The following is a 44,304-nucleotide window of genomic DNA, read 5'->3' as shown; positions in this document are numbered from 1 at the left end:
CCAGACTAGACATCGATTAGTCAGCGAGCGCAACCCGGGCAGGGTGTGACCGTTGCCCAGAACCGGCCGCAAGCGCGGCCGAGCCCCGTCACACGCCGGCCGCTCGCCATGCAGCTCGCGGCCGACGTATGGCCAGCGCGGAGAGGAGTAAAGAGACCATTAAGGCTACCGAGCCCTTCAAGACCGTAGGGCGATGGCTGCCCTGCAGCAGACCAGCCAGCCACCGGTTTACGGTGAGGAAGGCGGACGGGCGGCGGTGAACCACCCCGAGCTGCTGAGAAGCCAGGCGTTTGACCACGCCCCGCGTCGTTCCAGCACCAGCCCCAGATCAGCGCGACCACCACGGCGGAGGCGATCACTGGGGTGTAGAAGCGCGGTGGGAAGAAGGCGTGATGCCGGGCGGAGGAGGTGCTGCACAGCAGGGCGAGCAGCAGCCCAGCGCCGAGAGCCAGCGTGTGAGCAGGGGAGGCAGACCAGCAGGTAGAAGAATGCTTGCTTAGAACCAGTGCGTCGAAGCCAATAGCTCGTCGTCTCGAACGCGCCCGTTCGTACGTTGAGCGAGGCCGGATGAAGTGCCACGCCGACGAGCGCGCTTAGGCGTTGGTGAAGGAGAGCCACCACCGTGCGATGAGGGTAGGGAGCCAGAGGATTGAAGAGCCGCCCCCCAGCCAGATTACTGGTCGGACGGTATACGGACCAAGTAAGGCCCAGGGGGCAGAAACAGCGGCGGTGGGCTGTACATCCGTTCCTTTCCTTAAAGGGCCGGGGGAGCTGTCGCGTGAGTGGGTTAGTGCAGAAGAGGAGCCCCTTGTGATGCCGTGGGAAGTGCGTTGGAGGGCCGGCGGCACGCGCTCCGCCTGACCTCGCGGGCCGTGCGTACAGTTACTATGAGCAGCTGCACGGTTGACAGCGGGCCACCGCCCGGTGTCCAGGGCGCGGCCCCCTAGGGACGCGACGAGGGTGGGTCCCCGCTGATCGACCAGGGCGATCTGCTGCGTTGCTGACGTCGCCTATCGCGCTCCTTGCACCTCCGCGACGGGCTAGGAAGCATCTTGAGACCTTGGCGAAGCGAGCCGAAGGCGCATCACCTTAGCATCGCTCGCGTTGGTGCCGCCCCTCGCTCTTGGCGGAAGTACGGATCGCCCGCCGAAGCGCCTTTGTGCGAAGGGAATGATGCTGGTCAAGTGGAGCGAAGAGACGGCCTGAGTTACTCCGGGACCTGGTGTACCCAGCGCGGCCAGCGCAGATCGCGGCGGGGCGTCTCTTGGTAGGACTTCGGCACCGTAGACGCCATGACGACGTAGAGGGCGGGGCGGTTGCCGAAGGCAGAGCGGAGAGGCACCACCTCTGGGGACGCCAGCGTCGGAGTTGTCGGTGGCAGCGCAGGTGATCAGGTTAGCCGCCGCCGCGTAGGTACCCAGGCGACGGTTGCCGGCGAGTGAAGGAGCTTCGGAGTTCCCGCGTACTTGTCGCGTCAGCACGTCGCGCGCAGCATGAGCCCCCCCTTGAGGCGGCCGTCCCGCCGCTACATCTGTTCTCAGCAGGGGCGCGCGGCCTTGAGGGGGCCTGTTGAAAGGTGAAGCTAAATCCCGTATCGGCGGCCATGCATCGGCAACGCCCTCGTCTAGGCCAGGTCGCCGAGGCAGCGGCTTGCGGCTCTCATCAGGTAGGCGGTACAGACTACCGCTCTTCAACTCCTTGAACACCCGCCCGCCTGGGCGATGAGTTCGGCCAGGTGGTGGCGGACCGAGCTTTCGCGAGGGTCCAGGCCGTAATGGCGAACGGAGCCTTACGGAAGTTCCAGTAAGTTGACGTCGGTGTTTGTTGGATTTTGTACCACGGGTATCCCGTAGGCGCCGTACTGGCCGGGGAAGCGGTAGGCGGTCGATGCCGCACGGCCAAGCTACTCCCCGGTCAGGCGTTGGTGGTCGGACGTGGACCGAGGTCGAGCAGCAGACCCATGACTTAAGGCCAGCGGGAAGGGGAAGTCGGCGGGAGGTTGAACCACGTCCGCAGAGGGTAGCCGCCCGCTTCGCCTGGCCTGAGCACCTTAGATCCGAGTACCCGTCACCAGGGGCTGGTCCTAGCCCACTACGACCTCGGGTGCCGGCCGCGCCTACTGACTTTGGAAGCCGTCGATCACGCCCTAGCCACGGTACGCCGATATATCCTTTGCCAGTTTGAACCTATGGCTCCCCAGCCGCCCAGGTACTAGGCACAGCCGAGACCTTGCCCTGATCCTCCCGCGACGCGACGGAACGGTGCATCGTAGCTTCTTGCTAGTCGTAGCCCAGGCCGCAGCCGCAGCTGAGCCGCGGCACGGTGGCGAGCACGGCGGTGGCCAGTGCCGCAGGATTCGTCCCTCATGAGGGCCTCCTGCGTGTCGTACCTGACCGAAGGGGTGCGAAGAGGAAGTAGCCTAAACCGGTCATAGTGACGTCAGGGGGAGCATGCCTCCTGGCTAAGACTCCGGTGTCAAGGAGAGAGCGTCAGGTTCGATGGGCAGATCCGACGATCCTGCCGCATCGCCCAGCGAGGCCGAAGGGGTATCTCCAAGGGCGCGGGGTCACTGTTCGCGTGCACAACGGCGCTGGCCGCGTGGGGTGAGCGAGAGCGGCCACCAGGGCCAGCGCAATCCTGCGGTAGGCGTGAGCGCTGATGAACTCGGCGCCCGCAAGCCGCCGCCGCTGGAGCGCCGCGCTGACGGCGCAACCGGCGGCCCGGCCAGGAGCGGTCGGGCTAGGTGCCATCGCGCGCCCGGCCCGGAAACATTTCGGGGTGCGAGCCGTTCTTCGCCAAGCCTGCTGTCCGGGTCTCCAGGCACGCGGCTACTCCGCCCGCACTCGGCTGAGCGCTAAGGAGTAGATGGTGCTGTCGAGGACACCGCGTCCGCCAAGACCGAAGGTTCCTACCGCCGATGCGGCGTCCCCAGCACCGGGTATCCGCGTGGACGGCCACTTGGTGCGTGGTAGGACCCTTGCAGAACCGGGACCGGCGATCGCCGTGCTGGAGGAACTCGCCCCTGGACCCAACCCGTGGTAGCCTGGGGCGCGCACCGGTATGGCCACGGCACGCTGCTCCAGCGTCTGCACCGGCGGACGACCGCGAGGCAGATAGCTCTCGATCGTAGAACTACCTGGCGCCCGCTCGGGCACACGGGATCGCCCCCTGCGCCGCCGACCTGCCGGCCTTACTAGCACACCCTCAGCCGCCGGATCCGGGCCTGCGGGACGCGGCGAGCGGCTCGGCCTGGAGGCCGTAAATCGAGTGCCACCGACTTCAGCGACGCGGAGGACCCATGGGGCGCCGGCGGCCACCGGGCGCCAGCTGCCCAAGGCAGCCCAGGCCGAACCGCGCTGGTCTACGACAGCGACGATGATGCAGCGATGGGCCGAAGGCTAGGGCGTGGCGGCCGAGCATAGGGGGGTGTCCGACCCCTGCGAAGGAGAGCTGCTCGGTGGATCCTACCTTCGACGACACTCGGTAGCCTGACCGGGTGCCCGGCACCCCGCGCTGACCCTCCCCCACCCCCGCCATCACTCAGGGACACCTACTCGCGCCCCCTCGCGAAGCAGGCGGTGCGCCCGTCCCATCCCTGCCTGTCGGCCAGTGGACGAACCGGCCGCGCGGACCAGCGTCGGCGGCTTGGCCTGCAGATAGCCCACGCCCTGCGCCTGGTGGTCCAGGCCGAGAGCACGCGCCGCTAGCATGACCCCGCCCCCTTGACAGGATCAGCTAAAGCGATTTAGGTTCCCCGCCCAGACGCCGCACAGCCTGCGCACGCGCGAGGGCCTACAGCCTGCCATCCGCACCAGCCCACCCTCTCGCGCGTCCCTCGCCTGGATCGGAGCAAGCCACCGGATGAGACGCAACCTTCTGACCCCTGCTGCTCAGCGCCGACCCTGGGCACCGCCGCGCAAACCCTCGCCGTACCGCAGGCGCGCCATGTGGCGGCACGATCGCAGCGGCGGCGGGAACCAGCCCTAGCGCGTCCTACTAGGCACCCCAGCACACATCGCTGAAACTGGGAGACGCGGCCGCCGCACCCCGACGCCCGCTTCAACCGCTCCAAGCGTGCCGCTCCAACCCCGGTTCTCCGACCCGCCGTTGAAGGCACCGGAACCGCCAGCGCGGCGCACGCGCAGGAGCAAAAAGGATGCATGGCATCTCGCTAGGTCTCCTTCCTGGAGCCACCTCCACCAGCCCCTACCAGGGCTCCGCAGCCCGCAACTACTACGGCCTCTCAGCCACTCTCGGCACGACGTCGACACCCTGACCGTGTTCTGGGGGCTCCGCCTCTCGTGAGGGCGCCTGATCCTGAGCCCCCAACTCCACAAGTCTGATCGACGCCGCCCCACCGCAACGCATAGTGAAGCGACTACGGCCACCGTGCTTACTCCCGCGGCCGCCTACCGGCGCGCCAGCTCCAGTGGTAGTGCGCGCCTGACTTCGTCGCAGAAGTCCGGCTCCTACCTACCCCGTCGCCGACAAGCTGAGCTGCAGGCTCGCACCAGCCAGTACGGCATTCGAGCGGCATGAGTTCGACAACCAGGCAGACCGCGGCGGCGCGATGACGGCACTGGCCGAGGCCACCGAAGCTGCGCAACACCATGCCGGTACGCCAGCGTAAAGCAAGCGCAAGGCGCCGCTACCGACTTCATGTAGGCCTACGACGCGATGACGAGCGAGTCGGACTCGGTGAGCTAAGAGCAGAACGCCAGTACACCTCGGCCAACGACGTCCCTTCCTCAGCTGGAATGGCTCGCAGACCGCACCTCACGACTCGTATGCCTTCCATGACTTCAACTGGAGACCTCCTCGCGCGCTCAACAACGCCTCAGGCAATGACGCATTAGGCCGCTTCGCTCGACGCCGCAACGAGTTCGAGCTCTATACTCCTGGCATCGACACCGAGGACCCAACAGGCTCACAACACCTCGGCTCGGACTGGGCCTCGCCTCTTCCCCATCGCCCGTCAGCCGCACACCACCTCGCTCGGGACCGCCTCTACCGCGCCCGACGTGACGTACAACTCCTACCGATACCTCCGGGCCGATTCGCACGCCCGCGAGAGCATGACCTCATGGATACTGGATCGGCCGCAACGCGAAGAGACTCCCTCCACACCACCACCTCCTCGTCCTGGCAAGCGGCTCGCGCCACCTCCACGACTGCCGTGCAGTCCTCCCGACTGACGCCAAGCATTCTTGACCGGCAGCGACCAGCAGACACGCGTGCGGAGGCACGTCAGAGTGTGCGGCCGCCTAAGACCCGCGTCGGCATGCCGCGGACCAGCTCCTGGCCGCCGGTGTCGGTGGCCTTGAGCAGCACGCCGTAGTCCCGGGCCAGTGCCCGGTCGAGCGAGAGCGAGACGGAGGCGCGGAGCTCCTGGCCCGGGCGGACCGCGACGCGGTAGACCCGGTGCTCGGAGAACTTCTCCCGGTCGCTGTAGACGCCGGGGGGCCAGCACCGGTGCGGTGTCGCACTGCTCGGTGCCGGTGGCCTTGGCCGGGGCGGTGCGGTTGGTGGTGCCCGCGCGCTTGACCAGCTGCTTGACCTTGTCGGTCAGCTGCTGCTGGGTCTGCACGTCGGTGAAGGTGCCGCCGGTCGCGTTGGCGATGCAGAGCAGCTGCTGGCGGGTCTTCTCGTCGTGGGCCAGGCCCAGCGTGTCGACCACCAGGTGGGTGCCGGCGGCGGCCAGCTCGCGGGCCACCTCGCACGGGTCCGGCGGGGCGCAGGAGTCCTCGCCGTCGGTGATCAGCACGATCCGGCGGGTGGTGCTGCCGGTGCCGACGTCCTGGGCGGCGCCGCGCAGGGCCAGGCCGATCGGGGTCCAGCCGGTCGGCCGCAGGGTGGCGACGGCGGTCTTGGCCTGGGTCTTGTCGGTCTTGCCGACCGGGAAGAGCTGCTTGGTGTCCTTGCAGCCCTCGTTCTTGTCGTTGCCCGGGTAGGTGGCACCGAGGGTGCGGATGCCGAAGTGGGTCTCCTCGGGCAGCGCGTCGATCACCTCGTTGATCGACTTCTGGGCCACCTCCATCCGGCTCTTGCCCTGGATGTCGGTGGCGCGCATCGAGCCGCTCACGTCGAGCACCAGGTCGACCCTGGGCGGCTCGACCCCCAACTCGTCGGCCTGGGCCGGGAATCCGTGCATCAGGGCCCCGGCGGATATCGCCAGGGCGGCCAGCAGCCCGAGCGGGCGGGCCGGCGATCGTCGTCGTCTGGTGGTCACCGCCGCATCCTATGGATCATCAGTTCGCCGCTCCAAAGGGCCCCGTGGGGTTCAGGCCACCCGGCGCGGCCCCGCGCCGGCGGCCGTCCGGCGGGTGTCAGCGGCCGTCGATCAGCACCGCGAGCCCGTCCAGGAAGCGCTCCAGCCCGAAGTCCAGCGCCGCGTCCCGCTGTTCCGGCCGCACCGAGGCCATCGCCGCGGCGGCGGCCGGGAACCGCTCCCGGTGCGCCTCGACCAGCGAGCCGACGGCGGCGGCCAGCCGGGCCTCGGGGGACCCGCCGTCGGCCGCCCTGGCCTGCTGCGCCAGCGAGCGGACGTGCCCGGACAGCACCGCCACGGTGTCCATCCGCTCGGCCCCGGTCAGGGCCGTCCCCTCCAGTGCGGCCACCGCCCGCTCCATCCAGCCGAGTTCGGCCGGTCCGAGCACCCGGGGGCCGAGGGTGGCCTCCAGCAGCCAGGGGTGTGCGGCGAAGACCTCGGCCAGCCCGTGCGTCCAGGCGGTGAGCGCCGCCCGCCAGCCGGGGGAGGCGCCCTCGGGGGGCTCGCCGATCGCCTGCTCGGCCATCAGTGCGACCAGCTCGGCCTTGCCCGGCACGTACCGGTAGAGCGCCATCTTGGTGTAGCCGAGCGCGCCGGCGACGCGCTGCATGGAGACGGCGCCCAGCCCCTCGGCGTCGGCGATCACGATGCCCGCGCGGGCGATCAGCTCCAGCGTCAGCGCCGCCTTCGGGCCCCGGGTCGGGGTGGGCGGCGGGCCCCACAACAGCCGTGCGGCCGGGTCGAGTTCCCCGCTCATCCCAGACTCCCCTTGCCCTCGCACCGAAACTGCGTCTACCGTACACGGTATCGACAGTGTCCGTCGGACACAGTTTCACGGAGGGGGTCCGCCATGGGCGGGAGCGTGTTGGTCTCGGGGGCGGGAATCGCGGGTACGGCGCTGGCGCACTGGCTCGGCCGGTACGGGTACCGGGTCACGGTGGTCGAGAACGCCCCGGCGCTGCGGGAGGGCGGCCAGGCGGTCGACTTCCGGGGCGAGGCGCACCTGACCGTGCTGGAGCGCACCGGCGTGCTGGAACGGCTGCGCGCGCTGGACACCGGCGGGCGGGCCGGCCGCTACGTCGACCGGAGGGGCCGTCAGCGGCTGGCGCTGCCCGCCGAGTTCACCGGCGGCGAGGTGGAGGTGCACCGGGGAGACCTGGTCCGGGTGCTGTACGAGGCCGGCCTCCCGCACACCGAGTACCTCTTCGGGGAGTCGGTGACGAGCCTGGTCGAGACGGGCGAGGGCGTACGGGTGACCTTCCGGACCGCCGCGCCGCGCACCTTCGACCTGGTGGTGGGCGCCGACGGGCTGCACTCCACCGTCCGGCGGCTCGCCTTCGGGCCGGAGGAGCGGTACGTCACCCACCTCGGGTACTACGCCGCCACCTGGAAGCTGCCCAACCACCTCGGCCTCGGCCGGGAGACCGTCGGCCTCAACGCCCCCGGTCTGCTCGCCCAGCTCGGCGGCGGCCACTCCGACCCGGCGGAGGCCGACGCCTTCGTGGTCTTCGCCGCCCCGCGGCTCGAGTACGACCGGCACGACCCCGGGCAGCAGAAGGCCCTGATCGCGGAGCGGCTGGCCGGGCTCGGCTGGGAGGCGCCCGCCCTGCTCGCCTCGCTGCGCGGCGCCGACGACCTCTACCTCGACTCGATCAGCCGGGCCGACGTCCCGCACTGGGCCTCCGGGCGGACGGTCCTGCTCGGCGACGCGGCCTGCGGCGCGACCATCGGCGGCATGGGCACCGGCACCGCGGTGGTCGGTGCCCACGTCCTGGCCGGCGAACTGGCCCGCCACGGCGGTGACCACGGCGCGGCCTTCGCCGCGTACGAGCGGCTGCTGCGCCCGTACGCCGAGCGCTGCCAGAAGGGCGGCGACCGCTGCGGCGCGTTCCTCGCCCCGGGCCGGTTCGGCGGCCTCCTGCGCGACGCCCTGCTCAACCGCCCCCGGGTCATGGCCTGGATGCTGGCGGAGGGTCAGAAGGTCGCCACCATGGACCTCCCCGACTACCCGGCCACCCTCGCGCACCACTGACCCGCCGCCCACACCCCGCCGAAGGCGCCGGCCCGCCGGGGGCCGGGGTCGGGTGCGGGGTGCTCCGGCCGTGCCGCCGCAGCCCGCAGCCCGCAGCCTGTGCCCCGCCGGAGGCGTCGGCCCGGCGGGTGTGCGTGCTCCGGCTGCTCCGGCGCGGCGAAATCCGGACACACCATCACCAAGAGCAATAAATATGGCTAATCCCGGTTAGGGTGCCCGGAGAAGCCCGTCGAGTTGGAAGGACCTCCCCGTGAGCAACCTGTTCGCGATCGCCTACCCCGACCTCGCCACCGCCGAGAAGGTCCGAGCCGAGGCGGTCGGCCTGCAGAAGCAGAAGCTGATCGAGCTGGAGGACGCCGTCGTCGTCGAGCGGCGCGAGGACGGGAAGATCAAGCTGCACCAGGCCGTCTCCACCACCGGCGCGGGCGCCGCCTCGGGCGCGCTCTGGGGCGGCGTGATCGGGCTGCTCTTCTTCATGCCGTTCCTGGGGGCGGCCGTCGGCGGCGCCACCGGCGCGGCGGTCGGGGCCTCCACCGACGTGGGCGTGGACGACAACTTCATGCGGCAGGTCGGCGAGCACCTCCAGCCCGGCAGCGCCGCCGTCTTCCTGCTGGTCCGCAAGGCCACCGCCGACAAGGTGGTGCCGGCGCTGGCCCGGTACGGCGGGCAGATCATCCAGACCTCGCTGAGCGCCGAGGCCGAGGCCGAGCTGCGCGCCACCGTCGAGGCCTCGCGCGCCGCCGCCCCGGCGGCTTCGGCCTGACGCACCCTCACCCGGCAAGCCCCGTCCACTCGACAGGAGGTCCGTGGCCCCGCCCGCCGCCGGCGCGCCGCCCCTGCGGCCGGCCACCCGCCGCAACACCGAACTCGCCCTGGTCCTGGGCGCCGTGCTGATCGCCGTCTTCGGCTACGTCGAGGTGGGCGTCAACATCGACGGCTCGGTGCCCTCCGGCGCGGCCGGCTACGGGGCGGCGCTCGGCGTGCTGGCGCTGCTGGCGCACGGCGTGATCCGGTGGAAGGCCCCGTACGCGGACCCGCTGCTGCTGCCGATCGCGATCCTGTTGAACGGGATCGGACTGGTCGTCATCTACCGCCTGGACCGGGCGACTCCGAAGAGCGAGGCGGCCCCGACCCAGCTGCTCTGGTCCACCCTCGGGGTGGCGCTGTTCATCGCCGTGGTGGTGCTGCTGCGCGACCACCGGCTGCTGCGGCGCTACGCGTACGTGGGCGCCCTGGTGGCGCTGGTGCTGCTGATCCTGCCGATCTTCTTCCCGCCGGTGTACGGCTCGCGGATCTGGATCACCATCGGCCCGCTCTCCTTCCAGCCCGGGGAGTTCGCCAAGATCCTGCTGGCGATCTTCTTCGCCGCCTACCTGGCGGTGCACCGGGACGCGCTGGCACTGACCGGCAAGAAGCTGTGGAAGTTCCAGTTCCCGCGCGGCCGGGACCTCGGCCCGGTGCTGCTGATCTGGGCCGCCTTCGTCGGGGTGCTGGTGCTGGAGACCGACCTCGGCACCTCCCTCCTCTTCTTCGGCCTCTTCGTGGTGATGCTGTACGTGGCCACCGCCCGCAGCGGCTGGATCGCCATCGGCCTGTTCCTGGCGGCGGTCGGCGCGGTGGCGGTGGGCTGGCTCTCCCCGCACGTGCACAGCCGGGTGACGGCCTGGCTGGACCCGCTGGGGTCGATCGCGGCGGGGGAGGGGGCCAACCAGATCGCCCAGTCGCTGTTCGCCTTCGCCTGGGGCGGGGTGCTCGGCACCGGCCTCGGCGAGGGCCACTCGATCCTGATCGGCTTCGCCGCCAAGTCCGACTTCATCCTGGCCACCATCGGCGAGGAGCTGGGCCTGGCCGGGCTGGTCGCGGTCTTCCTGCTGTACGCGCTGCTGATCTCGCGGGGCTTCCGCACCGGCATCGCCCTGCGCGACCCGTTCGGCCGGCTGCTGGCGATCGGCCTGGCCGCGATCGTCGGGCTGCAGCTGTTCGTGGTGGCCGGCGGGGTGCTCGGACTGATCCCGCTGACCGGCATGACACTGCCCTTCATCGCCCAGGGCGGCTCCTCGGTGGTGACCAACTGGATCATCGTGGCGCTGCTGGTCCGGATGAGCGACCAGGCCCGCCGCCCCGCCCCGGAGGCCTCGGAGGCCCAGGAGTGAGACTGAGACGCCGTCAGGGCGCCACCTCCACCGGCGGCCCGCAGGGCCTGCCGGGCATCTCCACCACCGGCCGCCGGGCCGGCACCTTCTGCCTGCTGCTGATCCTGGCGCTGATCGGCCAGGCCAGCCACGTCCAGGTCTTCGAGGCCCAGGAGCTGGACGACAACCCGGCCAACCAGCGCGAGACCATCCAGCGCTACGCCCAGCCGCGCGGCAACATCCTGGTCGGAGCCGACCCGGTCACCGGCTCGGCGGAGACCGGCGGCCGGTACGCGTACAAGCGCACCTACACCGACGGCCAGGCGTACGCGGCCGTCACCGGTTACTCCTCGCAGACCTACGGCAACACCCAGATCGAGGGCGTGGACGACGACCTGCTCTCCGGCACCGACCCCCGGCTGGCGAGCTGGGCGCTCTGGGACGAGATCGCCCGCAAGCAGAACCCGGGCGGCGACGTCTACACCACCATCAGCAAGGCGGCCCAGCAGGCGGCGCTCAAGGGCCTCGGCGGGCAGACCGGGGCGGTCGCCGCGATCGAGCCGGCCACCGGGCGGATCCTGGCGCTGGCCTCCACCCCCTCCTACGACCCGGGCAGCTTCGCCGGCTCCTCCGGCGCCGACCAGGACGCCTGGAACAGGCTGCAGGCCGACAAGAACCAGCCGATGCTCAACCGGGCGCTCCGTCAGATCTACCCGCCCGGCTCGACCTTCAAGGTGGTCACCTCGGCGGCCGCGCTGGCCAACGGCGTGGTCACCGACATCAACGCCCCGACCGGCGCCCCGTACCCCTTCGTGATGCCGGGCACCACCACCGAGCTGGTCAACGACACCACCGCCTGCGACTCGCCGGGCCAGTCGCTGGACCGGGCCATGGTGCTCTCCTGCAACTCCGTGATGGGCTGGCTCGGCACCCAGGTCGGCCTGGCGAAGATGACCGCCACGGCCGAGTCCTTCGGCTTCAACGACGCCAAGCTGGACATCCCGGTGCGCGCCGCCCGGTCCAACTTCGACACCGAGATGAACGCCTCGCAGGTCGCGCTCTCCTCCATCGGCCAGTACGACACCGCCGCCACCCCGCTGGTGATGGCGATGGTCGCGGCCGGGATCGCCAACAACGGCACGGTGATGCACCCCCAGCTGGTGGACCGGCTGGCCAAGTCCGACGGCACCTCGGTCCAGGTGATGAAGCCCGCCGTCTACCGGCAGGCGGTCACCCCGCAGGTGGCCGGCCAGGTGCAGCAGCTGATGACCGACGTGGTGGAGAACGGCACCGGCCGCAACGCCCGGATCCCCGGCGCCACCGTCGGCGGCAAGACCGGCACCGCCCAGCAGGGGGTGGACAACTCCGGCGTCCCGTACGCCTGGTTCATCTCCTGGGCCAGGCCGGGCGGCTCCTCCGCGGTGCCCCCGGTGGCCGTCGCGGTGGTCATCGCCGACAGCGCCGCCACCGACGTGACCGGCGGCGGGCTGGCCGCGCCGATCGCACGGTCCGTCATGCAGGCGGTGCTGAACGGTGGCTGAGACGCTCTCATCAACCGGTGACAGAGCTGTGACAGCCGGTGTGGCGGGAGTCACCGCCCGGTCCCGGAGGCTCCGTTAGGGTGATTCGGTTCTTTCCGCTCCCAGGGGGATGTTCCATGCCGTCATGTGCCAGAACCAGCCGTATCCGCCGCAGGGCTGCGGGGCGGCGTGGCTGACCGGGGCGCACGGCTGACGGTCGGGTCCGCGCTCTGCGCGGCCGTGGTGCTGCTCTCGGCCTTCGCCGTGGTGCGCCACCTGCACGGCTTCAACATGGTGGACATGCTGGTCTACCGGGCCGAGGGCGAGGCCGTCGCCGACGGGCGGGACCTGTACGCGATGCGGCTGCCGGGCTGGGACCTGGCGGCGACCTACCCGCCGTTCGCGGCGATGCTCTTCGTGCCGGCCGGCTGGTTCGACGTCTCGCTGCTGCGGGTGCTGGTCACCCTGGCCAACGTGGCCCTGCTGGCCCTGCTGGTGCACCTCTCCTTCAAGCTGGTCGGCTGGCCCCGCCGGGTGGACCGCCCGGCCGCGCTGCTGCTGGCCACCGGCGCCGGGGTCTTCCTGGAGCCCGTCTACACCACCTTCCAGTACGGGCAGATCAACCTGCTGCTGGCCTGCCTCGTCCTGTGGGACCTCACCCGGGCCGACGGCCACCGGCTCAAGGGCGTCGGCATCGGCCTGGCGATGGGCATCAAGCTCACCCCCGGCGTCTTCGCGGTCTACCTGCTGCTGACCGGCCGGATCCGGGCCGCCCTGGTCTCCGGCGCGGTCTTCGCCGCCACCGTGCTGCTCGGCGCCGTGGTGCTCCCCGGCGACTCCCTCGGCTTCTGGACCGAACACCTCTGGGACTCCCGCCGGGTGGGCGTCACCGAGCTGGTGGACAACCAGTCGGTGCGCGGCATGGTCGCCCGCCTGCTCTCCACCAACCAGCCCGGCCTCACCGGCCTGGCCGCCGGTGCGCTGGTCGCGGTCCTCGGCTTCGCCGTGGCCGTGCTGGCCGCCCGCTCCACCCGGGTGCTGCGCCGGGCCGAGGCCTGGGGGGTGGTCTCCGTCGCGCTGACCGGCGTGCTGATCTCGCCGATCAGCTGGAGCCACCACTGGGTCTGGTGCGTCCCGCTGCTGGTGCTGCTCGGCGCCGAGGCCGCCCAGGAGTCGGCCCGGGCGCTGCCCTGGCGGGACCGCCGCTGGGCCTGGGTGCTCGGTGCCACCGCCCTGGTGTTCTTCTCGCATACCCTGTGGGTCGTGCCCAAACGCAGCGGCCTCGGCATCGAGCCGTGGTGGCAGGTGCCGGCCTCGCCCTACCCGCTGCTCGGCCTCGCCGTGCTCGGCGTCACGGCGGTGCGGCTGCACCGCCGCCTGCGCCGGCCCGCCGGCCTGTCGGCCGCCCCCGCCGTACCCGTGCTGACCGAGCAGAGCTGACGTGACCTCACCCGCCGTGCGCCCCGCGCCGACCGCCGTCCGACCGACCGGGGCGCCGCCCGCCGCCGCGTGGTGGCGGGACCCCCGGTACCGGGGGCCGGCCACCGCGGTCGGCGGCTTCCTGGTGCTGCTGGCGATCGGCCTCCAGCAGTGGAGCTCGGTCCAGCTCGGCGGCTTCGACCTCGGCATCTTCGACCAGGGCGTGCGCGGCTACGCCCACTTCGGGCTGCCGGTCTCCTCCCTGAAGACCTATCACCACGAGTTCCCGCCCGGCTTCTCGCTGCTGGGCGACCACTTCTCCCCGGTGCTGGCCCTGCTCGCCCCGCTCTACTGGATCTGGGACGACCCGCGCTCGCTGATCCTCGGTCAGGCCCTGCTGTTCGCCGCCGGGGTGCCGCTGGCCCGCCGGATCGCCGCCCGGAGCTTCGCCGCCGCCGACCCGCGCACCGCCCGGCGCGCGGTGGACCTCACCGGGCTGGTGTACGTCCTGGGCTGGCCGCTGCTGGTGGCCGCCCGCGGCGGCTTCCACGAGGTGGCCTTCGCCGCCCCGCTCACCCTGCTGATGTTCGAGCGCGGCCAGGCCCGCCGGTACGGCGGGGTGCTGGTGGCGGCGGTGCTGCTCTGCTGCACCAAGGAGGACCTCGGCCTGGTGGTGGCCGCGTACGGGCTGGTGCTGGCGCTGCGGGCCCGCCGCGACGGCGACCGGCGCGGGCTGATCACCGGCCTCGGCCTGCTGGTGGCCGGACCGGTGGCGGCCGCCGTCACGGTCGGCTGGCTGATCCCGGCCATGGGCGGTGAGCCCGGCTACTACTGGAACTACGCCGCCCTCGGCACCGACGGCGGCGACGCCCTGCGCAACGTGCTGGGCGATCCGCTGCTCCTGGTGCGGGCCGCCTTCGACGCCCCGCTGAAGCCGCTGCTGCTGCTCTGGCTGCTCGTCACCACCCTGGCCCTGCCGCTGCGCTCGGCCACCGCGCTCTGCGCGGTCCCGCTGCTGGCCGAGCGGATCCTCTCCTCCAACCCCAACCACTGGTCGATCGCCCGGCACTACGACGTCTTCCTCTGGCCGGTGCTGGTCACCGCCGCCGTCGAGGTGCTCGGCCGGCTCTGCGCCGAGGGCGCTCCGAAGGCCCGGACGTACCGGCGGATCGGGGCGGCCGCGGCCGGGCTCTCACTGGCGCTGGCGCTGCCCTTCGGGGTGGTCAAGCTGGCGGTGCCGGCGGCCTGGCAGGCCAAGCCCAGCGAGGCGGCCCTGCTGCGCGGCGCCGCGCTGATCCCCGACGGGGCGTCGGTGGAGGCGGACAACCAGGTCGCGCCCCGGCTCACCGCCCGCACCGACGTGGTGCTGGTGGACGGCACCCCGCGCGGCCGGGAGTACGTGCTGATGCGCTCCGACAAGCGGGCCTTCCCGTTCGCCGCGGACACCGAGCAGGCGGCCCGGATCCGCCTGCTGGAGGCCAACGGCTACCAGCGGATCTGGTCCGAGGGCGGCGCGGTGCTGCTGCACCGGACGGGCACGGCACCGGTGCCGGGGGAGTCGGTGCCGGGGCCGGACAGCCGGCCGGTGCAGGACGTGGTGCCCTCCGACGTGGGGCACAACCTGTTCCGGGGCTGACGCACCGTCAGGGCGCGGATAGCTCCGATCGGGCGAAGCCGCCGCGTGCGATGTGTCCGGTTTGTCGTACGGTATGTGACGATCCGTACAAGGCGGACCCCGTCCCGCACCGTTTGCGTGACTGGTGCGCTTCCGGGGTACTGTCCCATCTTTGTTCGGTTGGTCCGGATTGCCGCCCCCACAGCGGTCCCCACAGCGCTCCGGAGCAGCCGCCTAGGACACCCTCCCCCGCCTAGAAGGAACCACCGCCTTGAGCACCATGGGCACCGACCTGTTCCGCAAGAAGCCCGTCTCGGTACTGATCGCCGAGAGCGGCGCCGCCGACGCACCGCCGCCGGGCGCACCGGAGGAGGGCGGCAGGTCGGGCATCCACCTGAAGCGCTCGATCGGGCTCTGGCAGCTCTCCTCGATCGGCATCGGGGCGACCGTCGGGACCGGCATCTTCTTCGTGCTCAGCAGCGCGGTGCCCGAGGCCGGGCCGGCCGTGGTGATCTCCTTCCTGATCGCCGCCGTCACCGCGGGCCTCACCGCCCTGTGCTACGCGGAGATGGCCTCGGCGATCCCGGTCTCCGGCTCCTCCTACTCCTACGCGTACGCCACCCTGGGCGAGGTGGTGGCCTTCGGCGTCGGCGTCTGCCTGCTGCTGGAGTACGGCGTCTCGGCCTCGGCCATCGCGGTCAGCTGGGGCGAGTACCTGAACAAGTTCTTCGACCTGGCCTTCGGCTTCACCATCCCGGAGTGGATGGCGGCCCCGCCCGGCGGCGGCGGGTTCTTCAACCTGCCGGCCGTGATCCTGGTGGCCATGGTGGTCTTCCTGCTGATCCGCGGCGTGAGCGAGTCGGCGAAGGTGAACGCCGCCATGGTGGCGATCAAGATCACCATCCTGGTGCTCTTCATCGCGATCGGCCTGACCGGCTTCCACTCCGGCAACCTGACCCCGTTCATGCCGCTCGGCGTCGCGGGCGTGGGCACCGCCGCCTCCAGCATCTTCTTCTCCTTCATCGGCCTGGACGCCGTGTCCACCGCCGGCGAGGAGGTCAAGGACCCGCGCCGGACCCTCCCGATGGCGATCATCATCTCGCTGGTGGTGGTGACCCTGCTCTACATCGGCGTGGCGATCACCGCCGTCGGCGCCCAGCCCTGGCAGCAGTTCGACGGCCAGGAGGCCGGGCTCGCCCAGATCCTCCAGGACGTCACCGGGCAGACCTGGCCCGCGATGCTCTTCGCGGTCGGCGCGATCGTCTCGATCTTCTCGATCACCCTCGTGGTGATCTACGGCCAGACCCGGATCCTCTACTCCATGGGCCGCGACGGCATGCTGCCGAAGAAGTTCGCCGAGCTCTCCCCGCGCTCCGGCACCCCGGTCTGGAACACCCTGGTGGTCGGCGCCGCCGTCGCCACCCTGGCCGCCTTCGTGCCGCTGGACATCCTCACCGACCTGACCAGCCTGGGCACCCTGGTGGCCTTCTCGGTGGTCTCGGTCGGCGTGATCATCCTCCGCCGCACCCAGCCCGACCTGCCGCGCGGCTTCAAGGTGCCGGGCTACCCGGTGGTGCCGGTGCTCAGCGTCGGCTTCTGCGTCTACCTGATCGTCAAGCTGCACCCCCTGACGTACCTCTTCTTCGGCGTCGCCCTGGCGCTCGCCGCGGTCGTCTACTTCGGCTACAGCGTCAAGCACTCCAAGCTGAACCGCCCGGCCGACGAGCTCTCCAAGACCGGCTGACCCCCACAACCGCCCGCAGAGCTCCACCAAACCGTTGTCCCTTCCTCTACGGAAGGGCACAACCGACCCCCTAACCTTCCTGCATGGCCACCACCCGATCCCCCGAGGTACCCGAGCAGGCGGTCTGCGCCCTGCCCGAGGCGGGACGGTCCGCGCTGGCCGGTGGCCGGATCCCCGGCCAGCGAACGGCCCGGACCGCCCGGCGCAGCCTGTCCCGGCGCCGACCGGTGCAGGTCCTCGGGTGTCTGGTGGCGGCGGGCTGGGCGGCGGCGTTCCCGCTGGTCTCCGACCTGCCGAACCAGGTCTTCTGGGGCTCCGTCGCCGCCCCCGCCTACGGGCTGGCCGCGCTGCTCCGCCTCACCGTGCCGGGCCGCCTCGGGGCCAGGGCGGCGGCGGCCGTCGCGGTGCTGGGGGCCGTCCTGGTGCCCCTGGTGCTGCTGGTGCTGAGCGGCCGTCACCAGTCCGAGGTGATGGTGGTGGAGCGCTCGGCCCGGCTGCTGCTGGACTCCGGCAGCCCGTACCTGCCGCACCCGGCGGTGGTCACCGACTACGACCCGTACCTCCCGGCGATGGCGCTCTTCGGACTGCCGCGCGCCCTGCTCGGCACCGGGAACCCGGTCTGCGTCCTGCTCGGGGACGCCCGGATCTGGTTCGCCGTCACCTTCCTGGCCTGCCTGCTGGCCTGCCGCCGGCTGCTCCGCCCGCGCCAGGAGGGCGCCGCCCTGCTGCCGTTGGCCGCCCTCACCGCCTCGCCGCTGATCGCGCTGGCGCTGGCCGTCGGCGGGGTGGACCTGCCGCTGATCGGGGTCTGCTGCCTCGCCATGGCGCTGGCCGCCCGCGGACGCGCCGTCCCCGCCGGCCTGGTGCTGGCCCTGGCCTGCACCCTCAAGTGGACCGCCTGGCCCGCCCTCCCGGTGGCCGCCCTGCTGCTCTGGCGGCTGTACGGGCGGCGCCCGGCGGCCCGGGCCACCCTCACCGCCCTGGGCGCCGGGGCGGCCGTGGTGCTGCCCTACCTGCTGACGATCCCCCAGGTGATCCAGGAACAGGTGGTCCGCTTCCCGCTCGGCCTGACCGGCATCCGGACCCCGGCCGGCAGCCCGCTGCCCGGCAAGATCCTGGCCGGCTTCGGCCCGACCGGGCACACCATCTCGCTCTCGATGCTCTGCCTCGGCGCCTTCGGCGTCGCGGTCTGGCTGATCGCCTACCCGCCGACCTCGGCGGTGCACGCCTGCGACGTGCTCGCGGTCGGCCTCGCGGTGGCCTTCACGCTGGCCCCGGCCGGGCGCTTCGGGTACCTGGCGCTCCCGGCGGTGCTGGTGGTCTGGCCCCGGCTCGCCGCGGTGCCGCGCCGAAGACCGGACCGGCTGACCACCATCCTGACGGGCGTTCAGCTCTGACCGGTGCGCCGGCCCGGCGCGGCGGAGCCGCGCGGTCGACCCCGGCGGCGAGTTCGCGGAGTTCGGCCGGGGTGGTCCTCCGTGCGGGTGAGCGGGGCCGGCGGGGGAGCGGACGGTCCGCGTGGTGCGGGCCGCCGGCGGGCGACGGCCGGGCACGATACGGACATGTCGTACCCGACCGGACGCCGACGCTTCCTCGGACTCGCCGCCGCGGCTGTCGGCCTGACGGCCTGCGGGCAGACCGTCGGCTCCCCGGCGCCGGAACCCACCGCCCCCGACCCGTCCCCGTCCCCCGTCCAGGACGAGAACTCCCGCCCGGGCAACGCCGATTGGGCGATCACCGACCCCGGCCCGCGCGAGGCCGTCCAGGGCTACGCCGACCGGGTCAGCGTGCTCCCCGGCGAGTCCTTCGGCCTGCACGTCTCCACCACGGCGCCCGGCTTCACCGTCTCCGCGTACCGCGCGGGCTGGTACGGCGGAGCCCGGGCCCGGCTGGTCTGGCGCTCCGAGCGCCTGCCCGGCACCCTCCAGCCGGCCGCCACCACCGACCCGCGCACCCGCACCGTCCGCGCCCCCTGGCCGCGCAGCACCACCGTGGACACCACCGGCTGGCCGGAGGGCAGTTACCTGCTCCGCCTGGACGCCGACACCGGCCACCGGTACGTCCCGCTCACCGTCCGCTCCCGCTCCACCGCCGGACGGAGCGTCGTGGTCAACGCGGTGGCCACCTGGCAGGCGTACAACGAGTGGGGCGGCCACAGCCTCTACAACGGGCCGACCGGCGGCTACGCGACCCGGGCGCTGGAGGTCAGCTTCGACCGGCCGTACCACTACGACGACGGGGCGGGGCTGTTCCTGGTCTACGAGGCCCCGCTGATCGCCCTGGCCGAGCGGCTGGGCATCCCGCTCGCCTACACCACCGGGCCCGACCTGGCCCGCTCCCCGGAGCTGCTGCGCGGGGCCACCGCCCTGCTCTCCCCGGGCCACGACGAGTACTGGTCCGACGAGCAGCGCCGCCACGTCACGGCCGCCCGCGAGGCCGGGACCAACCTCGCCTTCCTCGGCGCCAACTGCTGCTACCGCCGGGTCCGGTACGAGTCCTCGCCGCTGGGCGAGGACCGCACCGTGGTCTGCTGGAAGAGCGACTACCGGGACGACCCGGGCTTCCGGGCCGGCCGGCCCGCCACCTGCGACTTCCGGGAAGGGCCGGGCGCCGACCCGGAGAGCGCCCTGCTCGGCGTGATCTACGACGGCTACCCGGTGGACGCCGCGTACGTGGTGAGCAACCCCGGGCACTGGCTGCTGGAGGGCACCGGCGCGCAGGAGGGCGACTCCTTCCCGCACCTGGTCGGGGTCGAGTACGACCGGGTGCTCCCCGCCGACCGGCCGACGCCGGGGCCGATCGAGCTGGTCTCCCGCTCCCCGGTGGTCTGCGAGGGCCGCCGCTCGTACGCCGACTCCGCGTACTATACGACCCCGGGCGGGGCCGCCGTCTTCGCCACCGGCACCATGCGCTGGGTCGAGGCGCTGGACGCGAACGGCCCGGGCGGCGGGAGGGCCGACCACGGCATGGACCACCGGGCCGGGGCCTTCACCCGCCGGGTCACCGAGAACCTGCTGCGGGCCTTCGCGGCCGGCCCGGCGGGCCCCGCACACCCGGTGCGGAGCCCGCTCTGACGGAGGGTCAGCCCCCGGTCGGCCCGGTCAGCCGTTGCCGAGCTTGAGGACCGCGGCCGCCGCCGGCCCGGCCGCGGCCGCGCCGTGGCCGCCGCCGCCGACCTCGGCGGCCACCGCGAGGTTGCCGCGGTAGGCGGTGAACCAGCTGTTGTCGTCCTTCTGGCCGTCCACCTGGGCGGTGCCGGTCTTGGCACCCGCGTTGGCGGTGATGCCGCGCATCACGTTGGCGGCGGTGCCCTGGGTGGCCGTCAGGTTCATCATCTGGCGCAGCCCGGACAGGGTGGACGGGGAGAGGGTCCTGGCGGCGGTCTGCTGCTCGTAGCCGGGGACCAGGATCGGCTGCTTGAAGGTGCCGTTCTGGACGGTGGCGGAGACCGAGGCCATGGTCAGGGCGTTCATGGTGATCTTGCCCTGGCCGATCATCTGGGCGGCCCGCTCGGTGGCGCCGTTGGGCACCGGGGCGCTGGCCGGGGCGAGCGGCAGACCGGTCTTCCAGGTCGGGCCGATCCCGAAGGCGTCCCGGGCCAGCGTCTCCATGTCGCCGTTCTTCAGGACCTCCTGGCCCTTCTTGATCATGGCGGTGTTGCAGGACTGGGCGAAGTCCTGGGAGAGCTTGTAGTCCGAGTGGTCACCGTCGAAGTCGTTCTTGAAGGTGCGGCCGGACACGTTGAGGGTCTCCGGGCAGGCCACCACGTCGTCCGGCTTCACTCCGGCCTCCAGGAAGGCGGCCACCGAGACCACCTTCATGGTCGAGCCGGGGGCGATGGCGGCCAGGAAGGCACGGTTCTGGCCGGTGGCCGGGGCGTTGGCGATGGCCAGGATGTTGCCGGTGGAGGGCTCGATCGCGACCAGTGAGGCCGGGAGCCTGCCGTTCTCGGAGGCGGTCTGCACGGCCTTCTCGGCCTCGGCCTGGAGGGTCGCGTCCAGGGTGACCTTGGCGGCCGCGCCCGCCTTCGGCTCGGTGAGGGTGAACAGCGTCTCCTGGGAGCCGTTCGCCTTGGTGATCACCACGCCGGTGCCGGCGTCGCCCGGGTTCACCTCGGCCGGCTTGATGTTGGCCAGCAGGCCGTTCAGGGTCGGCGAGTTGAGCTTCCTGCCCTTGCGGTCCACCACGCCGGTGACCTTGGCGGTGATCGGCTTGATGTCGGCGAACTCACCGGGCTTGAGCTTCGGGTTGAGCACACTCGACGCCCACTGCACGGCCGCCTTGCCGTCGCTCATCTTGACCAGGTTGAGCCGGCCCTCGTAGGTCCAGGCGCCGGCGACCCCGGCGAACTCCACCTTGGCCTTGAAGGTCAGCGGAACGCTGGTGCCGCCACCCGCGGCGGGGGCGGCGGAGGCCGACGCCGAGGCCGAGGCGGACGGTGAGGGCGCGGCGGTCGGGGCCCCGCCGGGGGTCAGGGTGATCGCGCTCGGCTTCAGGCGGTCCTGGAAGTTGCGCAGTTCGGTGTTGGCGGTGTCCGGCTTGTCGGTGAGCTTCCCGGCGGCCTCGTAGTCACCCTTGGCCCAGGCCTCCAGGAAGGCCTTCGCGCCGGTCGCGGCCAGGTCGGCCGCCGGGGCCTCGGCCACCACGGTGCGCACCTTCGGCGCGGAGTCCTCGGAGCCGTCGGAGACCGAGTCGTAGATGTTGTACGCGCCGAGCCCGGCCACGCCGAGCATGCCGGCGCCCACGACGCCGATCCCTATCTTCACGCCCGTGTGCATGGTGCTGTTCCCCCGATGGTCATGGCAGGTCCAGCCCACCATAAGCCGAGGTCAACGGTGCGTGGGCGATCCACCCGCCCGTTGTTGCAGAGCTGGTACGGAGCCGGTCAGATCCAGGTGTTGAACCACATCCGGCTGCGCCAGTCGTCCATCGGGATGGTGCGGCCGCTGAAGATCGGCAGGAAGTAGGCGAAGTTCCACATCACCAGCAGCACGATCACCCCGGCCGCCGTGCCGCCGATCAGCCGCCGGTCCCGGCTCGCGGTGGCCGGCCCGATCAGCGCGCCGAGCATCATGGTCACCGCCAGGACCAGGAACGGGACGAAGACCACCGCGTAGAACAGGAAGATCGTCCGCTCCTGGTACACGAACCAGGGCAGGTACCCCGCGGCCAGGCCGCAGAGGATCGCGCCCGCCCGCCAGTCCCGCCGGGCCACCCAGCGGTACAGGCAGTAGAGCACCGCCACGATCCCGGTCCACCAGAGCAGCGGCGTGCCGATGCCGAGCACCTCGGTGGCGCACTCGCTGACCTTGCAGCCCGACTGGCCCATCTTCGGGGACTCGTAGAAGAAGGAGACCGGGCGGCCGACCAGCAGCCAGCTCCACGGGTTCGACTGGTAGGTGTGCGGGCTGGTCAGGCCGACGTGGAAGTCGTACATCGTCGCGTGGTAGTGCCAGAGGCTGCGCAGCGACTCCGGCACCCAGCTCATGCCGAACTGGAACGGCATCTCGACGCCGAACACGGTGTCGGGCGACAGCCCCGCCCGGTGCGCCGCCCAGTCCCGCCCGTAGCCCCGGGCGGACGCGAACCAGCCGGTCCAGGAGGCGACGTAGACGACGACGGCGATCAGCGGCATCACCAGGCCGGCGAACGCGAGGTCCCACAGGGCGAAGCCCAGCGGGTTCCTGGAGCCGGCCGCCTTGCGGGCGCCGTAGTCCCAGCAGACGCCGAGGAGCAGGAAGGCGACCGCGACGTAGATCCCGCTCCACTTGGTCGCCGAGGTCAGCCCGATGCAGACCCAGGCCGCGATCCGGTACGGCCGCACCCCGACGAACCACCAGGCGTCGGGCTTCCCGCCCTGCTCCAGCCGACGGGCGATCAGACCCCGGGTGCGGTCCCGGTCCAGCAGCAGGAAGCCGAAGGCGGCCAGGCACCAGAACATCACCACCAGGTCGAGCAGCGCCGACCGGCTCATCACGAAGTGCAGCCCGTCCACCGCGAGCAGCAGGCCGGCCACGCAGCCCAGCAGCGTGGAGCGGAACAGCCGGCGTCCGATCCGGGCGATCATCAGTACCGAGAGGGTGCCGAGCACCGCCACCACGAACCGCCAGCCGAAGGGGTTCATCCCGAACAGCTGCTCGCCCAGCCCGATCATCCACTTCCCGACCGGCGGGTGGACGATGTACGACGGGTCCTCGCGGAACGGGATGGACTGCTGCGGCGCCATGATCTTGGTGTTGGCGTCGTCCGGCCAGCTGGTCTCGTAGCCCACCTGCCAGAGCGAGTACGCGTCCTTGGCGTAGTAGGTCTCGTCGAAGATCAGCGAGTGCGGGCCGCTCAGCCCGGAGAACCGCAGCACCCCGGCGAAGACCGCCACCGCGACCGGGCCCAGCCAGCCGGCCCAGCGGCAGAGCCAGGACCAGAGCGCGTCCGGCAGCCGCACCCCGAGCGAGAGCAGCACGGGGGAGGGCGCCACCCGACGGGGCGTCACCTTCGGGCCGTCCGGCATCGGCGGCACCAGCCGTTCGGCCACCGGGGCGGGCTCGGCCGCCCGGTGTCCGAGCCGTTCCAGCGCCCGGCGCCAGCCCGACGCGCCCTCTTCGCCGTCCCGGGGCCCCGGTACCGCCACCGCCTCGTCCAGCAGCGCAACCGCGCCCGCCTCCGAGTGGTCTACGCCAACCGGTCCCTCGGGACCCTTCTCGCCGCTCACCCGCCACATCGTAGGGGCGCCCCCCACCAAGACAATGGCCCGCCGCAAAGCTGCCCGATTCGTCACCAAATAAAGGGACCTCGGTCAGCCGCGCAGGGTGGCGACGGCCTTCTCGATCCGACTCCGCCGGGTCTCGGGCTTCTTGGCGTCCTCGACCGTGCGGACGTGCTGGCGCTTGCGGCTGTCGGTGAGCAGGTCATACGCGGCGCGGGCGGCCGGCTCGGCGTCCAGCGCCGCGGCGAAGTCGTCCGGCAGCTCGACCGTCCGCGGCTCGGTGTCGAGCTCCAGCTCCACCTCGACCTCCTCGCCGATCTCCACGCCCGCCGCCCGCCGGTTGGCGTTGCTGAGCCCGAGCAGGTGACGGCCGCGCAGGACGGCCACCCGGCTGCGCCAGGAGTGCCCCTCGACCGTGATCACCACCGGCGGCCGGGCGCCCCCGCCGAGCGCCGCCACCACCTCGGGCGGCACCTCCAGTCCCCGCATGGGCTCGGGCGGTTCGACGGTGGCGAGGAACTTCATGACCTGCAACTCCTGACTCTGTCGGTTCGGGGTCGGTCCGGGCGGCCGGACGGGGCTACTCGGCGTACGGCTGGTCCTCGCCCTGGGCGCTGTAGCCGAGGCTCCAGACGTAGCCGTCCGGGTCGGCGAAGGTGCCGCCGTAGCCGCCCCAGGGCAGCGCCCCGGCCGGCTTGAGGACGGTGGCGCCGGCCTTGGCGGCCTCGGCCATCACCTCGTCGACCCGGGCCTCGCTGCGCACCACGTAGGTCAGCACCAGCCCGCTGAAGCCGCTGCCCTCCGCGCTGGTGCCGACCAGGCCGGCCAGGCCCTCGCGGCCGTAGAAGCCGACCGGCGAGGCGCCGTCCGACTCGAAGAAGACCGAGATGCCGAAGTCGTTCTTGATCTTCCAGCCGAGGCCCTCGGTGTAGAACTCCTTGGCCCGGTCCATGTCCCGGACGCCGAGCAGGATCGAGCTGACGTGAGCCTTCATGGTGTTTCTCCTCGGTGAGGTCGTGTGCTGCTTGCCGTGCTGCTTGCCGTGATCTCCACGCTAAGGGCCACCCGGCCACCGGTGCTTCTCCATTCCTGACCGCTCTCCCCGGGTCTGGGAGGATGGGCGGGTGACTGGCGTACTGGTGCTTGCAGGAACCCCCATCGGCGACGTGGCGGACGCGCCGCCCCGGCTGCTGACCGAGCTCGGCTCGGCCGACGTGATCGCCGCCGAGGACACCCGGCGGCTGCGCCGGCTGACCCAGGCGCTCGGGGTGGAGCCCACCGGGCGGGTGGTCTCCTACTTCGAGGGGAACGAGGTCGGCCGCACTCCCGAGCTGGTGGAGGCGCTGAAGAACGGCTCCCGGGTGCTGCTGGTGACGGACGCCGGGATGCCCTCCGTCTCCGACCCGGGCTACCGCCTGGTGGACGCGGCGGTGGCGGCCGGCATCAAGGTCACCGCGGTGCCCGGCCCCTCGGCCGTGCTGACCGCCCTGGCCCTGTCCGGCCTGCCGGTGGACCGCTTCACCTTCGAGGGCTTCCTGCCCCGCAAGAACGGCGACCGGGCCCGCACCCTGGCCGAGCTCAAGGCCGAGCCCCGCACCATGGTCTTCTTCGAGGCCCCGCACCGGATCGCCGAGGCGCTGGCCGCGATGGCCGAGGCCCTCGGTGCCGACCGCCCGGCCGCGGTCTGCCGCGAGCTCACCAAGACCTACGAGGAGGTCAGGCGCGGCCCGCTGGCCGAGCTGGCCGCCTGGGCGGCGGAGGGCGTCAAGGGCGAGATCACCGTGGTGGTGGCGGGCGCCCCGCCGGCCCCGCCGCAGGAGCACACCCCGGCCGAGCTGGCCCGGCTGGTGGCCCTGCGCGAGGAGGCCGCGGGGGAGCGCCGCAAGGAGGCCATCGCCTCGGTGGCGGCCGAACTGGGGCTGCCCAAGCGGGAGGTCTTCGACGCCGTGGTGGCCGCCAAGCACGCCGGTTGAACCGCGCTGCCGACGAGCGCCGGGGGGCGCGCGAACAGCGCGCAAACGGTGGCTGAGCAGCGACGTTCCCGGGCGCGTACCGTGGAGGGAGCACTGGGTAAAGCCAAGGCTCGTTGAAGCTTTCACCCGCTTGTCGTACAAGGCTCTCCAATTCGGCACCAAGGTTCGGCAAGCCGGTTGGCGGAGCACGGGCCCCGGGCATTCCCTGAGATGGAAAGACCCGAGCCGGGCGAGCGCCCGGCGGGCGCTGGGAGACGGCCATGAGCGACACGATCGGCACCCCGACCACCACCCCGGCCAGCACGCAGTTCACCAAGCACGTCCCGGTGGAGGTCGTCCACGAGGCGTACTCCTTCGCCTGCCTCAGCTGCGGCTACGGCTGGGAGCAGGGGTACCGGATCGAGCACCACACCGCGCGCGACGGCTCGACCCTGATCGAGTACCACGCGAACGGCGTCCGGGTCCCGTCCCCGCTGCTCAAGCCCACCTGCCCCGGCTGCGGCGGCCACACCGTGCGGATCATGCGCGAGGGCCGGGTGGCCACCGCCGAGCACAACTGGCACTCCTCGCCCGGCTACGCCTCGCACGCCGAGCCCGAGCGCACGGTGACCAGGCTCCCGCACCGCTCCTTCCGCACCTGGCTGCGCTCGCTCTTCGGCCGCGCCGCCTGACCCTCCGGAGCCGTCCCCCGTCCCGGAACCACCCCCGGCCCAGGCCGACCGTCAATTGGGGAGCGGCGTCGCGGCGTCGGGGCACGCACCTCGCCGGCTTCTCGTCAGTCGCCGATGCTCCGCATGGACTCCCTCCTCGGCGCCGCCGAGCCACGCACCCCGACGCCGCTCCTTCTCCCACCCCCCAATTGACGGTCGGCCTTAACGAGTCGAGGGTGGTTCCTTCGCGCCGCTAAGATTTCGGCCATGGCGGCCACTGCAGAGCACAGCACCACCGAGGCATCGAACTCGGCCTACTACGTCACCACCCCGATCTACTACGTGAACGATCGCCCGCACCTGGGCCACGCGTACACCACCGTCGCCGGGGACGTCCTCACCCGCTGGCACCGCCAGCGCGGCGAGAAGGTGTGGTACCTGACCGGTACCGACGAGCACGGCCAGAAGATCATGCGGACGGCGGACGCCAACGGCGTGACCCCGCAGGAGTGGTGCGACCGGCTGGTCGAGCAGGAGTGGAAGCCGCTCTGGCAGCACCTGAACGTGGCCAACGACGACTTCATCCGCACCACCCAGAAGCGCCACACCGACCGGGTCCAGGAGTTCGTCCAGGACCTGTTCGACAAGGGCGAGATCTACAAGGGCGGCTACTCCGGCCCGTACTGCGTGGGCTGCGAGGAGTACAAGCTCCCCGGCGAGCTGCTCCCCGGTGCCACCGAGGACGAGAAGCTCTGCCCGGTGCACAAGCGCCCGGTCGAGTGGCTGGAGGAGGAGAACTACTTCTTCCGGCTCTCCGCCTACGGCCCGCAGCTGCTGGAGTTCTACGCGGCCAACCCGGACTTCATCCAGCCCGCCTCGGCCCGCAACGAGGTGCTCCGCTTCGTCGAGCAGGACCTCAAGGACCTGTCGATCTCCCGCTCCACCTTCAACTGGGGCGTCCCGCTGCCCTGGGACGAGAAGCACGTCCTCTACGTCTGGGTCGACGCGCTCCAGAACTACATCACCGCCGCCGGCTACGGCTCCGACCCGGAGCGCTTCGCCGAGCTCTGGCCCGCCTCGGTGCACCTGGTCGGCAAGGACATCCTGCGCTTCCACGCGGTGATCTGGCCGGCCATGCTGATGGCCGCCGGGCTGCCGCTGCCCAAGCGGGTCGTCGCCAACGGCTGGCTGATGGTCGGCGGCGAGAAGATGTCCAAGTCGAACCTGACCGGCATCTCCCCGCAGGACCTGACCTCGCACTTCGGCGTGGACGCCTACCGCTACTACTTCCTGCGGGCCATCCCGTTCGGCACCGACGGCTCGTTCTCCTGGGAGGACTTCTCCGCCCGGTACACCTCCGAGCTGGCCAACGACTTCGGCAACCTGGCCTCCCGGGTGGCGGCCATGGTCGGCAAGTACTTCGACGGGAAGCTCCCCGCTGCCACGGCGGCCGGCGAGGCCGAAGCCGCCGTCGCGGCCGGGCTGGTGACGGCCACCCAGGCCGCCGACCAGAAGATCGGCGAGGAGCTGGACTTCGCGGGCGGCATCGCGGCCGTCTTCGAGTTCATCAAGCAGGTCAACGGCTACCTCACCGAGCAGGAGCCGTGGAAGGTGGCCAAGGACGAGTCCGCCGAGGGGCAGGCCCGTCTCGCCACCATCCTCTACACCGCCGCCGAGGCGCTCCGGGCCACCGCCGTGCTGCTCAACCCGCTGATGCCGGTCACCGCCCAGAAGCTCTGGGACTCGCTCGGCGCGGAGGAGTCGCTCGGCACCCTCGCCTCGCAGACCATCGCCACCGTCGCGGACTGGGGCCGGCTGCCGGCCGGCGCCACCGTGGTCAAGGGCGAGATCCTGTTCCCCCGCCTGGAAGAGAAGCCCGCAGCCTGATGGCCGACGACCGCTCGACCCCGCCGCCGCTGCCGGCACCGCTCGCGGTGCCGGTGGCCGACTCGCACACCCACCTGGACATGCAGTCCGGCACCCCCGCGGAGGGCCTGGCCAAGGCCGCCTCGGTCGGGGTGACCACGGTCGTGCAGGTCGGCTGCGACGTGCCCGGCTCCCGCTGGGCCGCCGAGCTGGCGGCGGAGTTCGAGCAGGTCCACGCGGCCGTCGCGCTGCACCCCAACGAGGCGCCCCGCCTCGTCCTCGGCGACCCCGACGGGTGGTCCGGCCAGCGCCGGACCCCCGGCGGCTCGCCCGCCCTGGAAGCCGCCCTGGCCGAGATCGACGCGCTGGCCGCCCTCCCGCAGGTGCTCGCCGTCGGCGAGACCGGCCTGGACTACTTCCGCACCGGCCCCGAGGGCGTGGACATCCAGAAGGAGTCCTTCCGCCGCCACATCGAGATCGCCAAGCGGCACGGCAAGGCGCTGGTCATCCACGACCGCGACGCCCACGAGGACGTCATCTCCGTCCTGCTGGAGGAGGGCGCCCCCGAGCGCACCGTCTTCCACTGCTACTCCGGCGACGCCGCCATGGCCAAGGTCTGCGCCGAGCACGGCTGGTACCTCTCCTTCGCCGGCCCCGTCACCTTCAAGGCCAACCAGCCCCTGCGCGACGCCCTCGCCGTCACCCCCCTCGACCGCGTCCTGATCGAGACCGACGCGCCCTTCCTCACCCCCCACCCCTACCGCGGCCGCCCCAACGCCCCGTACCTCATCCCGGTCACCCTCCGCTCGATGGCCGACACCCTGGGCCTGCACGAGGACGAGCTCGCCACCGCCATCGCCGCCAACACGGCCCGCGCCTTCGGCTACTGAGCCGGAACCGGACGAAGTTCGGATTCGAGGGAAACGATTCGGCACTCTCGCGCCACCCCCATGCTGGCTAGCATGAGTGCAGTGAGGGAGGTGGCGATGACCGCCGAGCCGATCGACTGGATGAATCCGCCGTCCCAGGGCTGGACGTACGAGCAGGCCAAGAACCTCGACCTGCCGTTCGAATGGGATCTGGTGGACGGAGTCATCGTGGTCCGGGGACAGACGAATCAGTGGCACGACCAGGTGCGGGACCAGCTCTTCCTGGCGTTGGCCTCCGCGCGTGTGGCGCCGTACGCCGCGAACGTCGAGCGTTGCGTGCTGCTGGACCCGGACAACACGACCAAGCCGGACGTCGTGGTCTTCGACAAGACCGGGATCGACGTCTTCGAGCTTGAGTGCCTGCCGCCGTCGGCCGTCGTGCTGATGGTCGAGGTGGTCTCGCCCGGCACCCGGGCCAACGACCGCTTCCGCAAGCCCGGCCAGTACGCCGACCGGGGCATCCCGTCCTACTGGCGGGTCGAGCGCGGCGACGACGACCTTCCGGTGGTGCACGAGTTCCGCCGGGACGAGACCCAGGGCGTCTACCTTCCGGTCACCGTGCACGAGGGGCTGCTTCGGACCGAGCTGCCCTTCTCCATCGAGGTCGATCTGAAGCAGGTCGTGGAGCTCTGACCCTTATCCTTGCCGGGTGAGCAGCACCGAAGAACCCACCGCCCCCGACAACACCCACCTGCTGGGCGCCGCGGACATCCGCGAGCTGGCCGCCGCCTTCGGGGTGAAGCCGACCAAGCAGCGCGGGCAGAACTTCGTCATCGACGGGAACACCGTGCGGCGGATCGTCCGGGCGGGCGGGGTGACGGCCGAGGACGCGGTGGTGGAGGTCGGGCCGGGGCTGGGCTCGCTGACGCTGGCGCTGCTGGAGGTGGCGGAGCACGTCACGGCGGTGGAGATCGACCCGCTGCTGGCGCAGCACCTGCCGACCACCGTCCGGGCCCGGATGCCGGAGCGGGCCGACCGCTTCGACCTGGTGCTCAGCGACGCGATGGAGGTCACCGAGCTGCCGGGCCCGCCGCCCACCGCGCTGGTGGCCAACCTCCCCTACAACGTGGCCGTCCCGGTGCTGCTGCACATGCTGGCCACCTTCCCGAGCATCGAGCGCACCCTGGTGATGGTGCAGAGCGAGGTCGCCGACCGCCTCGCCGCCAAGCCGGGCAACAAGGTCTACGGCGTCCCGTCCGTGAAGGCCAACTGGTATGCGGACGTGAAGCGGGCCGGCGCCATCGGCCGCAACGTGTTCTGGCCCGCGCCGAACGTCGACTCGGGTCTGGTCTCGCTGATCCGCCGCGAGCCGCCGAAGACCACCGCCACCCGGCAGGAGGTCTTCGCCGTGGTGGACGCGGCCTTCGCGCAGCGCCGCAAGACCCTGCGGGCCGCGCTGGCCGGCTGGGCCGGCTCGCCGGCCGCCGCCGAGGAGGCGCTGCGCGGGGCGGGCATCGACCACACCCTGCGCGGCGAGATGCTGACGGTGGAACAGTTCGCGGCGATCGCCGAGCACAAGCCGAAGGCGGAGGCCGCCCAGTGATCACCGTACGGGTGCCCGCCAAGGTCAACGTGCAGCTGGGCGTGGGCGGTCTGCGCCCGGATGGCTTCCACGACCTGGCCAACGTGTTCTTCGCGGTCGCCCTCGGCGACCTGGTGACGGCCCGTCAGGGCGAGGGCGTCACGCTGACCTGCGAGGGCCCTGGCTCGGACCAGGTGCCGCTGGACGACTCCAACCTCGCCGCCCGGGCGGCGTACGCACTGGCCGCCCACCACGGCATCGAGGCGAACGTCGCGCTGCACATCGAGAAGGCCATCCCGGTGGCCGGCGGCATGGCCGGCGGCAGCGCGGACGGGGCCGCCGCGCTGGTGGCCTGCGACGCGCTGTGGAAGCTGGACACCCCCGCCGAGGTGCTGCACGAGCTGGCCGCCGAGCTTGGCTCGGACGTGCCGTTCGCGCTGCTCGGCGGGGTGGCGCTGGGCCGGGGCCGGGGCGAGATCCTGACCCCACTGCCGGTCGAGGGCACCTTCCACTGGGTCTTCGCGGTGGCCGACGGGGGCCTGTCCACCCCGGCGGTGTTCCGCGAGTGCGATCGGCTGCGGGCCGAGGCGGGGACGGGCTTCACCGAGGAGGAGGTGACCACCCCCGACGCCGACCCGGCGCTGCTCGCCGCCCTGGCCGACGGCGACCCGACGGCCCTGGCCGGGGCGCTGGCCAACGACCTCCAGGCCGCCGCCGTCTCGCTGCGCCCCTCGCTGGCCGCGACCCTGCGGACGGGCACCGAGGCGGGCGCGCTGGCCGCGCTGGTCTCCGGGTCCGGCCCGACCACCGCCTTCCTGGCCAAGGACGCGGAGGCGGCCGAGGGCATCGCCCGGGCCCTGCGCGACTCCGGCACCTGCCGGGCCGCGCACGTCACCCACGGCCCGGTCCCGGGGGCCGCCGTCACCGCTTGACCTGGAGCGCGCTCCAGCTTCCAGACTCGTGGTCACGGGCCCGTAGCTGACGGGCCGTGAGAACGGGGAGAGCTCCGCCATGCGCTACCGCACCATCGGCACCGACCCGCAGCACCGCCGCGAGGTCAGCGTCCTCAGCCTGGGCGCGATGCTGTTCGGCACCCGCACCGACGAGGCCACCGCCTTCGCGGTGCTGGACCGCTTCGTCGAGGCCGGCGGCACCTTCGTCGACACCGCCAACAACTACGCCTACTGGCTGGACGGCAGCCGCGGCGGCGCCAGCGAGCGGGTGCTCGGCCACTGGCGGCGCAGCCGCGGCATCACCGACGAGGTGGTGATCGCCACCAAGCTGGGCGCCCGCCCGATGGCGGCCGGCACCGGCTACGTGGAGAACCGCGAGGGCCTGTCGGCGGCGGCGATCCGGCAGGAGGCCGAGGAGAGCCGGCAGCGGCTCGGGGTGGAGAAGCTGGACCTGCTCTACGCCCACGTCCAGGACCCGACGGTGGAGCTCGCCGAGACGGTGGGCGCCTTCGGCGAGCTGGTGGCGGAGGGCACGGTCGGCCTGCTGGGCGTCAGCAACCACTGGTCCTGGCAGGTCGAACGGGCCCGTGGCCTGGCGGCCGCGCGCGGCCTGGCCGGGTACGAGGTCCTCCAGTACAGCCACAGCTACTTCCGCCGCCGGGCCGACCGCCCCAGCCCGCTCTCCCCGGACGGCGACGCGGGTGTGGTGGTCGGCGACCTGCTCTCCTACGTCCGGGCCAACCCGGAGCTGGCGATGGTCGCCTACTCCCCGCTGCTGGGCGGCAGTTACGGCAACGAGGCGGCCAAGCCGCTGGACCCGTCCTTCGACCACGCCGGCACCCGGGCCCGGAGCGCGGTGCTGGACCAGGTCGCGAAGGAGGCCGGTGCCACCCACAACCAGGTGGTGCTGGCCTGGCTGCTCGGCGGCGAGGTCCCGGTGATCCCGCTGACCGGTGCCTCCTCGGTGGCCCAGCTGGACGAGAGCCTGGCCGCCCTCGACCTGGAGCTGACGGAGGATCAGCGGGCCCGGCTGGACGCCGCTCACTGAGGGCACCGACGGCCGCTCGACTAGGCTGGACAGGTCCCGGAGGCGTACTCCGGGACTGTCCCTAGCTCAGGAGCGCGCAGCAGTGGCCGTCAACCTCGCCACCATCGAGTCCGTCAGCAAGGTCTACGGCACCCGGGCCCTGCTCGACGGGGTCAGCCTCGGCGTCAGCGAGGGCGACCGGATCGGCGTCGTCGGCCGCAACGGTGACGGCAAGACCACCCTGATCCGGATGCTGGCCAAGTTGGAGGAGCCGGACAGCGGGCGGATCACCCACTCCGGCGGCCTGCAGATGGCGGTGCTCACCCAGCACGACTCGCTGGACCCGAAGGCCACCATCCGGCACGAGGTGATCGCCGACCGGGCCGACCACGAGTGGCTCGGCGACGCCCGCATCCGCGACATCATCCAGGGCCTGTTCGGCGGCCTCGACCTGCCCGGTTTCGCCGACGGCCTGGACACCGTGATCGGCCCGCTCTCCGGTGGCGAGCGCCGCCGGATCGCGCTGGCCCAGCTGCTGCTCGGCGAGCACGACCTGATCGTCCTCGACGAGCCCACCAACCACCTGGACGTCGAGGGCATCGCCTGGCTCGCCCAGCACCTGCAGAACCGCCGCTCCGCGCTGGTCTGCGTGACCCACGACCGCTGGTTCCTGGACCAGGTCTGCACCCGGATGTGGGACGTCCAGCGCGGCGAGGTCCGCGAGTACGAGGGCGGCTACTCCGACTACGTCTTCGCCCGCGCCGAGCGCTCCCGGATCGAGGCCACCGAGGAGCAGAAGCGGCAGAACCTGGCCCGCAAGGAGCTGGCCTGGCTGCGCCGCGGCGCCCCCGCCCGCACCTCCAAGCCGCGCTACCGGATCGAGGCGGCCAACGCCCTGATCGCCGACGTGCCGGAGCCCCGCGACAAGAGCGAGCTGATGAAGTTCGCCAACGCGCGCCTGGGCCGTACGGTCTTCGAGCTGGAGGACGTGACGGTCAAGGCCGGCCCCAAGCTGCTGCTGGAGAACCTCACCTGGAACCTCGGCCCCGGCGACCGGATCGGCCTGCTCGGCGTCAACGGCGCCGGCAAGACCTCGCTGCTGCGCGCCATGCAGGCCGCGTACGCCACCGAGGGCGACGTGCAGCCCGCGTCGGGCGTCATCAAGGTCGGCAAGACCGTCCGGCTGGCGTACCTCTCCCAGGAGATCGCCGAGCTGGACCCGGCCACCCGGGTGCTCCAGGCCGTCGAGCAGGTCCGCGGCCGGGTCGACCTGGGCAAGGGCCGGGAGATGAGCGCCGGTCAGCTCTGCGAGCAGTTCGGCTTCGGCAAGGACAAGCAGTGGACCCCGGTCGGGGACCTGTCCGGTGGTGAGCGCCGCCGCCTGCAGCTGCTCCGGCTGCTGATGGACGAGCCCAACGTGCTCTTCCTCGACGAGCCCACCAACGACCTCGACATCGAGACCCTCAACCAGCTGGAGGACCTCCTCGACGGCTGGCCCGGCTCGATGATCGTCATCTCCCACGACCGCTTCTTCATCGAGCGCACCACCGACACGGTGCACGCCCTGCTCGGCGACCAGCGGCTGCGGATGCTCCCCAACGGCGTCGACGAGTACCTGGAGCGTCGGACCCGGATGGCCGAGCAGGCCGCCGCCGCCTCGGCCGTCCAGGCCCCGGTGACCGCGGCCAAGCCCGCGGGGGACACCCGGGCGGCCAAGAAGGAGATGCAGAAGCTGGAGCGCCAGATCGCCAAGCTGGACCAGCAGGAGTCCAAGCTGCACACCCAACTGGCCGAGCACGCGGCCGACTTCTCCAAGGTCGCCGAGCTGGACGCGCAGCTGCGCAAGGTCCGCGAGGACAAGGAGGAGCTGGAGATGGCCTGGCTCGAACTGGCCGAAGAGGTCTGAGCAAGGGGATCGGCAGGGCAGCGACCCAGGGGCGCGGGGAACTGCGCGAGTCCGGAAGGCGGCTCACGTGCAACTGACCCACCGTCAGCCAGTTGCACGTGCTGCCGTTCCCCCGCGCGCAGTTCCCCGCGCCCCTGGGGCCTTCGGCCCCGGGTCGCTGCCCTGCCGCGCGGCATCACGCCAGTAGCGCGTCGAGTTCGTTCGCGGCGCGGGCCAGGGCGCTGAGCGCCGGGTCGTGCGGTTCGGTGGGCCGTACGGCCGGGCCGCCCGGGGGGCGGTGGCCGCGGGCGGCGGCGGTGAGGCGGTCGAGGGCCTCGAAGACCCGGGCGGCCTCCGCGGGGTCGGGGGCCCGGCCGCCGTAGCGGATCTGGGCGCCGTACGCGGCGACGGCGCCGGAGAGGCGTTCCAGGGCGGCGGTGGCGGGCAGCCACTGCGCGGCCAGCCGCCCGTTCGGCGGTGGTTCGGTGAGCCCGTGCTGCACCTCCTGCCGGGCGTCCGCGAGCGCGCGGTACGCGGTGCGCCGCAGCCAGACCTCGGCCACCGGCGGCCCGTCGTCCACCACCGAGGCCAGGTAGGCCCGGACGGCGGTGGCGGCCGCGACCAGCCGGGGTTCGATCCGGTGCTGCGGCCGTTCCGGCCAGAGCAGGTAGCCGAAGACCAGCACGATCGCACTGGCCAGCGCGGTGTCGAGGACCCGGGGCCAGAGCTCCTCGGTGCCCGGCTCGCCGCCGAGCTGCACCAGGATCAGCGCCATCGGCGTCATCACCGCCGCGTTCAGCCCGTAGTGGACGCCCAGCGAGTACGGCAGCAGCGCGACGCAGAGCGCGGCGATCGCCGCCAGCCCCCACTCGGACGAGGTCAGCGAGAGCAGCCCGGCGGTCACCGCGACGCCCAGCACGGTGCCGACCGAGCGGCTGACGGCCCGTTGGAAGACCGAGCCCAGGTCCGGCTTGAGCACGAAGGCCACCGTCATCGGCACCCAGTAGCCCCGGCTGAGCGGCACCCCGGCGGTGAGCAGCGAGGCCACCGCGATGCAGAGCGCCACCCGCAGCCCGTAGCGGACCGAGGCGGGCGAGAGCAGCCCGGCCCGCAGCCGCCACGGGTCCGGGGGAGGGGCGGGCGCGGTGCCCAGGGCCACCGGCCGTCCGGCCACCGCCTCGGTGAGGTCGCGCAGCGCGGCGTCCAGCGCGCGCAGCGCCGGGGTGTCGGGCTCCCAGGCGGGGTACGGGGGCGGCGGACCGGCGCCGAGCACGGCGGCGGCCAGCCGTCCGGGCAGCTCCGCCACCTCGGCGGGCACCGGCCGCCAGGCCCAGAGCAGGCCGCTGGCGGTCTCGGTGACGGCCAGGGTCGCCTCGTACAGGGTGCGCAGCCGCCGCACCCGCTCCGGTTCCTGACGGCCCGTCCGGGCGGGTGGCAGGAGGTCCTGGAGCTGGTTGAGCCGGGCGGTGAGGACCTGGCGGGAGCCGGCGCCGCGCGGGGTGCCGAGGTCGGCGAGGGTGGTGCCGAGGGCGGCGAAGGCGGCGGCCAGGGCGCGGCGGCGCGGGTCCGCGGCGGGGCGGGAGGAGCGGTGCAGCGCGCCGAGCAGCACCACGTACGCGGCGCCCAGCAGCATGGTCGGGGCGGCGGCCCACCACGGGGCGGCGAGCGGCATCCCGGCGCCGAGGGTGGCCGAGACCAGCAGCAGCATGCCGGCGCCGGAGCCGCGCGGGCCGGTCGCGCTCAGGGCGCCGGAGGCGAAGGCGAGCACGGTCAGCACCACGGCGGCGAGGGCGGTGGGGGCCCCGAAGTGCTGCAGCGCGGCGCCGGTCAGCATCCCCAGCGCGGAGGCCCCCACCGCACCGGCGATCCTCGGCACCCGCAGCCCGGCGGGCTCGTCCCGGTCGTTCATGGTCGCGTGCATCGCCCCGAGCCCGGCGTACACCCCGAGGTCCAGCCGCCCGGTCAGAAACCCGAGCGCCAACGGGGTCCCCATCCCCGCCGCCCCGCGCACCATCAGCCCCCACGGCACCGGCGGCCGCCCCGTCCTGGCCGCATGCGCCCACCACGAAGCCGACCCTTGCTCACCCACGACGCCAGCTTAGAACGTTGCTTCGAGGGCGTACGTGGTCACACCGCTGGGGGCGCGGGGAACTGCGCGAGTCCGGAAGGCGGCTCACCTGCAACTCATGCACCGTCAGTCAGTTGAACCTGCTGCCGTTCCCCTGCGCGCCCCGCGGCGGAGCCGCAGATCAGCAGAGCCTCGCGCCCCTGCGGGGCGCTGCCGTGTTTTCACCCGATTGCCCGCTGTTCTGCGTACCCGTACGGCCGCCAGGGTGGGGCATGACGCCCACTCAGGCCCCCGCGCTGCGCCGGGTCGCCGCCGCCGCGCTGGTCGGCACCACGATCGAGTTCTACGACTTCTTCATCTACGGCACCGCCGCGGCCCTGGTCTTCGGCCAGGTCTTCTTCCCCGGCCTCGGCACCACCGGCTCCCTGCTCGCCGCCTTCTCCGTCTACGCCGTGGCCTTCCTGGCCCGCCCGGTCGGGGCGGTGCTGTTCGGCCACTACGGCGACCGCCTCGGCCGGAAGGCGACGCTGGTCGGCTCGCTGCTGCTGATGGGCGTCTCGACCGCGCTGGTCGGGCTGCTGCCCGGGTACGGGGCGTGGGGGATGTGGGCCCCGGTGCTGCTGGTGGTGCTGAGGTTCTGTCAGGGGATCGGTCTGGGCGGGGAGTGGGGCGGGGCCGCGCTGCTGCTGGCCGAGCACGCGCCGAGCGGGCGCCGCGGCCGGTACGGCGGCTACCTGCAACTCGGGCCCTGCGCCGGGTTCTTCCTGGCCAACTCGGTCTTCCTGCTGCTCTCCGAGGGTCTGAGCCGCGGGGCCTTCCTGTCCTGGGGCTGGCGGGTGCCGTTCCTGGCCTCCGCCGTGCTGGTGGCGTTCGGGCTGGTGGTCCGGCTGAAGGTGGCGGAGTCGCCGCTCTTCGCCGAGCAGCCGGAGCGCCCGCGGGTGCCGGTGCTGGAGCTGCTGCGCGGGCACGGGCGGGAGGTGCTGCTCGGCGGGCTGTCGATCATGGTGGGCTACACCGTCTTCTACCTGACCACGACCTACGCGCTGGCCCACGCCACGGTGGACCTCGGGATGCCCGGCGGGCTCGTCCTGGCGGCGCTGCTGGCCGGTTCGGCGGCGATGGCCGGCACGGTGTGGCTGAGCGCGGGCTGGGGCGACCGGTTCGGCCGGCGGCTCACCCTGCTGGCCGCGACGGCGGTCACCTCGGGCTGGTCACTGCTGCTCTTCCCGCTGCTGGAGACCCGGCGTCCGGTGGCCGCGGGGGCGGCGCTGATCGGGGCGATGGCGGCGCTGGGCCTGCTCTTCGGGCCGATCGCCTCGTACCTGCCGGAGCTGTTCCCGACCCGGCTGCGGTACACGGGGGTGGCGCTGAGCTACAACCTCGGCGGGGTGGTCGGCGGAGCGACCGCGCCGCTGGTCGCGACCCGGCTGGCGGCGGAGTACGGGACCGCCGCACCGGTGGGTTGGTACGCCGCCGGGGTGGGCGTGGTCTCGCTGCTCGCACTCCGGGCGCTGCCCGAGACCAGGGGGCGTGACCTCGCCGCCGTACGCCCCGGGAGCCTCGCGGCGGAGGCCGGCTGAGCGGATTTCACATGCGGGGCGATCACCGTGTAATGTCTTCCTCGTTCGACCGGCCCGGTCAGAAGGAAACGAAGACCGGCAAGCCCCTATAGCTCAGTCGGTAGAGCGTCTCCATGGTAAGGAGAAGGTCTGCGGTTCGATTCCGCATGGGGGCTCGGACAGAAGGCTCCCGCCGTTACGGCGGGGGCCTTCTTTCGTTTCCGGGAGCGTCACGGCTGCGCGCACTCTGGCGGGCCGGGGCCGGATGCGCTGTGATGGTGCGTCAACGGCCGCCCGCCGGTCGCGGAGTGGGGTGCGCCGGACGTGGACTGGGAGGGCGCCGTGGGCGTTCGGCTCGTGGTGGTCGACGACCACCGGCTGCTCGCCGAGGCACTGGCCTCGGCCCTGCAGCTGCGCGGGCACCGGGTGCTGGCGATCGGTTCGCCGGCCCGGTCGGTGTGCGAGCTGGTGACGGCGCGCCGTCCGGAGGTCTGCCTGGTCGGCGTGGCCGGCCCGGGGGGCCCGGACGCCTTCGAGCCGGTGCGGCGGTTGCGGCGGGACCGGCCGGAGATCGCGGTGGTGGTGCTCGGCCCGGTGGGCGAACCCGGGCGGGTGGCGGCGGCGTTCGCGGCGGGGGCGGCGGGGTACGTCCGCAGCGACGAGCGGATCGAGGTGGTCGAGCGGGCCATCGCCCGGGTGCGGGCGGGGGAGGCGGCGGTCGCGGTCGAGGTGCTCCAGGGGGCGTTCGAGCGGCTGCTGCGACCGGTGGCGGAGCCGGACGACGACGCGGTGCGGCTGCTGCGGGCGCTGACCCGCCGTGAGGTCCAGGTGCTGCTGCGGATCGCCGAGGGCCAGGACACCGGCGCCATCGCGGAGGGCATGGGCATCGCCCCCAGTACGGCCCGGACCCACGTCCAGCGGGTCCTGATGAAGCTCGGGGCCCGCACCCGCCTGGAGGCCACCGCCACCGCCGCCCGCACGGGACTGCTCGACCGGATCACGCCGGGCCCCGGAGCGCGTGCAACGGGCTGACGTGCCCTCAGCGGCGGCGGCCGCCTCCCGGTCCGCGCAGTTCCCCGCGCCCCGGGATCACCATCACCGGCGACGCGGGCGTGCGCCCTTGGCTGTTGACTCTTGTTGGGTTCTGTTCGACCATGTTGCCGTGCAGAAGACCACCACCAAGCTTGCCGACGGCCGTGAGCTGATCTACTTCGACGCGGACGGCAGCACCGCCGACCGGAACTACAGCGACCTGCGTCCGCTGGAGCCCACCACCGCGCTGTCCGAGATCCGCCGCGACCCGGTCACCGGCGACCACGTGACGGTCGCCGCTCACCGCCAGGGCCGCACCTACCACCCGCCGGCCGACGAGTGCCCGCTCTGCCCGTCCAAGGACGGCCGGCTGAGCGAGGTGCCGGCGCCGGACTACCAGGTCGCGGTCTTCGAGAACCGCTTCCCGTCGTTGGCCCCGGGAGCCGCCGAGCACGTGGCCACCGACCGGACCGCCTTCCACGAGACCGCCCCCGGGGCGGGCCGCTGCGAGGTGGTCTGCTTCACCCCGCAGCACGACGCCTCCTTCGCGAGCCTCACCGAGGACAGGGCCCGGCTGGTGCTGGACGCCTGGACCGACCGCACGGCGGAGCTCTCCGCACTGCCGGGGATCGAGCAGGTGTACTGCTTCGAGAACCGGGGCGTGGAGATCGGCGTGACGCTGGCCCACCCGCACGGGCAGGTGTACGCCTTCCCGTTCGTCACCCCGCGCTCCGCCAAGGCGGCGGCCGCCGCCACCGCGCACCGCGCCGCCACCGGCCGCAACCTCTTCGAGGACCTGATCGCCGATCAGCTCGCCCACCCCGAAAGGGTGGTGCTGGCGGGCGAGCACTGGACGGCCTTCGTCCCGTTCGCCGCCCGCTGGCCGTACGAGGTGCACCTCTACCCGAACCGCCGCACACCGGACCTGACCGGCCTGGACGAGGCCGCGCGGGCCGAGTTCCCCGGGATCTACCTGGAACTGCTGCGCCGCTTCGACCGTCTCTTCGACACGGACGCGCCTACCCCGTACATCTCCGCCTGGCACCAGGCGCCGGCCGGTCACCGTGACGAGCTGGCACTGCACCTGGAGCTCTTCACGATCCGTCGTACGGTAGGCAAGCTCAAGTTCCTGGCCGGGACCGAATCCGGCATGGACGCTTTCATGAACGACGTGTCGCCGGAACAGGCGGCACACCGCCTGCGGGAGGTCGCAACACATGGGTAAGTACCTGGTCACCGGTGGCGCCGGATACGTCGGCAGCGTGGTCGGCGCGCACCTGCTGGAGGCCGGCCACCAGGTGACGGTGCTCGACGACCTCTCGACCGGCTTCCTGGAGGGCGTCCCGGCGGGCGCCGAGTTCGTCCGCGGCCGGATCCAGGACGCCGCCGAGGTGCTGGACTCCTCCTACGACGGCGTGCTGCACTTCGCCGCCTCCTCGCAGGTCGGAGAGTCGGTCGCGGACCCGGAGAAGTACTGGCGCAACAACGTGGCCGGGTCGCTGGAGCTGGTCAGCGCGATGCGCAAGGCCGGGGTCCGCAAGCTGGTCTTCTCCTCCACCGCCGCCACCTACGGCGAGCCGACCGAGACCCCGATCAAGGAGACCGCCGCCACCGCGCCGACCAACGCGTACGGCGCCACCAAGCTGGCGGTGGACCACCTGATCACCAGTGAGGCGATCGCCCACGGCCTCGCCGCGGTCTCGCTGCGCTACTTCAACGTCGCCGGCGCGTACGGTGCCTACGGCGAGCGGCACGACCCCGAGTCGCACCTGATCCCGCTGGTCTTCCAGGCCGCGCTGGGCCAGCGCCCGCACATCGCGGTCTTCGGCGAGGACTACCCGACCCCGGACGGCACCTGCATCCGCGACTACATCCACGTCGCGGACCTGGCCGAGGCCCACCTGCTGGCGATCGCGGCCGCCAAGCCCGGCGAGCACCTGATCTGCAACCTCGGCAACGGCAGCGGCTTCTCGGTCCGCGAGGTCATCGAGTCCGTCAAGCGCGTCACCGGCCGGGAGATCCCGGTCGTGGTCGCCGACCGCCGCCCCGGCGACCCGGCCGTCCTGGTCGCCTCCGCCACCCGCGCGCACGAGGCGCTCGGCTGGACCCCCCGCCGCCCGGAGCTGGACGACATCGTCCGCGACGCCTGGCAGTTCACCCTGGAGAAGAAGCAGGCATGACCGATTTCCAGTCCGTCCACGGAGCCGCCCCGACCGGTGTCTGGGCGGCCCCCGGCCGCGTCAACCTGATCGGCGAACACACCGACTACAACGACGGTTTCGTGCTCCCGATCGCCCTGCCGCACGCCGCCCGTGCGGCCGTGCGGCTGCGCACCGACGGCCTGCTCCGCCTCTGGAGCGAGCAGGGCGACGGCCAGGTGACCGAGCTGGAGGTCGAGGGGCTCGCCCCCGGCTCCGTGGAGGGCTGGGCCAAGTACCCGGCCGGCGTGGTCTGGGCGCTGCGCGAGGCCGGGCACCCGGTCGGCGGCGCCGACCTGTGGTTCGACAGCGACGTGCCCGGCGGGGCGGGGCTCTCCTCCTCCGCCGCCCTGGAGTGCGTGGTCGCCACCGCCTACCGGGACCTGTACGACCTGCCGCTGAGCAACGCCGACCTGGCGCAGCTGGCGCAGTTCGCCGAGAACGCCTTCGTCGGCGTCCCGTGCGGCGTGATGGACCAGATGGCCTCGATGTGCTGCTCCGAGGGCAACGCCCTGGTGCTGGACACCCGGGACCTGACGCAGCGCCAGGTCCCGCTGGACCTGGCCGCCCACGGGCTGTGGCTGCTGGTGATCGACACCCGGGTCAAGCACGACCTGGCCGACGGCGCCTACGCCGAACTGCGGGCCGGCTGCGAGAAGGCGGCCGCACTGCTCGGCCTGCCGGCCCTGCGCGACCTGGCACCGGAGGGCCTGGCCGGCGCACTGGAGCGGCTGCCCGAAGAGCTGGCCCCGCTGGTCGCCCACGTGGTGACCGAGGACGCCCGGGTGGAGCAGGCGGTCGCGCTGCTGGACGCGGGCGAGTTCGCCGCGCTCGGCCCGGTGCTGACGGCGGGTCACGCCTCGCTGCGCGACGACTACCGGGTCTCCTGCCCGGAGACCGACCTGGCCGTCTCGGCCGCGGTCGAGGCGGGCGCCCTCGGCGCCCGGATGACCGGCGGCGGCTTCGGCGGCTCGGTCATCGCCCTGGTCCGCGAGGGACTCCTGACGGAGGTCGAGGCCGCCGTACGGGCCGCCTTCGCGGCAGCCGGGTACGCCGAACCCCGCACCTTCACCGCCGTCCCCTCCGCCGGAGCCCGCCGCCTCTCCTGACCGGAGCCGCGCCCCGGGGCCGGAGGCCCCAGGGGCGCGGGGAACTGCGCGCGGGGGAACGGCAGCACCTGCAACTGGCTGACGGCGGTTCAGTTGCAGGTGAGCCGCCTCCCGCCCCGCGCAGTTCCTCGCGCCCCCGGCATCACCACGTGCGTCCGCCGCGCCACCGCGCTCCGCGTGCGTCCGAAGCGCCACCGCCCCCGTGCCCCACGGAACTTCACGAAACCCCCACCGACCCGCCCCCCACTTCCGTACGCTGAGTCCGGTACCGGTGGGGGTCGGCACCTGAGCAGGGGGGTACGACGATGGGGCGGGTTCGCGTCCTGGTGGTCGACGACCACCGCATCTTCGCCGAGGCACTGGCGGCCACCCTGGCCGCCGAGCCCGATGTCGAAGTGGGTGTGGCCGGGAGCGCGGCCGGGGCCGAGCGCGCCCTGGAGCGGGCGGCCACCGAGGGGCGTCCGTTCGACGTCATCCTGGTCGACGCCGACCTCGGCGCCGCCGCGCGGCGGCCGCGCCAGCCGGTGGAGCCGGAGGCCCCACCGGGCCGCGCCCCGGCACCGCGGCGGCCACCCGGACCGCTGCCCCTCGCCACCGTGCCCCGCCCCGCCTCCGGCCCCGCGCCGGACGGGCTGCTGCTGCTGGCCCGGGCCGCCCGGAGTCATCCGGAGCTGCGGGCCGTGGTGCTGGCCACCGAGGACGACCCGCGCCGTGCGGTCCGCGCCCTCCAGGCCGGAGCCGGCGGCTGGGTCGCGAAGGACAGTTCGCTGCCGCGTCTGATGGCCGTGATCCGCGGCGTCCTGCGCGGCGAGACGCACCTCCCGCCGACCCTGCTCACCGGCGTGGTACGGGAGTTGACCGCCGCCCGGCGGGACCGGACGGAGAGCGAGCGGCTGGTGGAGACACTGACCCCGCGCGAGGAGGAGGTGCTCCGCTGCATGGTGGCCGGTCTCGGCCGGCAGGCCGTCGCGGAGCGGCTGTACCTCTCCCCGCACACCGTCCGCACCCACATGCAGAACGTGCTCGGCAAGCTGGGGGTGCACTCCACCCTCGCCGCCGTGGCCGTGGCCCGGCGGGCGGGCGTCAGCCCGTCCGAACCGTCCGGGCCTCCCCAGCGCACCACCCCATCCACCCCAACCGTCGCCTCGACCGCAGGCCCCGGCGCCGGCTGACCGGCCCCCCATGCCCCAGGTACCGACTCCGTCAGGTCAGGGAATCCGGAGGACACCCATGTCGCCGTACAGCAATGCCGCACGCCTGAACCCGTTCGACCCTTCATCAGGGGACGGCGGTCAGGGTCTGCGCACCATCGTGGTCGGAGCCGGTGCGGCCGGCTCCGCACTGGTGCGCGACCTGGGCCGGACGCCCGAGTTCGGACTGGTCCCGGTCGGCCTGCTCGACGACGACCCGCTGAAGGCGGGCGAACTGGTCGGCGGCGTCACGGTGTTGGGGACGCTCACCGAGCTCACCGAGCTGGCCGTGGAGAACAGGGCGCAGGTCGTGGTGCTGGCCATCCCCGGGCTGGCCCACCAGAAGGTCCGCGCGCTGGCCACCGCCGCCGCGGCGGCCGGAGCGGCCGTCCGCTACCTGCCCTCCTTCCTGGCGGCGCTGCGCCGCGAAGTGGTCGGCTCCGACCTGCGCTCGCTGGACGTGAACCGGCTGATCGGCCGTCACGAGGTGCACGTGGTCTCCTCCGACGTCCGCGCCGTGATCGAGGGCAAGCGGGTGCTGGTCACCGGCGCCGGCGGCTCGATCGGCAGCGAACTCTGCCGCCAGGTCCACGCGTTCGGCCCGTCCGAGCTCTACATGCTGGACCACGACGAGTCCAACCTGCACCGGCTCCAGCTGGAGATCTGGGGCGAGGCGCTGCTCACCGACGACTCGCTGGTGATCGCCGACATCCGGGACCGGCCGCGGATCCAGCAGATCTTCCGCGACCTGCGCCCCGAGGTGGTGTTCCACGCGGCCGCGCACAAGCACCTGCCGCTGCTGGAGCGTCACCCCAGCGAGGCGGTGAAGTCCAACGTGCTCGGCACCGACAACCTGGTGGAGGCCGCGCTGGCCACCGGCGTGGAGCGGTTCGTGCTGATCTCCACCGAC

At 72.7% G+C, this 44,304-nt stretch carries 31 protein-coding genes, 1 tRNA gene and 1 pseudogene; 26 read left to right on the top strand and 7 right to left on the bottom strand.

Annotated features, from left to right (window positions below):
- Positions 1-5,283 precede the first annotated feature (5,283 nt).
- Together ABD946_RS28395 and ABD946_RS28390 are read right to left on the bottom strand one after the other, a co-directional pair.
- Positions 5,284-6,229 (bottom strand): annotated as a pseudogene (locus ABD946_RS28395) (VWA domain-containing protein); the annotation flags it as partial.
- Between the two features lie 97 nt (positions 6,230-6,326).
- Positions 6,327-7,025 (bottom strand): TetR/AcrR family transcriptional regulator, encoded by a 699-nt coding sequence (locus ABD946_RS28390; RefSeq protein WP_345288290.1) that lies wholly within the window; start codon positions 7,023-7,025, stop codon positions 6,327-6,329.
- A gap of 93 nt (positions 7,026-7,118) precedes the next feature.
- Here ABD946_RS28390 and ABD946_RS28385 point away from each other — a divergent pair, with 93 nt between their 5' ends.
- The 9 genes from ABD946_RS28385 to ABD946_RS28345 all read left to right on the top strand — a co-directional run bounded on the left by ABD946_RS28385 (position 7,119) and on the right by ABD946_RS28345 (position 19,804).
- Positions 7,119-8,300 carry an FAD-dependent monooxygenase gene (locus ABD946_RS28385; protein WP_345288288.1) on the top strand — a complete coding sequence of 394 codons (1,182 nt, stop codon included), beginning with the start codon at positions 7,119-7,121 and terminating at the stop codon, positions 8,298-8,300.
- Between the two features lie 250 nt (positions 8,301-8,550).
- Positions 8,551-9,063, top strand: coding sequence for a DUF1269 domain-containing protein (locus ABD946_RS28380; RefSeq protein WP_345288286.1), 513 nt, complete (start codon positions 8,551-8,553; stop codon positions 9,061-9,063).
- Between the two features lie 43 nt (positions 9,064-9,106).
- Positions 9,107-10,453, top strand: coding sequence for an FtsW/RodA/SpoVE family cell cycle protein (locus ABD946_RS28375; protein WP_345288284.1), 1,347 nt, complete (start codon positions 9,107-9,109; stop codon positions 10,451-10,453).
- A gap of 56 nt (positions 10,454-10,509) precedes the next feature.
- The gene (locus tag ABD946_RS28370) at positions 10,510-11,973 is read left to right on the top strand and encodes a penicillin-binding transpeptidase domain-containing protein (RefSeq protein WP_345288293.1); all 1,464 of its coding nucleotides are present in this window, start codon (positions 10,510-10,512) and stop codon (positions 11,971-11,973) included.
- A 168-nt stretch (positions 11,974-12,141) separates the two neighbouring features.
- On the top strand, positions 12,142-13,392 hold the full coding sequence (locus ABD946_RS28365) for a glycosyltransferase 87 family protein (RefSeq protein ID WP_345288282.1): 1,251 nt from the start codon (positions 12,142-12,144) through the stop codon (positions 13,390-13,392).
- Position 13,393: 1 nt separating this feature from the next.
- Entirely contained in the window at positions 13,394-15,007 is a 1,614-nt protein-coding gene (locus ABD946_RS28360) for a DUF2079 domain-containing protein (RefSeq protein ID WP_345288280.1), read from the top strand.
- Positions 15,008-15,266: 259 nt separating this feature from the next.
- A complete protein-coding gene (locus ABD946_RS28355) occupies positions 15,267-16,730 on the top strand; it encodes an APC family permease (RefSeq protein ID WP_345288292.1) in 1,464 nt (487 codons plus the stop codon).
- 83 nt (positions 16,731-16,813) lie between these two features.
- Positions 16,814-18,127 carry a glycosyltransferase 87 family protein gene (locus ABD946_RS28350; protein WP_345288278.1) on the top strand — a complete coding sequence of 438 codons (1,314 nt, stop codon included), beginning with the start codon at positions 16,814-16,816 and terminating at the stop codon, positions 18,125-18,127.
- A gap of 165 nt (positions 18,128-18,292) precedes the next feature.
- The gene (locus tag ABD946_RS28345) at positions 18,293-19,804 is read left to right on the top strand and encodes a N,N-dimethylformamidase beta subunit family domain-containing protein (protein ID WP_345288276.1); all 1,512 of its coding nucleotides are present in this window, start codon (positions 18,293-18,295) and stop codon (positions 19,802-19,804) included.
- Positions 19,805-19,831: 27 nt separating this feature from the next.
- On the opposite strand, the gene ABD946_RS28340 is transcribed toward ABD946_RS28345, so the two are convergent.
- The 4 genes from ABD946_RS28340 to ABD946_RS28325 all read right to left on the bottom strand — a co-directional run bounded on the left by ABD946_RS28340 (position 19,832) and on the right by ABD946_RS28325 (position 24,427).
- On the bottom strand, positions 19,832-21,496 hold the full coding sequence (locus ABD946_RS28340; protein WP_345288274.1) for a penicillin-binding transpeptidase domain-containing protein: 1,665 nt from the start codon (positions 21,494-21,496) through the stop codon (positions 19,832-19,834).
- Between the two features lie 119 nt (positions 21,497-21,615).
- Complete coding sequence (locus tag ABD946_RS28335) at positions 21,616-23,448, bottom strand: dolichyl-phosphate-mannose--protein mannosyltransferase (RefSeq protein WP_380149430.1); 1,833 nt, start codon at positions 23,446-23,448, stop codon at positions 21,616-21,618.
- Positions 23,449-23,523: 75 nt separating this feature from the next.
- Positions 23,524-23,958: a YdeI/OmpD-associated family protein gene (locus tag ABD946_RS28330; RefSeq protein ID WP_345288272.1), complete on the bottom strand. Its 435-nt coding sequence runs from the start codon at positions 23,956-23,958 to the stop codon at positions 23,524-23,526.
- Between the two features lie 55 nt (positions 23,959-24,013).
- Positions 24,014-24,427: a VOC family protein gene (locus ABD946_RS28325; protein WP_345288270.1), complete on the bottom strand. Its 414-nt coding sequence runs from the start codon at positions 24,425-24,427 to the stop codon at positions 24,014-24,016.
- A 130-nt stretch (positions 24,428-24,557) separates the two neighbouring features.
- On the opposite strand from ABD946_RS28325, the gene rsmI reads away from it, so the two are divergent.
- From rsmI to ABD946_RS28280, 9 genes are all read left to right on the top strand, one after another.
- Complete coding sequence (rsmI, locus tag ABD946_RS28320; RefSeq protein ID WP_345288268.1) at positions 24,558-25,406, top strand: 16S rRNA (cytidine(1402)-2'-O)-methyltransferase; 849 nt, start codon at positions 24,558-24,560, stop codon at positions 25,404-25,406.
- Positions 25,407-25,666: 260 nt separating this feature from the next.
- A complete protein-coding gene (locus ABD946_RS28315) occupies positions 25,667-26,077 on the top strand; it encodes a hypothetical protein (RefSeq protein ID WP_345288267.1) in 411 nt (136 codons plus the stop codon).
- Positions 26,078-26,323: 246 nt separating this feature from the next.
- Positions 26,324-27,943 carry a methionine--tRNA ligase gene (gene metG / locus ABD946_RS28310; protein WP_345288265.1) on the top strand — a complete coding sequence of 540 codons (1,620 nt, stop codon included), beginning with the start codon at positions 26,324-26,326 and terminating at the stop codon, positions 27,941-27,943.
- Positions 27,943-28,812, top strand: a complete 870-nt coding sequence (locus ABD946_RS28305; RefSeq protein ID WP_345288263.1) for a TatD family hydrolase — start codon at positions 27,943-27,945, stop codon at positions 28,810-28,812. Before metG ends, ABD946_RS28305 begins: the two co-directional genes overlap by 1 nt.
- 72 nt (positions 28,813-28,884) lie before the next feature.
- Positions 28,885-29,484 carry a Uma2 family endonuclease gene (locus tag ABD946_RS28300; RefSeq protein WP_345288261.1) on the top strand — a complete coding sequence of 200 codons (600 nt, stop codon included), beginning with the start codon at positions 28,885-28,887 and terminating at the stop codon, positions 29,482-29,484.
- 16 nt (positions 29,485-29,500) lie between these two features.
- Positions 29,501-30,394 carry a 16S rRNA (adenine(1518)-N(6)/adenine(1519)-N(6))-dimethyltransferase RsmA gene (rsmA, locus tag ABD946_RS28295; protein ID WP_345288260.1) on the top strand — a complete coding sequence of 298 codons (894 nt, stop codon included), beginning with the start codon at positions 29,501-29,503 and terminating at the stop codon, positions 30,392-30,394.
- Complete coding sequence (locus ABD946_RS28290; protein WP_345288258.1) at positions 30,391-31,305, top strand: 4-(cytidine 5'-diphospho)-2-C-methyl-D-erythritol kinase; 915 nt, start codon at positions 30,391-30,393, stop codon at positions 31,303-31,305. The genes rsmA and ABD946_RS28290 overlap by 4 nt, the downstream gene beginning before the upstream one ends.
- A 79-nt stretch (positions 31,306-31,384) precedes the next feature.
- Positions 31,385-32,374, top strand: a complete 990-nt coding sequence (locus ABD946_RS28285; protein ID WP_345288256.1) for an aldo/keto reductase — start codon at positions 31,385-31,387, stop codon at positions 32,372-32,374.
- Positions 32,375-32,456: 82 nt separating this feature from the next.
- Positions 32,457-34,259: an ABC-F family ATP-binding cassette domain-containing protein gene (locus tag ABD946_RS28280; RefSeq protein WP_345288254.1), complete on the top strand. Its 1,803-nt coding sequence runs from the start codon at positions 32,457-32,459 to the stop codon at positions 34,257-34,259.
- Between the two features lie 175 nt (positions 34,260-34,434).
- On the opposite strand, the gene ABD946_RS28275 is transcribed toward ABD946_RS28280, so the two are convergent.
- Positions 34,435-36,231 (bottom strand): FUSC family protein, encoded by a 1,797-nt coding sequence (locus ABD946_RS28275; protein WP_345288252.1) that lies wholly within the window; start codon positions 36,229-36,231, stop codon positions 34,435-34,437.
- Between the two features lie 347 nt (positions 36,232-36,578).
- Here ABD946_RS28275 and ABD946_RS28270 point away from each other — a divergent pair, with 347 nt between their 5' ends.
- From ABD946_RS28270 to ABD946_RS28235, 8 genes are all read left to right on the top strand, one after another.
- Positions 36,579-37,886, top strand: coding sequence for an MFS transporter (locus tag ABD946_RS28270; RefSeq protein ID WP_345288250.1), 1,308 nt, complete (start codon positions 36,579-36,581; stop codon positions 37,884-37,886).
- A gap of 82 nt (positions 37,887-37,968) precedes the next feature.
- Positions 37,969-38,041 (top strand) — tRNA-Thr (locus ABD946_RS28265).
- A gap of 166 nt (positions 38,042-38,207) precedes the next feature.
- Positions 38,208-38,897 (top strand): LuxR C-terminal-related transcriptional regulator, encoded by a 690-nt coding sequence (locus ABD946_RS28260; RefSeq protein WP_345288249.1) that lies wholly within the window; start codon positions 38,208-38,210, stop codon positions 38,895-38,897.
- A 130-nt stretch (positions 38,898-39,027) separates the two neighbouring features.
- On the top strand, positions 39,028-40,122 hold the full coding sequence (gene galT, locus ABD946_RS28255; protein WP_345288247.1) for a galactose-1-phosphate uridylyltransferase: 1,095 nt from the start codon (positions 39,028-39,030) through the stop codon (positions 40,120-40,122).
- A complete protein-coding gene (gene galE, locus ABD946_RS28250) occupies positions 40,115-41,077 on the top strand; it encodes a UDP-glucose 4-epimerase GalE (RefSeq protein WP_345288245.1) in 963 nt (320 codons plus the stop codon). Before galT ends, galE begins: the two co-directional genes overlap by 8 nt.
- Positions 41,074-42,204, top strand: a complete 1,131-nt coding sequence (gene galK / locus ABD946_RS28245) for a galactokinase (RefSeq protein WP_345288244.1) — start codon at positions 41,074-41,076, stop codon at positions 42,202-42,204. The genes galE and galK overlap by 4 nt, the downstream gene beginning before the upstream one ends.
- 305 nt (positions 42,205-42,509) lie before the next feature.
- Entirely contained in the window at positions 42,510-43,376 is an 867-nt protein-coding gene (locus tag ABD946_RS28240) for a LuxR C-terminal-related transcriptional regulator (RefSeq protein WP_345288242.1), read from the top strand.
- Positions 43,377-43,434: 58 nt separating this feature from the next.
- The coding region (locus ABD946_RS28235; protein WP_345288240.1) for a polysaccharide biosynthesis protein at positions 43,435-44,304 on the top strand (870 nt) is incomplete at its 3' end.

Source organism: Kitasatospora albolonga, assembly GCF_039535905.1.
Taxonomy (GTDB): domain Bacteria; phylum Actinomycetota; class Actinomycetes; order Streptomycetales; family Streptomycetaceae; genus Kitasatospora; species Kitasatospora albolonga.
Note: the sequence above shows the minus strand (reverse complement) of the source record. Positions and strands in the feature narration are given on the sequence as shown.

Excerpts from the sequence above, each read along its gene's own strand:
- ABD946_RS28305 (WP_345288263.1), top strand. The coding sequence starts at position 27,943 with ATGGCCGACGACCGCTCGACCCCGCCGCCGCTGCCGGCACCGCTCGCG.
- galE (WP_345288245.1), top strand. The coding sequence starts at position 40,115 with ATGGGTAAGTACCTGGTCACCGGTGGCGCCGGATACGTCGGCAGCGTG.
- ABD946_RS28335 (WP_380149430.1), bottom strand. The coding sequence starts at position 23,448 with ATGTGGCGGGTGAGCGGCGAGAAGGGTCCCGAGGGACCGGTTGGCGTA.
- metG (WP_345288265.1), top strand. The coding sequence starts at position 26,324 with ATGGCGGCCACTGCAGAGCACAGCACCACCGAGGCATCGAACTCGGCC.
- ABD946_RS28385 (WP_345288288.1), top strand. The coding sequence starts at position 7,119 with ATGGGCGGGAGCGTGTTGGTCTCGGGGGCGGGAATCGCGGGTACGGCG.
- ABD946_RS28325 (WP_345288270.1), bottom strand. The coding sequence starts at position 24,427 with ATGAAGGCTCACGTCAGCTCGATCCTGCTCGGCGTCCGGGACATGGAC.
- ABD946_RS28315 (WP_345288267.1), top strand. The coding sequence starts at position 25,667 with ATGAGCGACACGATCGGCACCCCGACCACCACCCCGGCCAGCACGCAG.
- ABD946_RS28345 (WP_345288276.1), top strand. The coding sequence starts at position 18,293 with ATGTCGTACCCGACCGGACGCCGACGCTTCCTCGGACTCGCCGCCGCG.
- ABD946_RS28240 (WP_345288242.1), top strand. The coding sequence starts at position 42,510 with ATGGGGCGGGTTCGCGTCCTGGTGGTCGACGACCACCGCATCTTCGCC.
- ABD946_RS28285 (WP_345288256.1), top strand. The coding sequence starts at position 31,385 with ATGCGCTACCGCACCATCGGCACCGACCCGCAGCACCGCCGCGAGGTC.
- ABD946_RS28350 (WP_345288278.1), top strand. The coding sequence starts at position 16,814 with ATGGCCACCACCCGATCCCCCGAGGTACCCGAGCAGGCGGTCTGCGCC.
- galK (WP_345288244.1), top strand. The coding sequence starts at position 41,074 with ATGACCGATTTCCAGTCCGTCCACGGAGCCGCCCCGACCGGTGTCTGG.
- ABD946_RS28275 (WP_345288252.1), bottom strand. The coding sequence starts at position 36,231 with ATGGGGACCCCGTTGGCGCTCGGGTTTCTGACCGGGCGGCTGGACCTC.
- ABD946_RS28300 (WP_345288261.1), top strand. The coding sequence starts at position 28,885 with ATGAGTGCAGTGAGGGAGGTGGCGATGACCGCCGAGCCGATCGACTGG.
- ABD946_RS28355 (WP_345288292.1), top strand. The coding sequence starts at position 15,267 with ATGGGCACCGACCTGTTCCGCAAGAAGCCCGTCTCGGTACTGATCGCC.
- ABD946_RS28330 (WP_345288272.1), bottom strand. The coding sequence starts at position 23,958 with ATGAAGTTCCTCGCCACCGTCGAACCGCCCGAGCCCATGCGGGGACTG.
- ABD946_RS28390 (WP_345288290.1), bottom strand. The coding sequence starts at position 7,025 with ATGAGCGGGGAACTCGACCCGGCCGCACGGCTGTTGTGGGGCCCGCCG.
- ABD946_RS28270 (WP_345288250.1), top strand. The coding sequence starts at position 36,579 with ATGACGCCCACTCAGGCCCCCGCGCTGCGCCGGGTCGCCGCCGCCGCG.